Here is a 57,671-nt window from a genome sequence, read left to right as displayed (position 1 = left end):
AATGCACCTGCTGCAAGGGAGCCATGTACGGCGCCGGCAGCACCTGCCTCGGACTGCATCTCGGTGATCTGTACCGGCTGTCCGAACATGTTTGTTCTTCCATCGGTTGCCCATTCATCGGTAGCTTCCGCCATCGGAGAAGAAGGGGTAATCGGGTAGATGGCTGCTACATCCGTAAATGCATAGGAAGCATGAGCGGCTGCATGGTTACCATCCATGGTTTTCATTTTTCTTGCCATAGTTGATTTCCTCCTGTAAAGTGTATAAATATGTAAATATTTATTAAACTTATGTGTTCCGCGTTTATCAGAACATCTATAAATTATTATAGCAATTTTTCCCTAAAATGCAAATCAAAAACGGCAGAATCATGTACCAAATCATAAACAATATTAAAATTTTTGCATTATCTTTTCATATTATGGAATGTTATCCGCATTGTGAGAATGTGCATTTGGTTAGTTTTGACAAACTCCTGTTCCGGAGCACTTCTCTCTTTTACAGATAATGATTTCTTTTAAATAAAAAGCGGTGAGGCAGGAAATCATTTTGATTCCTGTTCACCGCTTTTTTATATAAAGTATTCTTTTTATTGGTCCGACCATTCCCCGCTCTCAGGCGGGACCTCCGCTACTGTCCGTTCGGAGCGATCAGCCCCATATCGGACGGAGCCTGGTTCGTCTCCGCAGGCGCTGCCGTTGTCTCCGGCGTATACCCCGGTCCGTAGTTGGATCCGGCGGACGGTGCTGCCGTTGTCGGTGCTGCTGTTGTCTCTGCAGCCGTCGTCTCCGCCGCCGTTGACTCCGCAGCAGATTCAGACGGTGCTGCCGCTGACTCTGTGGACTGCGTTTCCGTCGCCGCAACCGTTCCGGAAGTATTTCTCTTGATCGTAGCCGCCTTTCCTTTATAAGTGCTGTTGTGGAGAAGGACATCGCTCACGACCTGCCCGTTCTTTTTCGTGATCAGGTTCGTCTGCCATCTGCTTCCCGGTGTTGCCGCCTTTGCGACAACTTCGGTACCCGGCTGGAGAGTCGGGTCTTCGACATAAGTCGGTGCCGGCGCGTCGAGTTCCTTGATCTTTTCGGAATGCATCGACACGGTCACGCCGTCCTCTAAGATCGGGTTTCCGTAAATGGAAACCGTCAGGGTCTGACCGGAGATGGACGCTTTGATGCCGATCGCTGTCTTTCCGTTATTCACAAACCGCAGATCCGGACCCGCATATCCGTCATAGCTTACCATCGCATCCTCGCCCGGTGTGACATAGGAAGGTTCATATGTGTGTGCATGGCGTTCCGTCGTCTTGAGTCCGGCAAATACGACCGCATTGTAGAGAGTTGAGGATACCTGGCAGACACCGCCGCCCGGCTCCTGAACCACAACGCCGTTGGAGTACGCACCCGCTGGTTTGTATCCTTTTTCTGTGGTACGGTTGCCTGTCATCTTATTAAAGGAGAATTCTTCTCCCGGCTGAAGGATCGTGCCGTTGATCGCCGCGCAGGCGAGACGGATATTTTCGTTTCTGTCCTTATTTGTCGTTGTCGTCGTCGTATATGTTCCGATCTTTTTGAAATTGTCGCGGGCCTGAGCTTCCGTGATCTCCGGCTGTACCTCGTTCGCCGTCGCCGTGATCGTCTTGTCGTACTCTCCCGCTTTCATCGCCGCCGTGATATCGGAGGCAAGTTTTTCCTGATCGATCTTCTTTCCGGTCTGGGCTCCTGCAAATGTAAATTTGCCGGTCGATTTATCATAGGAAGCGATCGAACCATTCTTCGGCTCAACATCCCACTTTGCGGCCAGCGCTTTTACCTCGACCTGGACCGCGTCATCAAGGTCATCCGTCTGAACAGTATAGTCGCCGGATTCCTTCTTTGCGAGTGCCTCTTCGATCACCGCATCTACATTTGCTTCCATAAGGTTCGGAAGTTCTTCCGTGCTGTCACCGAAGGTCACCTTCATCTTCCATCCCATATCTGCAAGGACCTTCTCCATCGCCTCGGATTTTGTGAGACCGTGGATCTGGATCCCGTTTACCGTGATCTCCGCTTCGATCTCTGTCTCCGGCTCCGTCGTTGTCTCCTCCGTGGATGTTTCGGATCCCGCGTCCTGTTTCCCGGACCTTGCACAGCTCTGGAGTCCGACTGCCACGCAGATCAGAAAGATCACGACGCCGATCGCGATCAGGACGATCTTTGCCATATCCGGTCCCTGACCTCTTCCTCTTCCCCGGCCCCGGCCCCGTCTTCTTCCGGAGCCTCCTCTTCTTGCCCCGGTTCCCTTATTCCGGGCATTCTGTACCGCCATGATGCGGTCTGCCGCGCTGGACTGGCGGGATCTTCCGCCCGCTCTGCTGTTTCTGAATGTGTCACTCATTGCTCTCACCTTTTATTTTTGTTTTCAGGACGGATCTTCTCTCTATCCATCCGTTTTTCTGAATCCGAATCCGCGCGAAGCTTCCGGCTCTTACAGGCAGCCGATCCCGGTACAGAAAATGTATCGGGACATCGTTTCCGCAAAACGCGCAGATATACAGGTAGTAGTATAGCATAATTTAAGAAAAATGGTATAACAGAAATCTTAAATTTTATTCACAATTTTGTCTCAGATATGTTAAAATAAGGTAACAGTCTGCTGTTCGTCATTGATGTACAGCATCGCAATTACAGATCAAGAAAGGAACTTCTGATATATGAAACTCATCGACCTTCACGTTCACTCTACCGCCTCCGACGGCTCCTTGACTCCCACCGAGGTCGTAAACCGTGCAGCCGGTCTCGGGCTCACCGCCATGGCTCTCACGGACCACGATACGGTCTCCGGGATCGACGAGGCGTTAAAAGCCGCAAAGGACCTCGATATGGAGGTCATTCCCGGGATCGAGGTCTCCTGTATCTATAAAGAAAAAGAGATCCATATCCTGGGTCTCTACATTGATCATACGAACCCGGAGCTTCTCTCCTTTTTAAAAGAAGCTTCCCGGAAACGATATGACCGCAATATGGAAATGCTCGCCGCCTTCAATAAAGATGGATTTGAGATCACTGTGGAAGATCTCCACTGCGGGAATCCGAAAACCGTGATCACTCGTGCCCACTTTGCGAGAGCGCTTTTAAAGCGGGGATATGTGTCCTCCGTCGATCAGGCGTTCCGGAAATACTTAAACCCGGACCGACCGTACTACCGCTCCAGAGAGCTCATCACGCCGGAGGAAGTCCTTAACGCTCTCCAGGCCGCAGGCGGTTTCCCGGTCCTCGCCCATCCGCTCCAGTATAAGCTCGGCTGGGCAGGCACAGAAGAGCTTGTCTCCATGTTAAAAGAGCATGGTCTTTGCGGTCTCGAATGTTTTCACTCCTCCAACAATCAGGATGAAAGCGGAAAGCTCCGGAAGCTTGCAAAAAAATACGCTCTTGCACCCACAGGCGGCTCCGACTTCCACGGTGCCGCAAAGCCCGATATCGAGATCGGATCCGGACGCGGCGGGCTGCGGGTCTCGGCGCTCTATCTCGACGATATCAAGCTTTCGATGTTTATGGCCGGAATCGGAAGATCTTAGACATGTAACACGTTCCGCACAGCCTGCGAGATCTTAGCCGCCAGTTTATGATCTCTCCCACCGGAAGTGATTCCGACGACTGTGTCGCCATCCTTCGCGATTCCCGGAAAATAAAAATCACACTGGTCCCGGTCCGACGCATTGTTGACCGGGATATTTTTTTTGCGGCATTCCCGGACGACCTGTGCATTTATGTCCGGGGTGGCGGCGGCAAGAACGAATGTGAATTTATCTGTCTCCATGGGATCTGCTGAAATTGCTTCCGGATCTTTGATCTCATACTTTTTCCTTTTCCAGATGATCCGACAACTCCCCGGGGTCACCTTTCCTGATTTTCGTTCCTCTTCCGCATACACGGTCCCGGCGTCCGGCCCCAGCATTTCCAGAAGCTCCTCACCCACCTCCGGTGCCACAACAGTGATCTCACATCCGAACTCCAACAGCGTCCGGATCCGCCTTGCAGCGATCTTTCCGCCGCCGACTACGAGGACACGACGCCCTTCCAGGTTCACAAACAATGGAAAATATGCCATTTTTCTTGATCCTTTCCCTGTTTTTGGTGCACTTTCGACAGTCCGTCCAGCTTCCGCCCGATGTTCCCCATAAATTCCATAAAAATCCAGTTTAGATTGTTAAATTTTTATCTATTCCGTCGATTGTTTTTTCCCTACTCATCTGGTAGAATTCAAATCGTTAAAAGAAAAACGAAGTGACAAAGTAAAACACGAGTAACTGTGGCAGTTACAAGCAACCTTTGAGGAGGTAACTAATTATGAAATTAAAAATGAGAAATATTTCCAATCTTGATACATTTTTCAAAGTCATCAACCAGTGTGACGGCGCTGTTGAGTTAAGTCTTCCGGAAGGCGGAAGCGTAAACTTAAAGTCCAAACTCAGCCAGTACTTCTCCATGGCTACCGTTTTTTCCAACGGAAACATCAAGGAGTTAAGCCTTACCACACACAACGATGAGGATTCCAAGCGTCTGATCCAGTACATGGTTCAGGGCTGCTGATCCATTTAAGCCATAACAAACCCTTTACCGGCCAGATTGGAGAGCAGTTCTTCCTTCTTTGCGAAGAAGGTTCCCTGTGCCATCTGGCTGCTTCCCCCGCCTCTCCCGGAGAGTTCCCCATTTAATTCCTTCGAGAGAGCGCGCATGTCCTCGCTCTGGCTCCCCAGAACATAAGAGAATCCCCCATTCACACTTTCTGACAGGGCGAGGACAATTTCCCCCTTCTTTCCTTCGAGCGCGAAGTTCACAAAGTGACGGAGTTCCGTCATATCGAGATCATTTCCGAGGTAACAGATCTTCTCATTTCCCTCTTTTAACTGATCCGCCTGGAATTTCATAAGTTTTCTTGAAGTCTCAGACAATTTTGCCTGAGTCTGCATCAGCTCATTTTTCAGTTTTTCCACGGCATCCGCAGTCTTTCCGGCTTTTGCGGACAGGAATACAGAAATTTTCTGAAGTTCTTCCCTTTTCTTCTCATAATCCATCACAGCCTCTTCCCCGCAGAGCAGAGAGATCCTGACACCGCCCTTATAGTGAATCATGGTTAAAAATTTCACGAGACCGATCTCACCGGTTTTCGCCACATGTGTCCCGCAGCAGGCGCAGGTGTCGCCGTTCGGGATGCTGACGATCCGGATGTCCCCGGTCAGCTCCTTTTTGCTCCGGTAGTCCATCTTTGCAAGTTCCTCCGGGGATGGGAAGCCCGCGTAGATCTCCAGATTCTCCCAGATCATCCGGTTCGCTTTCTTTTCGATCTCCAGAAGCTCGTCCCATGTGAGCGTTCCGTTCAGATCGATCGTGATCTCCTCCGATCCCATATGGAATCCCACATTGTCATATCCATATTTCGCGTGGATCAGCCCGGAGACAAGATGTTCACCGGAATGTCCCTGCATATTCCGAAATCTTCTCTCCCAGTCGATCTCGCCAGTCACGGTCTCGCCGACGGTAAGCGGTGCGTCCGTATAGTGGACGATCTCCCCTTTCACATCATGGACCGCCGTCACATGCGCTCCGCCGAGGATTCCCGTATCATACGGCTGTCCGCCGCCCTCCGGGTAAAATGCCGTCTGGTCAAGGACCACCTCATATCCCTTTTTTCCCTCCGTACAGGAAAGGACTTTCGCCTCGAATGTGCGGATATATGCTGAATCATAATATAATTTTTTCATTACTGTCTTTCTCCTCTTTGTCTCTCAATTTCCCCGGATCTTCCGGAAATCATCAAGCCTGACTGACAGTTTTTTCCGTCCTGTCATATCCTGTCTCCTCTCCGGAGCCGTACTCCCGGAACCATCTGCTGCGATCCCTGCTGCCGGACGTCCCAGTGTATCTTGATTTTACCATCTCGCTTCCCATATGACAAGATGGGGATTTCGCCGATGTTTCTCACTCGAAATCGCCAAAATCCCCATCTATTACTGTGTCATATAAACTTTCAGTTCAAAAAATCTCTGTCTGCGAAAAGGGATGTTATGACACCCATGCACCGTCCCCGTTCACATGATACCCGTCCGGAGTAACTGTGTTGACATAGAGCGTGCCGGTCTTGTCTGCGCAGTACCAGGTCCCGCCGACCTCAAACCAGCCGGTCTTTGCATAACCGTCGGCATCCAGATAACTCCAGCTGCCACCGGTCTGTTTCCATTCGTTCGTATGCCACTTGCCGTCATCCTCAAGGTACCACCAGCCATTCGCATCCTGATACCATCCGCTTGCGACAGAAGAATCGCGCAGCCGCTTTGCTTTCTTCTTTGACTTTTTCTCAAGCTCCGCTGCTTTCGCCTCGATCACCTCCTGTTTCGCCTTCGCACTTTCTCCCGGTGTACTGAATGCCGGGAATTTCAGATAGATCCGCACACCCCGGACTCCGTCTTCTTCGAGATCATCTTTTCTCAGCCATTCGTACTTTTCGTAGGTGCACTCCAGACCGCGCAGCTGGATCTTCTCGACGGTCTCTTTCGAGAGCTTGTAACCGCTGTCATAATAAAGATCGATCCTGAGCTCCGGTGTGTCCATCCGGTCCCATCTGACCCGGTCATTTACATAATCATAAGAATGGATCGTATATTTTTCCGCAGACGTAGTGATCTCCGGAAGCGTATCATCCAGAAACTGTCCCGGCTTTGCCGCCTCCCCATCAAGATAAAGGGAAATTTTCTGGATCCGCCCGGCTGCCGATGCAGGGAAAACGTTGATCCCTGCGCAGAGGAGTATCCCCGCAATAAAACCTACCTGTCTGAGCTTTCGCTGATTCTTTTTCATACTGACCTGTTCCTCCTTAATTTTATCTCGATCAGATAAATCCCACAGCCCTTTAAGGCGGCGAGAATTCATATATTGTGAGTTCGATCCGGACCATGGTCCTGAATTTTCGCCGCATTCGGAAATGTCCCTTGCACGGCAATAGAAAATTTCTGCTGATATTCGTTAAATCCTGACATGCCCTCCTGCATATACTGAAAGTGTAAAGATATTTCCGGAGGAAATAACATGAGTGATTTAGCTGCTACAAACTGTGGATGTGGATGTGACAGCCCGGCACCGGGCTGCGGCGGATGCGGATGCGGAAACAACTCTCTTTGGATCATCCTGCTTCTCTGCTGCTGCGGCGGTTGGGGACATAACGGCTGCGGAAATAGCTGTGGAAATGGATGCGGATGTGACAACAGCTGTCTCTGGATCATCCTGCTTCTCTGCTGCTGCGGCGGTTGGGGCAATGGAAACGGATGCGGCTTTGGCTGCTGATTCTTTTGCAGTCTCATCTCTTTCACGGGGCGGGAGATCTTCCCGCCCTCCTGTTAAGATTCGCCCAATATTTCCTAACCGCGCCTTAGCGGCACCTTCGTTCCATCTTTGTTCCATCCGCTTTTTCCCGTCGGATGGTTTTCCTCCGCACGTTTCTGCTCATCCATCATCTTCTTTCTCTCACATTCCTCATCGATCTCATACACACTGTTTCCATCTATGACAAGTCTTCCCATTTTCTTCCATCCGGATTCCGTCCGCAGCTGCGCCATTTCTTTCCATCTGCGTCTTTTTACTGTTATTTTATTCCGGAACTTCTTTCACTGTGAACCCGGAGAAGCAGTGCTTTCGCAGTTACTTTTCACGGGTAGGAATTTTCTGAACTGAAAATTCCGTATGATACCGTTGTGGTCGCGGATTTTGCCGATTTGGAATGCGAAGCATCGGCAAAATCCTGTTACAGTACGCGGGCATGGAGTGACCGTGTACTGTAACCTTTCGCATTCCTCTTTCATCCGGATTTTCCCGTCATGAGCCGGAACTTCCTCTCATATATTTTCACATACAGGAGGTCCACAAGTATGAGTGAAAAAGAATTAAAACTGACCGATCTCGACTACGCTACCGGTGATCATCATCTCCAGATGGTGAAAGCCGCACTCCCCTACCTCGACATCGGCAGGCAGAGAAATCTTTCCATGTTCGTAAAAGTCGAAGAGCTTCTGCGGACCATGGAATTTTTCCGGGACAACGAGGACGGCATGATGAAGATCTGTGCGCTCGATGCGGAACACACTTCTCCGCGATCCATGCTCTCAGCCGTCCGCCCCTACGCAAACCATCAGGAGCAGGAGATGATCGATATGATGACCCGGTTCTTAGAGACCCGGAAAGGCGCCGCAAATGCCGGAGTCACACCGGATCAGCTTCTCGCGCTTCTGCCGCCGGATGTAAAAAATCAGTTTGAGACCCTGCAGATGGTGATCCAGAGCTTCGCGCCGGGAGGTTCTGCATGAACAACTCCACATGGAAATCCGACCCGAGACTTCACTCCATGGACGCCGCGAAGATCGCGCTTCTCGCATCCTTTGCGGATGAACTTGCAAACACACCGGAAAATGAGAGAATGCGTGCGTTTCTCAACCTGAATCAGAAGATGCAGAAAGAGTCCATCTCCTTTTCGGCAGACGAAAAAGAACTTCTCTTTGATGTCCTGTGTGAATCCCTCTCCCCGCCGGAGCGTCAGAAAGCCGAAATGATCCGCCGCCTCGCCGGGCGGCTGAGGTAACAAGTGAACAAAAGCGGCTGGGACGACATGTCATATGAGCATGTCTTCCCAGCCGCCATTTTCTCTGCTGCCGCACATCCGTGAAAAAATTTCATGCCGCTCTGAAACCGGTCAGGAGTCTTCCCGGATCACATGCTCAGGAGATCCAGACTCCGGCTTCCCGGTCGGAACCATTTCCAAAACGATACGTCTTTCCGTCGATCGTTCTCTCTCCGGTTACCATCGCACCGGATTCATCGAGATAATACCAGGTTCCATCCGGAGACTGGTACCAGCCGGTCACCATGTAACCGTCCGCATCAAACCGGTACCAGCTTCCGCCGATCTCCTTCCACTGGTCCTGACACCAGGAAGTCCCTCTGGCATTCATCACATAACGCCACTTTCCGGTTTTGTCTTCCTCGATCCACGCACCTGAAAATGCCTGATCTTTCGGAGTACTTCCATCCTGTGATGTGAATCTGGTTCCGGTATAGACGATCCCGGGTCCGGCAACCGCTTTACTCTTCTTTCCATCGCTGTTTTCTGCTGTCACAAAGAAGGTGTAGAGCTTTCCTTCCTTCATCTGACCGGAAAAATCGATCGTATTTCCACGTTTTACCGTCTCACTCGTTCTCTTTTTTCCATTCTCATAAAGGGTTACATGATAGGAAACCGCCTTATATGCCTGACTCCACTTTGCTGTCCCGGTACCACTCCAGTCCGGATCCAGAGGAACCCCGATCTTTTTATTCATCGGGATCATGTCCACATAGAGCCAGACCTCTTCATTCCCCTCGTATTCTCTCGATACAAAGCGATAGACATCGGACCCTTTGAGGTCGAAATAGGAGCTTCCCTTTTTCCGGAACTCATACCCGCTGTCCGCAACAAGCCCGATCTGGACACGTGCGCAGTAGGAAGAATTCCAGTTGTCAACATCCGCACCGTTGATGACCTCGCAGCCGGTAACTGTGTAGCCTTTTCCCATATTTGTGACCTTGACCTCCCCGGTCTTTGTCAGTTGGGATTCCAGCTTCAGTTTCACCCGCTCGATCTTCACGGGATCTCCCTCTGCCGCCCACGCGCCTGACGAAAACGTCAGGCACATGAGGAGCGACAGAAAGAATACTTTCCAGCCTTTTTTTTGTTTCATGGAATCTTATTTCCTCCCCTCTCTCTTTCTGAACAGAAGACCAAGGGATAAGAGGACTCCCATCGCAGAGAACGCACCGAAGATCATGATTCCGTATTTCTTGTCTTTCACGAAATCGTTGCTCTTTAACTGTGCCTGATCAGCGATCAGTCCCTGAGATGCCATCTCCTTCACCTTGTCGTCCACACTTGTAAGATCACTGCTCTTTTGAGACAGGTAATCTTTCGCTGTGTAGACCTTGTAAGATCCGTCTGCCGGATTATAGACAGTGATCAGTTTCCTTTCCGTCACAGAGCCGGATGTCGGATCGGTGGTCATTCCATCGGCTACTTCCGCAGATGTTCCGTCGAAGGAGGCCTCAGAAGCCTGTTGTCCGGAAGCTTCAGAAGAATTTCCAGCGGACTCTCCGGCCTGTTCTCCGTCAGTCTGAGCTGCCGCGTCTGCTGCCTTTCCGGCTTCATCCGCGGAACCTTCTGCAGATGTTCCGGAGGTCGTATCCTCAGAGGCAGCATTCGAAGCTGCATCTTCAAAATCATTCTCCGATCCTGCAGAGTCGGAAGCTGCTGCACCGGAATTGTCCGTATTTCCGGTCTCTGTGCCGTCTGCACGGTTCTCCGGCAGCGCGTTCTGTGCTTTGTCTGATCCGTCTGCAGTCTTCTCTGCGTCTTCCTTCTGCACTGCCAGGGATTCTGCATTCTGAGCTGCATTCTTCATCTGAGTATCGGCTGCACCGGATTGCTTCGCTGCATCCGTGCTCTCTGATGCATCTTTGCTCTTCGCATCGGCCGCATCGGCTTTCACATCGTCCCTCGCCTTTCCGAATAGACTCCTGATCTTATCCACGATACTGCTGTTTCCGGATTTCTCCTTCTCAGCCGCGCTCTCAGATACAGCGGCTTTCTCTTTTCCGCCATCCTTTTTGTCAGTCGTCTTCTTCTCGGAATCCAGCTTCTCGGAAGCTTTTACATCCTTTTCAGAAGTATCCGCCTCACGATCCTTCACCGATGTTCCGGAAACAGTATTTTTCTCCGTATTGTCGGAGGTCCTTCCGTTTCCGTCTGTCGTTTCCGTCTTGTCAGCCGTTCTGTCGTTTTCTCCGTTCTTTTCGGTCTTGTCAGGATCACCGGATGAGGATCCGTCTCCTCCTGCCTTTCCGGAAGAAACAGCCGCATCCCCGTCTCCGGAGGCGGTTCCCTTGTAGGAAAGGATATCGTCAAGACTTCCAAGTTTTCCGTTGCTTAAGTTCGTCATGAGGTTCACGGATGCCTGATATCCGGAATTGTTGATTCCGAACCAGCTTCCTAAGTAACTCTCGATATACTGACCCGCGTAATCCGCAAGTGTCAGATCCTCGCCGTTCTCCCAGGAATCCGCCTCCTCAAGCGTAAGCTCCGTTCCGGTCAGGAAGTTGAAGGCAAATACCTTTCCGTCCTCAAACCGGCCGATCGCGACATGGCTGCTGTCGTGCATGTTATCAGCCAGCTCCACGATCCCGCGGTTTGTGAAGCTCTCCGGAAGATGGATCGACTCATTTAAGTCATGAAGCATTCCATCGGTTCCGAGAACTGTCAGATACTGGCTGTCCTGATATGTATCTGCGAGCACTGCCCCGTAGACAAGCTCCGGATCCGGTTCCAGTCCGAACAGGGTTCCGTTCTTCACATAAGCGAGCCGGTCGAGGTCCTCCCCGTCGTAGTGGATGAACTGGTGGTAGACGGAAAGCTTCTTTCCATCGTATGTAAAGGTATGGACTGCCTTCGGTTCCTCCCACTGAATGTCAGAGGAATCGCAGTGCGATACGACACTTCCGCTCTCCACATCCCAGACATCGCCGTTTAAGTCGAGCGCTTTTCCGTCGCGCAGGTTCAGGAAGCTTCCCGCGATCTGCTTTCCGGACGCACTCCGGATCCCGGAACCGGTCAGGTAATACTGATCCCCGTTCCATGCCATGACGGAGGACACAAGGTCCGTCGCCAGAACATCATAGGTCTGTGTAAATCCGAGTTCCGGTGCCGAGAGCGTTACGGTAAGCGGCGTACTGTAATTGTACGGCATCGTATAGATCCGGTCGGTCGTGTTGACACTTAAGACTTCCCCGGATCCATCTGCAACCGTCATCGTCACTCCGACAACGTCGGAAGCGAGTTCAAACGTGATGGACGCCGGTCCCGAAGCGGATACCCAGAGGTACTGCTCGTCGGTAAGATCCCGAAGTGACAACATCGAAGTCATCGCGCCTGTCGGGATCGGAACTCCCCAGAAGCCGTAGGAGCCATCCTCATAGTTGATGAGGTTTGTCTGTGTCTGATCCGGATACGGGTAGAAGCTCTCCCCCGTCTTTACATACGGGAAATGTGCCGTATACGTATCATTCTTTCCAGGCTTCAGGTTCTTATAATCCCAGTAGCTGGAATTCAGGCTCAAAACATTCGTGTAGAACGCATTGGTACCAAACACATTCGCATCCGTAACAAAATACTGGTACGGAGCAACGGCTGCCGGATCATCGAATTTCGTCGGATCCTTCTCATTTGCATTCAGCTTAAGTTCCGCATACGGTTTTCCGCTTCCGGTGTAATCCTGGATCTTCGAACCGTTCTCGCCCCAGAGCGGTGTGCCGTTTAATTTCAGTCCGCCCCAGACAGCTGCCTTCGGAGCTGCTCCGTTCACAGTCCGGATCCCCTCATCGTCAAGAGTCCTTGTCGGTCTTAAATAAGTTGAATCCGTATCTGTGTACTCAGTCGTGTCCAGATAGAAAGTACCCCAGACGGTCGGTGTACTCGATCTGCCCGTCACGGTTACATCCGAAGTCAGAACGAGATTATTATAATTTTCGCTGCTCAGATAGTCATTTCCGTGGGCAACGACAGCACCCGTCGCATCTCTCTCCGGATTGCTGTAGGTGAGACGTCCGACAAAAGCGCCTGCCTGCTCAACAGATTTGACCGTTCCTCCGAAGATACCTTCCTTCACCATCGCGCGGTTGTATGAAATGTATCCACGGTTATCGTATTTGTAGTCGTAGAGGATTCCCGCAAATGCACCGGCTGCAGAACCAGTCGCCTCGACATCCGCATTGCAGTTCATATACGTATATCTTCCGGCGATCGCAATTCCGGTGATACCGCCAACCCCCGTGACGCCTTTGACCTTTGTGTTATTGACAACGAAGAAGCTGGCGGCCGTTCCGGTTCCCTCGTTTCTTCCGGCAATTCCGCCGACACCCATCGAAGTTGCTCCGGTTCCCTGAACTGTACATCCGACAACCGCAACCTGAGAGATCCCCTCCTGGGCAGATGTATTACCCATGATGCCGCCGATATAGTTTCCGCTTCCCTCGACCGTTGAATCAACGACGCTCGAGTAGTAGATACCGCCACTCTGCCCGTTTGAAATACCGGCAACGTAGGAAGTTCCGGTGATCACGGACTCTTTTACGAGTGCCCGGTTCACTCTCGCTCCACTCTGGATGATTCCCATCGTGTAGCTTCCGGTTCCCTTAATATAGGAGTGATCTACCGTCGCATCCACAATACTCGTCCACCAGCTTCCGATTCCGAGGATACCTGCGGTGGTTCCTCCGCCGGAGACATAAGTGTACTGCACCTTCGTGTTCGTGATCGGTGCACTGTCTCTCGTCGACTCGGAGAACAGGGAGCCGATACCGCCGGTATAGTTTTTGCCGCTTACAAAGACCGGATATCCGCTCTCACCGACCGTAAGGTTTCCGGACGGCACGCCCTGAGCGAGACGTCCGGCGATACCGCCGTTATAACTATAACCACTGACATAGATTCCTTTGACCGAAGCGTCTGTAAGCGTCGCTTTTGTTCCGCCGACGATACCGCCGACGCCCTCACTGTACGGCGCAACGATCCGGTAGGTAAAGAGTGTGTCCGATGGAAGACCGTCGAGGGACGTATAGTCCACCGCGTCTCCTTCCGCCATGATGTTGCTGATCGCACCGGTCGAGTAACCGGCAAGACCACCGACATAACTCGATGTCGAGGAAACCGAGATCTCGATATTCTTTAAGGAAGCATTCGTGATCGTACCTGTGTTCGTTCCGATCATACCGACCTGGGATGCCTGATAACCGGTAAGTTTTACCTTCTCGAACTCGCAGTTCTCGATCTTACCCTGGTTTGTGGAGACAATACCAAAACCGGTTCCCGCCTTTGTTCCGTTGTTGATCGCGATATCGGCAAAGCGCAGGTTCTTCATCTCCCCGGCGATCACGTTGATCATGGATTCCGCAGCACTCGCTGTGCTGTACTCCTTTCCGCCAAAGGTGATCGTATACTTTCCGCCGTCGCTCTTTGTCTCACCGACGAGGGAATTGATCTTTAAGCCCATCGGGATCTTTCCGTTCGTTACATACTTGGAAAGATCGATGTCCCCGGCGATCCGGAAGTTCTCGAAGTTCTGTCCCGCCTCTGTCATCGCAGCATACCACTCTTCCGCATCGCGGATCGTCCGCGCGATGACGGTTCCCTCTCTCACGAGGATCTGGATCGCAAGGCGCTTCTCCACACCATCTTTCTTAAAGACTGCGAATGCCGGGTAGACGGACTGGAATTTCGTCGGCTGTACATCCGAATACTGGATTCCAAGCCCATCGACTGCCTTTTTAGGATCTGAGGAGGAAAAATCGAGTCCATCCGCCTCAATGCGATTCAAAAGGAAACCGTTTCCGCCGTTCTCTGCGTATACCTCGACGTTATAGACACCACTGCTCAGCTGATAGATCTCCGCTCTTCTCACTTTCAGGTTTTCATCCGGAAGTTCGCGCGGGGTCTGATCTGCGAGAATTTCCCCGGAAACATTCTTTAACTGCGGAAGATATCCGTCCTCGATCCGATAGCCGCTGCTGCCCTCGATATCAAAGCTGTTTCCGATTCGTCCGCGGTTTCTGAAGAAGTTCTGGGTCAGGAATTCCCCTGCCGCAGAGAGGTAAGTCGCTGTAAGAAGCTCCACGGAAGTTCCCGTTCCGACGATCTGGCCGCTGTAGGCAGTGCCGTTTGTGACTGCACACTGTGCAACACCACGTATATTTCCGTAGATACGGTTGATATTGGAACCGCTTCCGGAGAGGTTTCCGATCGAGATGACATCATCAACCGAGACGTTATCCGTCGCAATTCCCAGAATTCCGCCGAGGTCTCCGGTCGAGCTTGTGATATCCGTCAGGGATACCGCCTCACTGACGTCGGAGCTTCCGGCTCCCACGATCCCGCCGGTGCCGCCAAAAGCGGTATTGATCGTTCCGTGAGAGTAAGCATTTGATACAGATCCGAATGTCTCGACGTATCCGACGAGACCTCCGACTCCGTTCGCACGGACTCCGTTCTTCGCCTCGATGTCAAGCCCCGATGCGTAGGAGTTCTTCACCGTGAGACCTTTTCCGTAACCGACAAGACCGCCGACCGAAAGGGCGCTGTTTCCGTAGGCTGCTGTCCGGATCGATACATCTTCCATCCGGCAGTCCTCGACTGTGCTGTACTCAAGGTAGGAAACAAGACCGCCGATGTTCGACGGCATATCGGAGAGCGTCACCTTTGAGGCACGGATATTCTTTAAAGTCGTGTTGTTTAAAACCTTTCCAAATATCCCGGCCTGCATGGACTTCGCCTTGTTGTCCGCGGAGTCATTTGTGATTAGTTCAACATTTTCAAAATTGATGTCTTTGATCTCCGCTCCGGATACGACCGAAAAGATCGTGGAGCCGACACCGCTGATATTCTTTACCGTATGTCCGTCACCGCTTAGCTTTCCGGTAAACGGAACCTTTTCCGTGCCGACCTGCATCGCTGCGAGGTTCTTTCCGGTGAAGTCGAGATCATCCACAAGGATAAAGTTCTCCGCCGGGTACTGGTCCAGATAGAGCCAATCCTCGAAGCTTGCGATCTCGCGGTAGAAATCAGCCTCAATATAGTTTCCGTCCTGACCGCAGGCGACAGTCGTCGTCTCATGGCTCACCGTGTTGATCTCGTAGGTAATGCTCGTATAGAGATACTTTCCGGTAAAGGATTTCGGATCGCTGACCTTCACGCGGACGACGTACATGCCGTTTTCTGTATACTGGTCAAGAACCTCCGTCGTCAGGCCATCGATGCCGATTCCGGTAATCTTCTGCTGGTTGTTGCTCCGGTAGTAGAGGAGGATTTCCGCCTCTTTATTTGTCTGGCTGACCACACGGCTGCTGACAAATTCCGGAACATCTGCACCCGGTGCCGGCGGCAGGGCGATATTCTCCTGCGCCGTCTCCATCGCATCCGACATATTGATCCGCGGATAGTATCCGCTCGCGAGCTGGCTCTCGATCGTAAAGGCATCCGGATTCTTGAAAGCCTTCTCATACCAGACACCGTCCCAGAGTCTCTGGACCGCCGTCGCCGTTCCGAGATCCTTCGGATATACCGCTACGGAGCTCATCGAGATATGGTAGAGATCCGTCGAGCGCGCGCCGCTGTTGTTGGCGCCGACCGTAGACCCGCCTTTATCGTAGATCTTGTAAACGGACTGTTTTCCGTTTTCATACGTATAATAGTAGGTGTCTCCGACAAAGAAGCTGTTCCGGACGGTACCGCTGTTTTCTCCGACAATTCCGGCAGTCCGGCTCATTGTCCACTCACTGTTGTTGTACTCGTTGACCGTATTGTTGATCACAAAGGTATCCTCGATCAGACCGGTCGCCGAGTTCGTACATGCCATCGCACCATATCTGCCGGATGCAACCGTCACATCGCCTCCATAGACGACGCTCTCCATGACAACGTCCTTTCCGTAGACAACGCCGCGGCGGATCGTTCCCTGGTTTTCGCTGCACACAATACCAATGTAGCTTCTCGCGTGGAGCTCCTTCTCAAGTTTGATGGAGAAGTTTTCAATCACGCCGGATTTATAGTTCGTATATACAAGGAATCCGTTGCTGTAGTTCGGTCTCGTCCGCCCGAGCGACATCGTCATCACAATATTTTTGATGGTTCCATAGTTCATGGTGACAATTCCGCCTGTCTGCGAGATCTGTGAAGTAGGAGAAACGGTTCTCCGGTAATTGAATACAATGTTCTTTACCACGCCGGTACTCTTGAGGGTTCCGATCACCGCTCCGTAGTTGCTGCCCTCCGGGAAGGAAAGCGTATGTCCCTGGAAGTCGACCGTTCCGGCAAAGTTCGATACATAGCTGGAATCCGTCCTCTCGATATCCGCGATGACCGCGAACTTTCCGTTCGGATTTGCATTCAGCTTCGTCCGGAACTCCGTCCAGTTCGAGATCGTATCCATTCCGGTCTCCGTCGTGAAGTTCACTTTTGAGAGGACAATGTCCTCGTAACCGCGGACGCTGATCAGGAGATCGACCTCATATGTCCAGAATCCCTTACAGTCAAAGCTCTTTGCCTCCGAGATTCCCTGGTCTCCCGCTGTATCATACGGGAAATCATAGGAAATCCGGCTGATCTCCTTTAACTTGGAGGAGTCAACGTCCATACCGTCCGCTCCTTTTAAGAGCAGGGTGTATGTTCCGTTCTTCAGTTCCTTCTTCCGGTCGTTTAACGTAACCGTCACCGAAGATTTCCATCCGGATCCCGCAGCCACAATGGACTCGAGATCAAGCGAACCGGTAATTCCCTCACCTGTTGTAACATGAGTCTGTTCGGATCCGGGAACGTGTAGTTCGTCTCATTCTTTCCGCTGTCGTAGTAGACGTTGTAGTTCTGCGCCGTGAACTCAATACGGTAATCCGTATCCATCTTCAGGTTGTTGAAACGAAGGCTTTCGTACTCCGTATTTGTCTTGATCATTCTGGTCTCGACAAGGCTTGCCTCCGATACAGAGTAGAGCTTTACCGTGATCGTTCCTTTATCGACGGCATTGTCCGGGTCATCGAAATAGAAGTGGTAGATCTCGATGAAGTTCGAGAGTGTGAACACGCCGTCATGGCGGATTCCCGCCGTCTGCTTCAGGGTACGGAGCTGAAGGCTGTTTGTCGACGCGCCAACGTTGTATTCACTTCCGCCCTGAGCTGCAACAGCTCCGACCGATACCGTGTAAACAGTCATGGAGTCAAACGGATCATCCTGTCCTTCTCCCTCGCGGAACTGCAGTTCTGCTCTCCAGCCCTTCATGAGAAGCTCCCAGGCATTCGTATTTTCCGTCGGTGCTGTTCCCGTGAGAACGACCTTCGGGACAGACGCATCTGTCGAATCGTGATCCTGAATCACCATGCTCGCAGTACCGGCCTGCACCGGCACTTTTTCGAGTTCTTTCCTTGAGAGGATCTCCTCGTTCTTCCATGTCTTTGTATCGGAAGAGATCTCGACCGGAAGGCGCTCCATAAGAGTCAAAAGACCCTCAAGTGTCTTATCTGTATCGATACTGAGTCCGATCGTGAACGAAGAATCCGTGATATCCGCGGAGTCGACATCCACATATGCGTTTCCGAGAAGACTGATCGGAGCCGTGTAGACGGAAAGTCTTCCTAGCTGCATGTTTCTCTGCCAGTTTTCCGTATTTTTATCATTCAGATCATAATCCGCACGGGCAACCATATAGAACGAGCTTCCGGACGGAAGGTTTGTGATCATAAACTCATTCGCTTTTCCATCCGTGGAAACTGCCCTGCGGTAGCGCGTATTGATCCCGTCTCCCGTCTCGTCAAAGGCCGGCACATCTTCTCCCTGCTGGTTGACCACATAGAAATAGCAGTTCTCCATCGCCGCATGGTCCGTGTTCTGGATCTGGACGGAGATCGTCTGGGTCCCGACCGTGTTTCCTGTCTCGCGGAGTGAAGCTTTCGGCTCCACTTTGCTCGTATGAGTCGATCCCCTTGTGATGCTGTCCGATGTCAGTTCAAATTCATTCCGGAACCGGTCCATGACGCGGATCGTGTAATCATAGGTCTTATTGGAAGAAAAACCTTCTTTGGAAAGCCAGTCTCCCGCTGTTCCCTTTTTGATATTTCTCACGATCGTACCGCCGACGTTGTAATCCTCACCGCCGGCCGTCACCTCGATCCTGCTGATGTACGGGATCGCGGAGATCCGTTCATCGGAAGTCGCGACATCCTCTGCGAGGATCCTGTCGATCCCGATCTGATACGGGAGGAAGGTATCTCGCTCAGAGAATGTCAGCCGCATCGGGCGAAGTGTCGTCATCGGAAGTGTCGAGATCTCGATGGCATCCATGAATGGCTTTGTCACCTTGATACCTTCATCGTTGCGGAAAACGATATCTCCGCTTAACTGGTACGTCGTTCCCGGTTCCAGGTTTGTAACCTCGAGCGTACCTTCTTTTTTCATGTTTTTACGGCTCTTCTGGGTTCCGTTGACACTGAACCGGAAGACGACACGAACAAGACGGCTCTGATCATCCGTGATCTCAACCTTGCCTGTCATGCCATATACGCCGACATTGATATTGGAAAGTGTCACTGTCGGTTCCTTAAATTCATCCGGACGTACGTCAGAATCGCCTCCGTCGGAGGATCCATCGCCTGTGTCTGCACCGGAATCGCCGTCTCCGGACTGGTCAACGCTGCCGCTGCCTCCGGATGGGGAGGACGAACTTCCGCCGCCTCCGCCGGAACTTCCGCTTCCGGAGCTTCCGCTTCCGCTTCCGGAGTCGGATGCTCCGCCTCCGCCGGAGCCGCCGCTGCTGCTTCCGCTGCCTCCGCTCGCAGATCCGCCTCCCGCGGAACCGGAGCCGCTGCCGGAATCGGAGTCGCCGGAGCTGTCTCCGCTGCCTTCCTCTGCGAAGGTGCTGTCCGTATAGAGACCGCTGTCATCGCTTCCGTTATTTCCATCCGTGCTGCCGGACTCATCGATCTCCTCGTTCACCTGTCTGTTCCCATCGGCTCCCGGTGTTACCGGAAGTGCCGGTGTGACAGAGGTGTCCGCATTTGCGACAGTCTCTCCGTTTGCATGCTCGCCGGAAGATCCCGGTCTTCTCTGCTCACGGTCCGAACGGTCGGCCGGGTTTGTCTCCGCCTCCGTCTCTGGCTGTATTTTCTGCTCTGTGGAGCTGTACTCTGCGACGAGACCGAGCTGTTTTAAAAACTCATCGTAGGACATGCTGACCGAACCGATCTTGACCGTGTCCCCGTAAGTGATCTTTGTCTGCCCGTAGACAAGTCTTCCGTCATCGTAGCTGTAATAGTGGATGCCGGAATCTCCAAGGTACATGATACTGTTTAAACGGATCCTTGATTCGTTACCGGAAGAGGTCACGGTCATCGGCTGGGTGTTGATGTAGAGACCTTTTCCTGCTGTGGAGAGGATATACTCCTCGTCCTCTGCTGTCTGACCGTCAATATCATATGCAGTACCATTGCTCAGGAGCATACCTTCATACGGTTCATACGACTCAAAATCGTTTGTGATGAGTTTGAGATCACCGTTTAAATAATAGAGCGCCGTTCCCTCCTGTGCAAATAACGGGTAGGTGATATCGACGGATTCTTTCTTATCGCCGATAAAGTACCGGTTTGCTCTGCGGTACAGCGCTTCATCCTCTGTGCAGGCACGCATCGAAAGGACCTCTTTGTCTTCCTCCGGCGTTCCGTCTGCCTTTAAGGTATCTGTGATGTCCTTTTCTGTCACTGCAAATGCCGGAAACTGAAGCCAGGCCAGAGTCTGAAGGCGGTATGTGTAGGCAAATACCACCACCGCAAGCAGCATGGCTGCCATCGCGATAATTTTTTTCATAATCCAGTTCCCCCTTTGCTTCCTATTTGTTCTCCATTCTGTTTAACGTTCCCGGTCTCGCAACAAGAAGATACCAAGTTCCGTTCGCTTTCTTCATCGTGTCTGTTCCCATGTCAAGGACATCCCCGTTCGCAAAGGAAGCTGTGAGTTCCGATTCCCCTGTCTGGACAACCGTGCTCGTTCCTGCCGCATAGTCGAAATACTGGAGTGTATTCCCGTATCTCGCCACAGCATACGAAAGCGCCGGGACTTCCACACTGCCGCCGTCCCAGCGAAGTTCTGTATTTTCAAGGAATATATAAGTGTCCACGCCGTCGAAGAGATATCCGCCGGCATTTTCCGCCTTCAGATTTCCGTCTCTGAGAACGACCGAGTTGTTCTCGATCGCCATCGTACTGAAATGGGACAGGCGGTATACGCTGTCATTTCCCGCATACCACGCGTAATCAAACGGCAGAAGTGCCATTCCGTCCGGCTGGTACAACGGTTTGGAATTCAGGGTCTGCGTTCCGTTTTCATCCCGGATCGTCACCTCTTTATCCGTGTACTGGACTCTGCATTTTCCTGTATATTCGACTTTTACATCTCCGAAATAGTTGTATGCTCCGTCCTTTAAGACGACGGAGTCCATATCTCTCTTAAAGATCAGGACCAGGGCAGCGATCACAAGGACTGCAGCCATGATCCCGAGGCTTAAGAGCCGGTCCCGGAATCCTCTGCCTTTTCTCTCTAATTTTGTTCTGCCTTTCATGACTGCTCCTCCATATCTTTCAGTAAAAAGTACGCGCTGTAAACGATCAGGAAAATTCCGAGGAATCCGAGGATCACCGCAACATAGAGGTCAAACCTCGTCTCCCTCAGGTACCCGCTCAGGACATTTCCGACCAGCAGAGCGACAAAGATCAGAATGCTGTTCAGAAGATCCCTTAAGAATACGCGTCCGCCGCCTCCGGCGACTGCTTTTGCCGCCGCAAGGAGGAAAAGGAAAACCAGATGCGGCAGCTCCATCTCGACCCGGAAGATCACGGACGAGAGGACGAACAGGAACCCGAGAAGCGATACTGCAAAACAGACCGCCTCCCGGTCGCTCCGGTTTATGAGAAATCCATAGACGCCGCGCGCTCTTCCGTTCCACGAAAACTTTCTTGTTCCGATCACAGCGAGCAGGGAACCGATGATTCCCGCCGCAAGCGTCAGCAGTATGAAGTTTTTAAACAGGACGATTCCCGCGATCAGTTCATCTATCATAGTCTCATTCTCCCGTGATCAGAAGTTCAAATTCGTTATGGCTGTGCATAAAATATCCGGTTACATTTTCGTAAGTCTCCGTCCTGTCCCCACTCACGATCTCAACATTTCCTTTGATCTCGCCGAGGACCGGCATATAGTCTTTCAGGATCAGAAGGTTGTAGGTGCTGCTCACGATCCGGATCAGATCGACATGTTCGAGGACCTTAAGGCCTTCGTGAAAGCCGAGGATCCTGGCTGTCATAATTCCCTCCAACTTGATTCCTCCCTTTCTACTGTTTCTGTTTCATGCTGCCGATCATGAAGAACTCGTCCTCATCCCGGTCATCGTAGGAACCGTTTAAGATCGCCTCCACATCGTCAAGGACGTCTGCGATCTCAACATAGACTCCCGGGATCCCGGTAAAGTCCTGAGCTACGAACATCGGCTGTGTAAAGTAATTTCTTAACTTTCTTGAGCGGTAGAAGATCTCCTTATCCTGCTGGGAAAGCTCCTCGATACCGAGGACTGCGATGATCTCCTCAAGTTCCTGATAACGCTGGAGATAGGCGATGACCTTTTCATGAAGATCATAGTGACGTTTTCCGACACGCTCCACTTCCATTAAGGTACTCGAAGTCTGGAACACATCGACTGCCGGATAGAGACCTTTCTCTGCGACCTTACGGCTTAAAACGACCTGACCGTCGAGGTGTCCCATGATCGTCTGAACTGCTGCATCCGTGATATCGTCGGCCGGAATATAAATCGCCTGGAAGGAGGTAATGGATCCGTCTCCGGTGGAGTTGATCCTCTCCTCGATCTCGCTGACATCAGAGTCTAAGGTCGCCGGATAGCCGTTCTCGATCGGCATACGGTTCTCCATCGCACTGATCTCGGAATATGCCTGAACTGCACGGTAGATATTATCGATGAAGAGGAGGACATCCTGATTTTTCTCATCTCTTAAGTACTCCGCGAGTGTCAGTCCGCCGTAGATCGCATGGGATCTCGATGCGGAGTTCTCTCCCATCTGTCCGAAGACCATCGCGATCTTGTCTAAAAGTCCGGATTCTTCCATCTCGTCGTACAGCTCGCGGCCCTCTCTGGAACGCTCACCGACTCCGGTAAATACGGAGTTGGAACCGAGACCCTGATAGACATTGTGGATCAGCTCCTTGATGACAACGGTCTTACCGACTCCGGCGCCGCCTAAAAGTCCCATCTTGAAACCTTTCTGCATCGGTGCAAAGAAATCAAGCGCCTTGATCCCGGTCCAGAGCATCGATCCGTTGACATCGATCGTTCCGAGCGGAAGCGGATCCGGATATACCGTGCGTTTTCCCTGGCTTTCGATCGGTTTCTTATCGATCGGATCACCATACGGGCTGAACACGCGTCCGAGGATCGCATCAGAATATTCCATCTGAAGTCCTTCTTCCGCTTTATAGACTTCTGTTCCTCTTGAAAGTCCGGCTACATTTGAAAAGGGAACAAGGCTGGCTATGTTTCCCTCAATATCTTCTACTTCAAAGCGGTAGGTCTTCTCTCCCTTGACTGCGTACATCATGTCTCTCTTCTTGACCTGTACGCCGGAGAGCAGAACTTCTACCAGCAGATCTGAAACTGAAATGATTTTTCCTGCTAACATGTTTCTTCCTCGCCCCTTTAGTACATCTTATTTTTAATGAAGGTATCAACAACCTTCTGGAATTCCACGTTTCTCTTTTCCCTGCGCTCTTCCATCACTTTCTCCTCCTCGATCTCATCGATCTTCTTTAAGGATTCGGTCGTTGCATTCTGGCGCAGGATGTTCTCTGCCGCACGGCTGTTCACGACTGCCAGCATCAGTTCGTAATACACATACGTCTCCATGAGGCGGATCATGATCCGGTTGATGTCTCCCTCGATCGCAAAATCCTCGGTATGCGTTTTCTTTCCTGACTCATCCCGGCTGATCGGGAAGATCTGGAGTTTCCGGAAGTAGATGTTCGTCGTATTCTCATAGTGGTTGTAGATCAGGTTGATCCCGGAACACTTCTTTGTGCGGATCTGCTTTTCCAGAAATTTCTGGATCCGGCCTGATTCCTCCTCCAGACGGGAATACGGGATCTGGTCCCAGACATTTTCAAGACCCGCAGAGCGGAGTTTTTTTCCGATCAGGATCTTCACATCCCCCGCCGGATCCTTGTGCAGCTGGTCATTCACCTGGGAATTGTAGTTGCTGCAGAAGCCGAAGTCGCTTCCGATGTAGATATTGATCTTCGGGGCATCTTCATTCACCCGGAAGATCTTTTTATCGAGGATCAGGTTCCGGTTGTTGACGATCGCTTCCATCATCGCGTAAAGCTGGTCTTCCATCATCAGATACTTGTCTGCCTGACGTTTTGCCTTATCGACACGGATCAGGGAATGGAAGTTCATGACTTTGACTACATTACGAATGCTCATTTCCCTCTGCCGCTCCTTCCTGTAAAATCGCGGAAAACTTGGAAATACATGTCTCTGGTGACTGTGGGCTGTATTTGTACTGGATCAGACCCTCAAGGATCTTTGCGCCTCTCTTTAATTTTGCTCTCATGAGTGGGCTCATCTCATCCATATTGGCGAGCTCATAAACTTCCCTCGTCTCGAGGTAGCTTAAGAGTTCTCTTCGTACTTTTGTACCGAGTTTCTTTACCTTCTCCTCCTGTACCGCTCCGCCGAGACGGGATACGGAGAGTCCGTAGTTGATCGCCGGTTTCTGTCCTTTATCAAAGTTTTTCTTTGAGAGAACGATCTGTCCGTCCGTGATGGAGATGATGTTTGTGGAGATATATCCCGTGATATCCCCGCCCTTTGTCTCCACGATCGGAAGGATCGTGATCGAGCCGCCGTTTAAGTGCTGACATCCTCTCTCCAGAAGTCTGGAATGTGTATAGAAGATATCCGGCGGATATGCCTCACGTCCCGGTACATGACCTAAGAGCAGGCTGATCTCTCTGTGGACATCCGCATGGCGTTTCAGGTCATCAAGAACGAGAAGGACATCGTTTCCCTCCATCATAAACTTCTCTGCGATCGAAGCCGCTACATACGGGGTCAGGTAGAGCACCGGCGGCGTGTCATCATTGAATGCCGCGAGAATGATCGTGTAGCTCATGCAGCCCTTTGCAAGGAGCTCCTGATAGACGCGCTTTACCTGTTTTTTCGTCTTGCCGATCGCCACATAGATACATACCATATTCTTTCCCTTCTGGTTTGCGATGGCATCTAAAGTGATCTGGGTCTTTCCTGTCTTTTTATCTCCGATGATGAGCTGACGCTGGCCTTTACCGATCGGGTAGATCAGATCGATTCCGGCGATCCCGGTCTCGAGCGGACGGCAGACTTTTCCCCGATCCATGATGGAGATCGGCTCATTCTCGATCGCGATCGGCTCCGCGTCCTCGAGGACCTGATCAGTCATTCGGTCGCGTCCGAACATATCAACGACTCTTGAGAAGGAGCTTAAAGCGAATGCCGCTTTGTAGGTCTCCCCTGTTCCGCGGACCTGATCTCCGATAAATACCGGTCCATTGCTCTTTACGACGGTGACACAGATTTCCGATCTGCGGATCGCGTTGACGTATCCCTCCGCGCCGTTTCCGATCAGGACTCTCTCCATGAAAACGGCATTTTCCAGTCCACGGACCGTCAGAATGTATTCTTTTACAGCTGTCACCAGACCGATTTCATAACTGTTGCGTCCGGCTTTGATCTCTTCAATTTTTTTATCAACCAGACTCTTGCTGTAACTTTCCATCTTTGCTTCTCCTTATATACTGTAATCGAACATCCGGTTTCCGCGGACAACGCGGACTCCCTCGCAGATCCCTTCATCGTAGACCGTCTCGACCCGCCCGTCTTTTCCGGCACTCTCCGGATTTCCGGTATAGACAGTCGTCTTGTCACTGTAAAGATCCGAGAATACGGAGGCATACTCGCGGAATCCGCAGGCATCCATCGTACCATTTTCATCAAGATACTGCTCCAGAATCTTTAACTCTTCCTCATCCAGACACTGTCTTAAGATCTGCTCCTGCTCTTCCGGATCGAGAGTTGAAAGACTGTATGCAGTTTCGAGCGGAAGATCCGTAAGGATCCTGCCGGCCGCTTTTCCGGTCTCTGCCATCGGACCCGGATCCAGAGAAAGGATTCCCCGGATCTCTGCGCTTCTGTCCACCGCAAATTCGTTCCGGACATTTCTGTATGCTTCGCCGAAATCTGTCTGTCCTGTCGATGCCGGCGGCAGCTCCAGACCGGCTGCGGGTGTTTCTGCGACAGTCTGGACCTTCGCCGGATTCTTTGCAGGCGCGTCCTTTTTCATCAGGTTGACTCCATAGAGCCGCTCTTTTTCTTCCAGTTCTTCAAGCTTTTTCTTTTTTTCCTCATACAGCCGGTCAAAGACGGAGAGCTCGCGCATATACCGCCCGTTGACCTGCCCGGTTACCCGGTCCGATACCTGCCTGATTACCAAAAACATAAATGCGATCATAAGCAGGAGAACCACCAGAACCGCCAGGAATATCATGACATACCGCATGGTCTTGCACCTGCCTTTCGATTAGTAGATCAGTGGATTGAAATAGAGAAGCAGGAATACAAACGCGAACAGTAACAGGAGCAGGACGGTCAGCACGACCGCCACCGTCATAATCCCCTGAATAACGTCAGATTTTGTCTCCGGGTTTCTTCCAATCGCCTCTGCCGCCTTGGAACCGAGAATTCCAAGACCGATCCCGGCGCCAAGGAACGCAAGTCCTAACATCCAGCCGATCGCTGATATTGTTGTGGATAAGATTGTCTCCATTTTTCTTTCCTCCATCTTGCGGGGAAATGTTTTCTCCCCGCTGCTTTTTCTTTATCAACAGGATCCCGATCCTGTTTTTCTCATAATAACCTGTTTCCGATTACTCCCCGACCTTCGTCTCATCTTCAGTCCTGATGATCAGAGGCTTGTCCGCCGGGATTGTCTCAAACAGCGGTTCAGCGCTCTTTAAGACGATCTCCGAATTATTTTCGGAAGAAGATCTGTCCGCGTCATCATTCACCGTTGTCCCGTCCGAAACATTCTGGGAAGATGCATCCTGGGAAGAAGCATCCTGGGAGGATGTACCGCCGGATGTGCTTCCGCCAGATGTGCTTCCACCGGACGTGCTTCCACCGGACGTGCTTCCGCCGGACGTGCTTCCACCGGATGTGCTTCCGCCGGACGTGCTTCCACCGGATGTGCTTCCGCCGGATGTACTGGAGCTTCCGGAACCGCTTCCGCTGTTGTAATACGGGTTCTTTGCCGTGATCGTCTTTAAGACAGTCGCCTGACTGCTGTTCGCTGCAAAGATCTGAAGCTCCAGACGGTAGGTTCTCACATCTTCTCCAACCGCTGCATCAAACCATTCTGTGACTTCACCGTTTGCCGCTTCGCTGACATCGACCTCATTTTCGCTGAGTTCGTTTCCGCTCTCACCATAGAGAACGGCTCTTGCGCTGTACGCCGGATAATCGTCGTTGATGCTAAGAGCATACTCGATACCGGAGCTCGTGATGGAACGGACGGTGAAATCGCAGTTGACCGTCTTCGTCCAGACCCTCATGGTATCCATGACCTTGAAGGAACCTTCGTCCTCATCGCTCTCATCATATTCCGGATAGTAACCAAGTACCACTCGGTATTTCGTCTTGGGAAGAAGTTTCTCTGTAAAACGGTAATCACTGTCATCCGGGCTCACAAACGCGTGCGCGATATAATTGTCATCATTCGCAGAGTGATTTGCCTCATAAACACGCAGCTCGATCACACCATAGTATCCGAACGGGTCGGAAATTGCAAATGAAGTATCAATATAGGAAGAATCACTTGTCACCTGTTTTAACTGCATGGACTGGCGTCCTAAGATCGCCTGGTCGGATCCGCTGTTGTCGATGCTTCCGCCATCGCCTCCTCGTCCGCCGGATCCACCGTTTCCTCCTGCTCCGCCATCACCGCCGTTTCCACCGTTTCCACCGGAACCGCCGTTTCCGCCGGACCCACCGATACCTCCGGATCCACCGATACCTCCGGTGCCTCCGGTACCTCCGGTGCCTCCGTTTCCACCGAGACCGCCGTTTCCGCCTTTACCGCCGAGGCCGCCGCTTCCGCCGACACCGCCGCTTCCGCCGACACCGCCGTTTCCGCCGTCTCCGCCGCGGATCGTGTAAGAGTAGAGCTTCTGGCCGAGATTATACGGATCTTCCACGACTTTTAAAGAGCCGAGGACCTGACCGAGATCGACCGTGCGCTCGAGTCCGAGATCCAGTGCTTCATCCTTCACGGTAAATGTGATATCCCCGGTCTTAAAGGATTGTGCATCAAGGATCTTGAGATCAAGAAGGTCGTTCATCACATGGACATTTCCGGAGCGGTCGCCCACCATAAATGCCCAGCCTTCTGCCTGAAGGCTTCCGGTGTTGTCGGTGATCCCGCTTCCGGTCATCAGATATTTCCGGTCTGTCAGTTTGTAAAAGGCCGGTTCACTGAGATCCGTAATCTCATAGCGGGAGTCAAGTCTTTCTACGGTTCCATCCGGATAAAACCGGTAGCCGCCTCCGTAGACCGTCAGGGATTAAGCCCCCGGATCATACGCAACTGTCTGGCGTCCGAGAGAATATTCTTTCTTATTATCATCGACCAGATTGTATCCTTTATTCCAGCTGCGGTATATTTTTCCTTCTGAGCCAATCTCGATCTTTGCGTAGCTGTTGTCATATACGGTCCCGCCTGCGGGCACCGCATATTTCTCCGACTGAGTATTGGCTGCGCTCACGACCCCCACGCTGAACCCTGCAACGGCTGTTGTCACAGCCGCTGCAAAGATCACGAAGGACCGCTTTGCTTTTCCTGTTAATGCTCGTTTCATCTCTGTCGCCCCTTCTGTTACGGAGTAAATATGATCGTATCTTTATAGATCTGACCACCATCTTCTTTCAGGAACTGGATCGTTACCGCATACTGGACATCGTCCTCCGAAAGTTCGATCGGAATTGTCGTCGTATAGGTTGACGTTGTTCCTTTCTGTGTAAACAGTCCTGTCGTTCCTGCTGATACCGTCTTACTCTCGGTATGAGCTGTACCCTGGCTGTCAACCCAGTTTACAGTCGTCTGGATCATCTTGATGTTATCAAGATTATAACCGTTGTATACAAGGATCTGGATCTGGTTTCCTGCATTTCTCTTGATCTGGATGCTGTCGAAACGACCTCCCCAGGTATCCATCGTCTTCTCTGCAGACTCGTAAGCCGCAAAGCTCTGCTTCTGGGCATCGGACATCTTTTCGATCTCGCCCCAGGTAAGTCCCGTCTCGGTTCCCTTGTTCTCCAGATCTTTTCTCGCATAGATGTGGAGCTTGTATTCTTTGTTTGAATCAAGGCTGCTGATCTTATCTGTCGTGGAAACGGTCACAATACCGTCCGAGACATTCTTTTCCCAGACACACATCTGATCATTGTTTTCAACGATCTTGTTGTCGCTGTCGTAGAGTGCGATCACATATTTACCTTCCGCAAATGCCTTGTTCGGATCCTGCGGGGTAACCGAGATGCTGAGTCCCTGTCCGTTGTTTACCGGTCTCGTTTCTACATAGAAGCCAGGATCGATCAGCTTATCCCAGTTGATCGTTGCAAAATAATTTCTGTTTCCGATCACGGACTCACCATTTGCGTCTTTCGCACGGATATAAAGACGGTACTGATGTCCAGGCTGCATCAGTGTGTTCTTTGAGAGATCGATCTTTTCGGTCATCTCAGACATGTAGCTTCTCGCGCGGCCGTCCTTGTCGATCCATGTTCCATCGCTGTTCTTTGTATAGCCCATTGCCGCAAGGATCGCGTCATTGCCTGCCACAACATGCTGCAGTTCAACACCATTTACGACTTTTTTCAGCTCATAAGTGATATCGAAGCCCTCTGTCAGGGAAAGACCGTAGGAAACATTCACACTCTTGTCTGTGTAGCTTACATAGTTGATATCCGATGCTTTAATTCCGGTGATATCCATTCCGTCCATCGTCTGGACAAAGTAGATCGCTTCGCTGTTCCTGTCGTTGTCAAGAAGCTCCTTTAAGGTATCACTTCCCATTGCCTTTCCAAGAACGTGGATCTCATACTCGGTATTCTGGCTGAGACCGGTGATCTGGCTTGTATAGTACGCAGCCTGATCTCCCTCGATCGGGATCTTTTCCTCAAAGACCGGATCTCCTGTCGTCTCACCTCGTCTGTAGACGCGGACCACGATATATCTCTTTCCGTCCTCTTCTTCCGCCAGAAGATCACGGCTGTTGGTACGGAACTGGAGGCGGCAGGTCGTAAGCGCTGTCGTTCTCATAACATCATTGATCGTCGGACTTAAGGTTCCAACGGTCACAGACATCTGGTTTGCATCCGCATCCCTTTCGAACATGAGTTTTTTCTCCACCTTGAGAAGCGGCTGGAGTGTTCCGCCGACTTCCTTGTAACCGGAAGTTCCGAGACGGAGCTGGAGGACCTGTTTATTGAATTCCTCCTCCTTCTGTTCATCCGTATAGGAGGACGGGAAGATATTCGATCTATTCTTGAACTTCAGAAGAATATCTCCATCCTTTTTGTTCTTCTTCGCATCCTCCGGCCAGAGACTGTCAATCTTCGTCACATCGTTGACTGTATACACTGCCATCCACGGAGTAGACCGAAGGTACGGATCCTTGCGGACAAGATTGCCGTTTGCGTTGATCGTATAGTACCACTCCATATACTGGCTGCTCTCACCGTTGTCAAGGGACTCCACGATATAATTTCCGGTCGTGCCTTCCGCGCTGTTTTCATTGGCCGGTGCATTCGTCAGATAGTACTGACCTCCGAAGCCGGAATCATACTGAAGGTTTACTGTAAAGGTTACCTTCTTTCCGCTCGTAATTCCTTTTAAGAGGGAGAGATCATAACCCACATACTGGTTTCCTCCGTCTGTCGTTCCGGTAAAACCAGCATAGTAAGAGGTATACGAAGTTCCGCCTTCCGGTGTTCCTGTCACGGTTACGCGGCTGACACGGTTCAGATCGATCGCATTATTCTTTACGATAAACTCAAAGCGCACCGTATTGGAATTGTTTGCATATGACACACGGATAGCAAGGTTGTTCTTTATATCGGAAGGTTCCATCGGCGGCGTATACATATGGGACGCCAGCGACAGGGTTGCGGAGGTCGGTTGGCTGCCGTTCTCCATGACATCTTTCTCATTATAGAGGACCTGATTCATCTTGATGGTGTAGGCCTGTGTGGCATCTCCCATCGCCATCTTCATGATCCCGTAATCGCCATCTGTTCCGATATAAGAAAGTCCATTTGTTGTCGGTGAAATTCTCTTCGCACCGAGAAATACTTCGCCGAGTGTGGTATCGTCCGTAATAGCCGTCTGTGCGAGCATGGATGATTCATCCACATCGTCGTAGTGGTATTTCCACTGCACTCCGCCCTTCTCGATCTTTTCGATATACATCTTTACGTCCGGAGACTGCTTCGGTGTGTCGACAACTCCCGATGAGAGCAGGGTGCCCTTACTGAAGCTTCCTGTCACATTGTTCGGGAAGATATAGTTGGAGTTGTTTCGGAAGGTCAGTCTCGCCTTGTATGCAAATACATAGTGCCATCCTCTCGTGACGTTTGAGTTTGGTCCCGCAAAGATCGAGACGGTACCGTTCGACGGACTATTGAAGTATGAAGCAGCTCCGCCGTTCGTGTTGCCGACCTTCTCCTCCTCGCTCATCCGGAGTCCCCAGGTGTTCCACACGGAATCCATCGTGCTCGTCACGCCGTTTACCGGATCCATAAAGAAGATATTGATCGACGGGAGCGAACGGTCATTCGCATTGACCGGAAGCGTAAATTTCAGTTTCGGGGAGTTATCCTTGCCCCAGTCTGTCCACTCGGTCGGATCATTTCCCTTATCTGTATCGGAATCGTTCTCATATCCGAGAATATCCTTCTCCGTCATTACATAGTAAGTGACAGAGTTCGCAAGTCCGCCTTCGTTGTTGTAGTTCGCGCGGAGGTTATATCCGACGATCGTGTCGTCCGCAAGGTTATCTTTTGTCGTTCCCTGCAGATAGGAGTTTGCCTTCGCGTTCGTGATGGGAGTCACAGTCACACCGGAAGTCAGCGGGCTCGGGAAATCCGGAACCTTCTCATCGTAGCTTACGGAGTAGTAAGTGGTACTTCCCGTCTCGAACGGAAGCTGGTTCTCATAATTTGACAGGTTCTGGGCAGAATCTGCCAGGTAGGAGTAGTTATATGTATAGTCGTAAACACCGAGGATCGCGATCGTATACTTGGATGCTGTCAGCTCTGCGGAGGAAAGGCCGAAGGTCTGGGCGCTGATCTTTAATGCGTCCTGACGTCCGTTTTCGCCCCAGTACTTGCTGACGAAATCACCCGTATACGGTTTGCTGTTGTTCGTGTTGTCGATATAGACGTCAACCGGACCGGCTCCCAGCGGAGTTCCGGAGGTGTTGGCACCTGTATAGATCGCAGCACGGACCATCTTGACCGATTTCGTTGAAAGATTTGCAGTGTCTTCTGTATCGGTATCTTTACCGAAGTAGACCGATACACCGACGTTCACAGAGGAGTCCGGAACAACGTTCACGGAGATCGGGCTGTGCTCGCCTGTACTTACAACGCAGTCACCGAGATATGTCCTCGTGAAATTCTTTGTCACCGGATCCTCAACGTAGCCCCATGCGGAGATACGGTAGCTGGACTTTGTCTTTAATCCGTACTGGAGGATCGGAATGTTGTATTTTCCTTCACCATCTGAGTAGTTGGAGTCCTTGGAGTTTAAATTGATCTTCATCGTTGAAGTGTAGTTTCCGCTGCTCTCGATCATGATCTCCAGCGGATGGGTCTCTGATGAAAAGATCGTTCCGTACTCCTTCGGGTCGATGGTAAGAACACCGTTGAGAGTTGTGTTCTTATCGAGGTCTGCGATATTCTCATTCCAGGTATAGTAAAGGGAAACCTCACCCTTGGAAGTCATCATGAATCCGTCGGACGGATCACTCGTAACTTCAACATTCTTTTCGTTATCGTAATAATTCATTGTGACGCGCACAATGTACTGGTGACCTTTTTCGATCTTGTTATTTCCATCTTTTGTCGGTCCGATATAGAGGGAGGTATTCGGCTTCGTGGAAGTCAGGGTTTCGATCAGTGCCCCCCTGTTCTCCGGATCCAGGATCTCCCAGGTATAACCGGTAACTGCCTCATCCTCATCCTGTACTTTTACAGAGAGATCAAAGTAGGTCTGGCTGTTTGCGTAGCCGGCCGGTTTTCCGTCAAATTTCGGAGTCTTCTTTAAGGTCTTCCATGTCTGGGTAGTACCGCTCGTCTTCCAGACTCCGCCCACATAGGACTCAAGTTTTACACTGTAAGTCTTATCACTCGTAAGAGTATTATTTCCGCCGTTTAAGGCTGTAAAGTCAGAAGCCGTGTCGAGTGTTACGAGATTGCTGTGATCTGCAAGCTCGGTCGCACTGACCTCTTTTCTCATGATCTCTTTTCCCTTGGAATCAAGGATCGTGATCCTTGCCTGGGTCGCTTCGGAGTAATCCATTCTCTCAAGGGTTACAACGAATCCGTCTTCCTTCGCATATGCCTTATCGAGGTTTAATCCCGAACTGTCTGTATAGAAGGTACGGTTGATGTAATCCCTGCTTCCCGTAATATTCTTTAACAGATACCCGGATTTTACGACCAGACGGTATTCCTGATCCGGACTTAAGTTGGAACATGTCACGGTGTAGGTCTCATCTGCCGCGAAGTTGATCCTCGTGTTGTCCGCTTCCCCACTTACCTCAAGCTCGACCGGCTGGCCGTTCTTATCGTAAATGTAAACGCTGCCTTCCTGACCGTTTAAGACATCGTCCTCATCGGTTACAGTGAAGGTTGCATCAAGAGTACCAGCTGTCAGCGTGAATTCCGTGATCTGGAAGGAGGCCTGTGCCTGGGTCTCCGGATTGTTTAAGCTTCCGTTCGTACCCTTTTTTCCACCGGATCCGTTGGAACCGCTCTGACCGTTGGAACCGCTTCCGCCATCGGAGCCATCATCTCCGCTGCTTCCTTCATCGCCGTCCTGGCCTTCGTTTCCATCTTCACCGTCTTCTCCGTCTTCGCCGTTGTTTCCGATCTTTCCTTCTTTTCCTTCGTCACCCTGCTCACCAGCCGCACCGGTCTCCCCGGCCGCGCCTGTCTCTCCTGCCGCGCCTTCTTCTCCGGACTGACCGTCGATAACGTCAAACTTAAATTCCGGTGCTACCCAGTCTTCTGCGGACTGCACCTGAATATTGTCATCTGCGTTTAAGAGCATCTCCTGAAATGTCATACGGCTGTTTCCCTGGGCATCAGAAATAATCTGGTCACCGAAGTCATAGCGGACTCCATTGCCCAGAGTAATATAGGTTCCATCCGCAACGACCTGATACTGATGGTTCTCATCCGCAAGACAGATAATTCCCTGTTCCGGGTATTCTGCCTCTATCCATCCATCAACTGCTATCTCCTCGCCGGAGGGCAGGTGTAAGGACGCGCCGTTTGAGTAGAGCATAAAGCGGTCATCGCCGATCTTCCAGATAAAGTTGTTGAAGGAGATCTCATTCCCGTTGTTCTCAACGGAGAATCCACCGCTTGAAGCCGCAATAACGGTATTTTTTTCTACTCCATAGTGGTTTACAAGTCCTGTGTTGATATCATCCAGATTTACAAGGACGCCATCGGACAGCGCACTGGCAGAACCATCTGCATAGTGCAGGAAACTTTCTTTCCCAACGCTGCGCTTTGTTCCTTCAACATCGTGAAAGACAAGTTCATTCGGGAATTTTCCTCTTACCTTTGTTCCTCCGGAGAAATAGTACGATTCCGGGGCTGTTTCTTCGCTCCCACTTTTCTCGCTTTGCGTACTTTGCCAATCTGACGACAGAACATAGCCATCCGCCGCCATCGAGGATTCTCTCGCTGATGACATAAAGATCCCGGCTGATAATGTTCCTGCGGCGGCAAGCAGCGTCGTTGCGCCGATCGCAATCAGTTTTCCGTATTTCGACATTTTTTCTCACCTCTTGATTATGCTGGGGACATATCTGTAAGCTTTTTCACATACTTCTGTTCATAAGTATCCCATAATACATAATGCTACCATGTTTGGAAAAAAATGTCTATATTTCTATGGTTTTTTTGCCTATTCGCGTCGATTTCTGTACTAAATACATAAAGTTTGATGGATTTTATCCATTCCGTTCAGTGAAATTTCAGAGCTGTTATCCGTGTAGCGACAGATTTTGTCCTGCTTCTCTTCCTATTATAATGTGTCTTTTTATAATATGTCTCTGTGCCATAGGTAACTTTTTGAATTTTCCAATCATAAAAATAGACTACGCCTTGGCACATTCTCTTGTCTCGCGCGGTCGCTTGCGACAATCTACATCTTCGCGCGGGTGCGCACCATTGGCGCGTTAGTGCCTTTTGTGTAATAGGAAATTCCTCGGAATTTCCTATTACACAAAAAATGCCTCCGGATATCGTTACTGTATCCATGAGGCATCTTTCTCTTCTTATTTAGTTCACCATATCTTCCAGATCTTCTACTTCCCCGGCGATCATGATTCTGGTCCCGGAATCCATAGACTGGATCAGCATTCTCACATAGGACTGGGCGAGCTGGATCCCGCAGAGAGATCTGTTCTTCGCACCGGACTGCTGGCAGTTTACCACCAGAGCCGGATAGCCTTCCGCACCCTCCTCCGGTTTTAATATCATTCCAAAGTTGGAAAAAGCACGCATTGCTTCCAGATTGACAAACTGAGTTGTCAGAAGTCCTTCCGGCTTCTTTCCGGCGATCACGCCGAAACCGTCTGCTTCCGGATCCGTGATCCAGTAATCATTTTCCGTAAGTTTCCGGTACGGTGCAAGACTGCCCGGATCATTCTCACTTCCGAAGGTGCTCTCCAGACGGTAAACACCATACACCTCAGAATCATCATCCTGTCCACCGGAAACATAGCAGTTGACCGAAAAATTTTCCTGCCAACCGGTATCCGTTCTCGAGAGGTAGAGAAGTCTCGAGTTCCCCGGAAGCTGTTTTCTCTTCGCGCGGACAACCTTCTCGCTGGAGGTACGATCTTTTGTTGTTTTTACTGTATCTGTTTCGGTGTCCAGATTATTGATGATCAGGAGCAGGCTGTTTACATCGTCACCAATCCCCATCTTATCGATCCAGCGTCCTTTATCCTGCTGGGTCTTCCAGCCGAGGTCTACCTCTACCTCATCATCGGGCATCTCTGCGTCCATCGTGATCGTATCGACTTGCGCAGATCTTACTGCGCCAGACGCAGTGCCGCCGAAAATCCCGATCGCCGCTGTCAGCGCAAGAACTATCGCAAATAAGCGTTTCCGCATGCAAAAATCTCCTTCTCTGATCCGGTCCCGCCGCAAAGCTTACTGCTTTCGCATTCCCACAGGGATCACGTTTTTCGAAAACCGGATATAAAATCGAATTCCTTCCGGGATCTGTAAAGACAGACCCACGCTTATATGTATCGTACCATACTTTACACCGCTTGTCACTGAAAAATCTACACTGACGAAATTTTGCCACAAAAATTCCATAATAAAGGCTGCCCTTTCGGACAGCCTCTTTCCTTTAATATAAATTGCTGATTTTTCTGTTGTCTGCCATCTTACTTCAAATACTTCTCAAACCACTCCATCATCTCCGTCATTCTGCGGATTCTGTGTTTCGGTTTACCGCTTCTTGAGAGTTCGTGGTTCTCGCCATGGAAGAGGCACATGCGGGCTTCTACACCAAAGTATTTTAACGCGGAGAACATCTGGATCGCGTCGCCCATCCAGCAGCGGTAGTCTTCGTCCGACTGGATAAAGAGGGTCGGGGTTTTCGCCATGTTAGCGTATTTTAACGGGGAGTGCTGCCACATCTTTTCCGGGCTGTTCCACGGATCTGCCTTGATCTGATCCATATTGAAGTAATAGCCAATATCGGTGGTCATGCACTTGGATACCCAGTTGGAGATACTTCTCTGGGAGCAGGCCGCTGCGAATCGTGTGGTGTTTCCGATCACCCAGTTTGTCATAAATCCGCCGTAGCTTCCGCCCATAACGCCCAGGTGCTTCTCGTCAACCTGCGGATAGCGCTTCAATACCTCATCTGTGAGTGCCATGCAGCATTCAAAGTCGATTCCGCCGTGCTTTCCGGTGATGTCTGCGAACTCATTTCCGCGTCCGTCACTTCCAAGCGGGTTCGTAAAGAATACGAAATATCCGGCATTCGCAAATACCTCGCTCTCGTGGAAGAACGTCGGTCCGAAGGTCGCGCGCGGACCGCCGTGGATCGTTAAGATTCCCGGATATGTCTTATTCGGGTCAAAGTTCACCGGTTTGATCACATAGCCGTCCAGCTCCAGATCTTTATATGTAAAGGTAAACTCCTCAACCGGGCAAACACTTCTCTCCGCCATCACCGCGTCGTTAAAGGAAGTGAGCTTCGTCTCCTCTTTTCCGTCAAAGGCGTAACACTCAGTGAGTCCCATATCACGCATGCCTGTAAAGTAAATGGTATCGCCGGACTTCGCCAGTGTGTGGACGCTTCCCTGGCGGTCCAGGATCGTCTCCATGTGACCCTCAGCGTCAAAGGTACGAATCACGCTCTGTTTTCGCAGCGTCGCGATAAAGTAGATCTTGTCGTCGTCATGGATCGCGGAAGCTCCGTCCGCAAACTTGCAGTCGCAGCAGATCGAGTTGTGGACGCTGTCATCATAGTCGGAAAGAAGCTCTACCCTGCCGTTCTCCACCGTATACAGCTTGTCATTCTCATTAAAGCCGTATTCTTTCATGTAGGAACCGAAGAAGGTTACTTTTCCCTTGAGGATGCACGCGTAATCGATGCTCATATCCTTTTGCTCTACAAGAGTCTTTAACTCACCCGTGGAGATCGTATACTGCTTTAATCCCTGGTAGACATCCTTTTTATCCGTGTAAAGGCTGGAAACATAGAGGATCGTATCATCGCCCTCGACCCAGGAACTCTCGACATTCTCGTAATCCGGAGTCACAATCTCACAGGAACCGCTCTCCATGTCATAGACTGCAAGTCTCGTTCTCTTCTTATTTACAATGCCCTGACCATTCGCCCAGAACGGAAGCTCATCGAAGACTTCATAGTCTTTCTCGTCCTTCCACGCCTTTAAAGCAGCTCTCTTCTCCTCGCCCTCTTCCATGTGGGAGAGATCCGGCTTGTTGTAATCATATTTCACTGTGAGGACAAGTTTCTTTCCGGCTTTTTTCATCTTCACTGCCTTATACGGAACAGCAAACGCGAACTGTGCCTCACCGCCATGGATGTTCAGGGTGTAGAAGCAGGTCCAGTCTTCCTCGTTCTTCATTTTTTCCTGATAAGCCTTCTCACGGTCCGCAATAAAGAGGACAGTTTCGGAATCCATCCAGATAAACGTGCGCTCTTTCTTTCCGCTTGTCAGTCTGGACGTTTTCTTTGTCTCCATATCATAGAGCCATAAGCAGGACTCATAGCAGTTGTCCTTCTCGTTGGCATCCACCACCGCCATCACCGCGTGCTTTCCATCCGGTGCCGGGGTAAAGATCGTGGGATAATGATAATTTGTAAAGTCTCTGATATCGATCTGTTTCATGGTTCCAGGTCCTCTCTTTCCTTTTTATATATGTAGTTTTATCGCAGGATCATTTCCCTGTCAAATTTATTATACTTACAAAAGAAGCTGCCCTCACAGCCCTGCACAGCATCCACTGCATCCATTTCTGTCGGCATTTCCTATTACACAAAATACCCCCGCCAGAATACCGGCGGGGGCATACGAATGTCTCCTTATTTGCCTTCCGTCAGATGGCATGCCACGAAATGATTCGGTTCGATCTCGCGGAGCACCGGTTCCTCGCTTCTGCAGCGGTCTGTCGCATACGGACAGCGGGCAGCAAAACGGCAACCTGGCTTCGGGTTGATCGGGGAAGTGATCTCACCCTTTAAGATGATACGCTCTCTCTTCTTTTTCAGGCTTGGTACCGGAATTGCAGAGAGCAGAGCCTGTGTATACGGATGAGTCGGCTTATCGAAAAGCTGTTCAGACGGAGCTTTCTCGATGAGCTGTCCAAGATACATAACCGCGATATCATCCGCAAAGTGGTTGACAACGGAAAGGTCGTGTGTGATGAAGATATAGGTCAATCCCATCTGTTCCTGAAGATCCTGCATCAGGTTTAAGATCTGTGCCTGAATGGATACGTCAAGGGCAGAAACCGGCTCGTCGCAGACGATAAGCTTCGGTTTCATCGCAAGTGCTCTCGCAATACCGATACGCTGGCGGCGGCCACCGTCAAGCTCATGCGGGTATGTATTGATCAGGCGGTCTGCAAGACCTACGACCTGCATCAGCTCACGCACTCGATCCATACGGGCTTTCGGGTCCGTAATAAGCTTCTGGAGCTTTAACGGCTCAGCAATGATCTCACTGACTGTCTTTCTCGGGTCAAGGGACGCGTACGGGTCCTGGAAGATCAACTGCATGTCACGTCTTAAGAGACGGAGTTCATTTTTATTCTTTTTACATACATCCTCACCATCGAAGATGACCTCACCGGCAGTCGGCTCGATGAGACGTAAGATCGAACGTCCTGTGGTGGACTTACCGCATCCGGACTCACCTACGATACCGAGGGTTTTTCCACGTTCCAGAGTGAAGTTCACGTCATCGACCGCATGGAGCAGTCCCTTTGGAGTGTTGAAATATTTTTTCAGGTGTTTTACTTCAAGGATCGTATCTGCCATTACTGCTCACTCCTTTCAATGGAAAATCCCGGCTCTTCGTAGCGGACGCAGCGCACATAATGCGTATCGCTCGCCCACTTCTTTTCCGGTCTGTCTTTTTTGCACGCTTCTGTGCAGTACTTACATCTCGGGGAGAACGGGCAGCCTTTCGGAAGGTTTGTCGGATCCGGCATCAGGCCCGGAATCGGCTGAAGTCTCGCCTTGCGGTCTTCAATGTTCGGAAGGGAACCGAAAAGACCTTCTGTGTATGGGTGCATGGTGTGGTTGAAGATATCTTCCAGAGTTCCATGCTCAACGATCTGTCCCGCGTATACAACGGAGACCTCATCACAGACCTCTGCGATAATTCCCAGATCATGGGTGATCATGATCATCGCGGAACCAAATTTCTTTCTTAAATCCTTCATCGTCTCGAGAACCTGTGCCTGGATTGTCACATCGAGAGCGGTTGTCGGCTCATCGGCAAGAAGGAGCTTCGGGTTGCAGGCGAGAGCCATAGCGATAACGACACGCTGCTTCATACCTCCGGAGAACTGGTGCGGATACTCGCCGAAACGTTCTCTCGGAATACCTACCACTTCCAGCATATCGCCGGCTTTCTGTTCAGCCTCTTTCTCACTGATCTTATCATGGAGCTTGATAACCTCGGCGATCTGGTCACCGACGGTGAGCACCGGGTTTAAGGATGTCATCGGATCCTGGAAGATCATGGAAACGGTATTTCCACGGATCGCCTCCAGCTCCTTCTGCGGCATATTTAAGATATCTTTTCCGTCAAGAAGGATGGAACCGTTTTTAATAACTCCCGGCGGGTCCGGAACGAGACGCAGGATTGAAAGAGCGGTTGTTGTCTTTCCGGATCCGGTCTCTCCTACCAGTCCTAAGGTTTTTCCGTGCTCTAACTGGATATCGATGCCGTTTACCGCCTCTACAACGCCGTCATCGGTCTCATAATGGATCACAAGATCCTTAATATCAAGAATTAAGTTTTTGTTATCTTCCAATATTTTGTCCTCCCTACTTCTTCAGTTTCGGGTCTAATGCATCACGAAGACCATCGCCTAACAGGTTCAGGGAAAGGATCGTAATGATAATCGCAATACCCGGGAATATGGTCAGGTGCGGAGCGTTTCTTAAGTAAGCACGTCCGCCGGAAAGCATTGCGCCCCACTCCGGTGTCGGAGCCTTTACGCCAAGGCCCAGGAAGCTTAAGCCGGATGTAGAAAGGATCGCGGATGCAACCTTTAAAGATACCTGAACGATGATCGGTGCCATACAGTTCGGGAGAATATGGGAGGAAATGATCTCGAAGTTGTTTGCTCCGATACATTTCGCCGCCTCTACGAATTCCTGATCCTTTACGGTAAGGACGGAAGCCCGGACGATTCGCGCGTAGCCCGGCACGGAAGAGATCGCGATGGCAAGCATTAAGTTGAAGATGCTCGGTCCAAGTGCGGATACGATCGTGATGGAAAGAAGAAGGCTCGGCACTGCAAGGAAGATATCCATGATACGCATGATCACGTTATCGATCTTTCCGCCGTAGAAGCCTGCGATCGCTCCTAAGGATCCACCGATCAGAAGTGCGATGGATACAGCTACAACGCCGACACTTAAGGATACTCTTGATCCGTGAACGAGACGTGCCAGAATATCACGTCCGAACTCATCTGTTCCGAGCCAGTGAGCTGCACTCGGAGTCTGGAGACGGATGGCTGTGTTCTGCTTGATAACAACGGTATTGTAATCGAACAGGAAATCTGCAAAGATGGAGATCAGTACGAGGAAAACGACGATTCCAAGACCGATCATTGCCATTCTATTCTTTTTCAAGCGGCGCCAGATCTCTTTGAACTGGCCGCGCTTCTTTACAGTCGCGCCGGACGCCGCTTCCTGATTCTTTGATGTTCCCATACGCTTTCCTCCTTATTTTTTCTTATACTGCGCTTTGATACGCGGGTCAATGAAAGCGTAGAGAATGTCCACGCAAAGGTTTACGATACTGAAGGTGATCGTCATCATGATAACGCCGCCGAGGACTAACGGGGCATCTTTACTCTTGATGGAGTCTACCAGGAGACGGCCAACGCCAGGCCATGCAAATACAGTCTCGGTAAGAGTCGCGCCGCCAAGAAGGGAACCGAACTGAAGTCCGATAACGGTAACGACCGGGATCAGTGCATTCTTTAATGCGTGTTTCCGGATCACCATTTTCTCCGGCACACCCTTCGCTCTCGCGGTACGGATATAATCCTGACGGATGACCTCAAGCATGGAGGAACGCGTCATACGGCAGATCAGTGCTGCGTCGCCGGTACCAAGGGTGATCGCCGGCATAATGTAGTTCTTCCAGGATCCCATACCGCCGGATGGAAGCCATCCAAGGTTTAAGGAGAATACGATAATGAGCATTAAGCCCAGCCAGAAGTTCGGGGTCGCGACGCCTAGCAGGGCGGCGACCATTCCGACATTATCGATCGCGCTGTACTGCCTCGTCGCACTGATGATACCGATCGGAAGCGCGATGGCTACTGCTACCAGGATTGACCAGAACGCAAGCTTTGCTGTATTCGGGAATGCAGCCATGATCGTCGGGAAAACATCACGTTTTGTCTTGTAGGATTTACCCATATCGCCGTGAAGAAGGTTCAGCATATATTTTCCGTACTGAACGATAACCGGCTGGTCAAGTCCGAGGTCTTTTCTTGTCGCTTCGATCGTCTCTGCGTCTGCCGACTCACCTGCGATCATCGCTGCTGTATCACCTGGTGAAAGGCTTAAGATGAAATAAACCATGAAGGTTACGCCGATCAGTACCGGGATCAGCATTGCAAGTCTCTTTAACACATATTTGCTCATGCACACCATCCAATCTACCGCATCCCGCGGCTGTTTTTTTGTGTTTCCGAAACCCGTCTGTCGGGGCCGAAGTTCCGGATCCTTGTCTCAGGGTTTCTGGAATGTTTTCCGGGCTTTCACCGGATTCTGGAAAGAGGTACGGATCCCTTTTCGTGACCCGTACCCTGTTTTTGCATGGACTCTGTCCTTTTGGGGATCAGATATTATTTTTCGTAATGGCAGTTGCCAAGGTAATGCTGTGCGCCTTTGTGAAGCTTGAAGCCTTTTAAGTCTGCGCGGACACCAACATTATCGTATTTGTAGTATAACGGGCACCACGGGGAAATCTCGTGGAGACGATCCTGAAGCTCCTTGTAGAGACCCATACGCTTGGTATCGTCGCTTTCTTTCTGAGCAGCGATGATGAGCTCATCGACCTTCTCATCTGTTAAGAATGCACGGTTACCGGTCGCACCATGGTTCTCAGAGTAGAATAACTGGTAGGTGCTTCCGTCTGCGTCAAAGCTTGTGTTGGACCATCCGAGGATGAACATCTCATGATCGCCTGCATTTAAGGAATCAAGGAATGCGCCCCACTCATATGTAGAAATATCAACGGTGATTCCAACTTCAGCGAGCTGTGCCTGAACGATCTGCGCGGAACGTGTACGAACGTCACCGTTTACATAGAGGTTGCACTCAAATCCATTCGGATAACCTGCTTCTGCAAGGAGCTCTTTTGCCTTTTCCGGATCATACGGATAAGCTTCCTCCTCTTCAGACCAGCCCGGGATCGTGGAGTTGATATAGCTGTTTGCTACAGTTCCACGTCCCTCAACGATCGTATCAACGAAGGTCTGCTTATCCAGTGCGTAGTTGATTGCCTGACGGACTCTCTCATCGGAGAACTTCTCTTTCGTTGTATTCATTCCGAGATACTCGATGGAAGAAGACGGCTGGGAAAGAAGCGCTACGTCGGAGTTTGCTTCCACATTCGCACAGTCTGTCGGGTCAACGTTCCATACAAGATCGACTTCTCCTGCCTCAAGAGCGATGGTTCTTGCACTTCCCTCCGGGATTACGCGGACGGTAATGGAGGTTGCGATCGGTTCCTCACCCCAGTATTTTTCGTTTTTTGTAAGGGTGTAGTGATCGTTCGGAACCCACTCCGTAACCGTGAACTCACCGGATCCGAGTACATTCTCCACATCGCCGTAAGCATCGCCTGCTGCTGTGACAGCTGCCTCAGAAACGATACTTAAGTTTGTCTGGGTAACGATCGTCTTGAACGCTGCATATGGCTGTGTGAGCTTGAAGGTTACGTGGTAATCATCGTCAGCGATAACCTCTGCGATCTTTGAAGTATTGGACTTTGTCTTCGGCATATCCTTCGCACGGTCATACGTAAACTTTACATCCTTCGCAGTTACCGGCGTTCCGTCAGAGAAGCACGCATCCTCACGGAGCTTGAAGGTATACTCTGTATCACTCTTCATCTCATAGCTCTCAGCCAGATCAGGAACAAGGTTACCGTCATCGTCGATATCCATCAGTGTGCTGTATACGTGATGGATCAGTACTCCGGATGTGGTATCCTGCTGTCCTGCCGGATCCAGTGTTACAACATCTGCACCCTGAGCCACAACGATATCCGTCTTTGTGATCTCGCCGCTTCCGCCGTTATCGGTAGTTGTCTGCGCGCTGCTGCCTGCCGGTGCGTTTGTAGACTGATCAGCGTTCCCTCCTCCGCAGGCTGTAAGGATCATAGCTGCTGCCATTGCCATTGCTGTTGTTCTTGCAATACCCCTTCTTTTCATTCACAAATTCCTCCTGTTATTTTCTTCCGCTCCCCACAGCGGTCGTACTTCATAACGGTAGCATATGTCAGTATTCACTATACCCGTCATGCAGTACTTAGTTCGTTCTTATAGACCAAGAATAACAGTTTTGAACATATTTGTCAATAAAATTCAATTTACAAGGGGTTGTTTTAGCAATTTTCACAAATTGCTGTGACCTTTTTTGTATTGTATTTACTATACTCCTATTAAGCTAATAGGTTGAACTGTCCGAAGATCCACTGCCTATAAACCGTCTTTAACGAAGTCGATGCTGCCGATCGCACTTCTCACTTCCGAGAGGCGCCCACGGCGTTTATTCGTCTCCTCCGGGTTATCCATGGCAGAGAAATATATCAGGGCGTTCGCCACAGACATATATCCCATCACGGAATTATAAAAGAACAGGTCGTGGTTATTGCAGGTAAAAACGGTCGTTCCGTAGGACGCGATCGGTGAAGTCCTCTGATCCGTGATGGCGATCTGCGGGATCTTCTTCTTGTCGAGATATCTTGCGGTATTCACGATATGTTTCGCGTATCCGGGTGCGGAAAAGATGATCGCGCAGTCCTCCGGCGTGGCGTGGGCCAGATAGTTATTGTAGAGAGCCCGGCTCAGATTCGAGAGATCGAGCGCCTCCAGTCCCAATGTCAGGAGTCTTCTCGTCGTATAGGCACAGAGCCCTGTCACCAGCTCGCTTCCCACCACATAGATCTTCCGGGACTGCCTGATGATGGCCACCGCGGAGAGGATATCCTTTAAGGAGACCTGTTCAAAGGTCTTCGCGATCACATTTTTCTCGTTCGTGACAAACTCCCGGAACATTTCTTCCTTATCGTGGTCACCGTACCGGATCCCGCCCACATGATCCGCGATTCTGTTTAAACCGTCCCCATGGACCAGTCTCGTCTGTAAATGTTCCCGCAGACGGTTCTTCATTTCCACGAAGCTCTGGGCCCCGATCTTCTTCGTGAACCTTAATATGGTCACCTCCGTCACACCCAGTGTCTCCGAAAGCTCTTTCAGGGAGTAAAAGCAGACCTGATCCGGATATTTGAAGATAAAATCCGCGATCCTTTTCTGAACCGGGCTGAGTTTTTCATAGCTTGCGTTTACTTCTTCGAGAATTCCCATGCTCATCTCCTCCTGTTTTACTATTCAGCCCTATCCCCATTTTATCAGCGAATTCCCTGAATAGTTATAATTCACTATACATCGTACTATACATGATAGTGACATTATAACCGAACAATCCATGCATTTCCAGTATTTTTTGTGTAATTTTCAAAGAATGTGCCCTTACACCTCCGGGCATCCCGTGTGACCGCTTGCGGCGATCTGCATCTTCGCACGGTTGCGTGTCGTTGAAAAGGGGCAGACACCTTCATGTCTGCCCCCGTCTTTCACATTTTAAATATTATCAATCTTCATAGTGGCAGTTGCCAAGGTAGTGCTGTGCGCCCTTGTGAAGCTTGAATCCCTTTAAGTCTGCGCGGACACCGACATTGTCGTTTTTGTAGTATAACGGACACCACGGGGAGATCTCGTGGAGGTATACCTGAAGCTCTTTATAGAACTCCATACGCTTGGTATCGTCACTCTCTTTCTGCGCGTTGATGATCAGCTCATCGACTTTGTCATCGGTTAAGAATGCACGGTTACCGGTTGCTCCATGGTTTCCGGAATAGAATAACTGGTAAGTACTTCCATCCGCGTCGAAGCTTGAATTCGACCATCCGAGGAGGAACATCTCATGCTCACCTGCATTTAAGGAATCGAGAAGAGCGCCCCACTCATAGGTAGAGATATCAACCGTGATTCCAACCTCTGCAAGCTGGGCCTGAATGATCTGGGCGGAACGGGTACGAACGTCGCCGTTTACATAGATCTTGCATTCGAATCCATTCGGATAACCGGCTTCCGCAAGAAGTTCTTTCGCCTTCGCCGGATCATACGGATAAGCTTCCACCTCGTCGGTCCAGCCCGGGATCATCGAATTGATGTAGCTGTTTGCTACAGTTCCACGACCCTCAATGATCGTATCAACAAATGTCTGTTTATCCAGCGCGTAATTGATCGCCTGTCTGACTCTCACATCCTTGAATTTCTCTTTTGTCGTATTCATACCGAGATATTCGATGGAAGAAGACGTCTGGCTCAACAGCGTCACATCCGGATTTGCCTCGATGTTCGCACAGTCTGTCGCGTCAACGTTCCATACAAGATCGACCTCTCCTGCCTCAAGGGCAATGGCGCGGGCGCTTCCCTCCGGGATCACGCGGCAGGTGATCGTTGTAGTGATCGGCATCTCACCCCAGTATTTTTCGTTTCTTGCCAGGGTGTAGTGGTCGTTCGGAACCCACTCGGTAACTGTGAACTCACCGGATCCGAGAATATTGTCAACATCACCGTAAGACTCTCCCGCTGCTGTGACCGCTGCCTCGGAAACAATACTAAGGTTCGACGAAGTAACAATGGTCTTAAATGCCGCATATGGCTGTGTCAGCTTGAAGGTAACATGGTGATCGTCATCTGCGATAACCTCTTCGATCTTGGAGGTATTGGATTTCGTCTTCGGCATATCCTTCGCACGGTCAAATGTAAACTTTACATCCTTCGCTGTAACCGGAGTGCCATCGGAGAAGCATGCGTCCTGTCTCAGGGTGAAGGTATATTCCGTGTCACTCTTCATCTCGTAGCTCTCTGCCAGATCCGGAACAAGGTTGCCATCATCATCGACATCCATCAAGGTACTGTACACATGTTTCATAAGTACACCGGAAGTGGTATCCTGCTGTCCTGCCGGATCCAGGGTCACAACGTCAGAGGCCTGGGCAAAGACGATATCTGTCTTTGTGATATTTCCGCCGCCGGAGCTTTCCGCTGTTGCCTGAGTCTCACTGCCGCCTGCCGCCGCGGTCGTTGCCGCTGCATTGTTTCCGCCTCCGCACGCTGTCAGCACCATTGCTGCTCCGACAACGGCTGCCACCGATCTCGCTGCTGTTCTTTTTTTCATTCACATGCCCTCCTTCAAGTTATTTCTGTTTCGTCAGAGTGTTGTTGGTAATCGTTGAATGTAAATATTTACTATACCTATATATACACTCTTTTCTGAATTTCATGATTAAAGAATATCATTTTCTAACATCTTTGTCAATAAAGTTTTCCTTTCTGCGTATTTTTTGTTTAATTTGTTTGTTTTATTTGGTTTCAGCCTTTCTATAGTCATAATCTGTTTACAATTTGTTCAAAATTAACAAAAGGAGGTTTCCGGCATGTATAGTAAATACTAACATTTCGGCAGTGAAAAAGGGCGGGACCGCAAGGATCCCGCCCGGAATTTTTTCAAATACTTATATTGGCACGAATTTTTCAGATGATCCGACAGTTTCTGTCACTCCATCTTATTTTACAACAAGGTTTACAATCTTCTTCGGAACATAGATCTCCTTCACGATGTTTCCGGTGATCTTTCCTTCTACCGCAGCTTTACCTGCAGCGATCGCATCCTCTTTTGCGATGTCAGCCGGAACCATGATGACCGCTTTTACCTTACCGTTTACCTGTACGGCAACCTCGATCTCATCGTCCTTCATGGCTTCCTCATCGCACTCCGGCCATGTTGCATGGAATACGCTGTCCGTGCCGCCGAGTTCTCTCCAGAGTTCCTCGCCAAGATGCGGTGTGAACGGAGCCAGTAAGATCACGAATGTCTTTAATGTCTCCTTGTCGATTCCGCCCTCTCTCTTCGCAACGTCTGTGAGCTTGTTGCAGTACTCCATGAATCCGGATACTACGGTATTCAGGCTGAACTGGTTGAAACGTGTCTCGATATCGTAGACAAGCTTGTGGCGGAGCTTCACCATCTCCTTTGTCTCCTTGATATCCTTGTCCTTGCTGTCCATCACAAGGTTGTAGAAACGATTTAAGAATCTGGCAACGCCCTCGATTCCTCTGTCGTCCCACTCGGCATCCAGCTCCGGCGGTCCAACGAAGAGCTCGTACATTCTTAACGCATCACAACCGTAATCTCTTACAAGATCATCCGGGGAAACAACGTTTCCTTTGGACTTACTCATCTTGATACCGTTCTTGCCGGTGATCATACCCTGGTTGAACAGCTTCTTGAACGGCTCATCGAAGTCGATCACTCCGATATCGTATAAGAACTTCGTGTAGAATCTGGAATACAGAAGGTGAAGAACGGCATGCTCAACACCGCCGATATACATATCTACCGGAAGGTACTTGTCTGCTTTCTCTTTAGATACAAGTTCCTTGTCGTTCTTGTTATCTACATAACGTAAGAAGTACCAGGAGGAACCAGCCCACTGAGGCATTGTGTTTGTCTCACGTTTTGCCGGAGCGCCGCAGCACGGGCATGTGGTGTTTACCCAGGAGTCGATCGCCGCAAGCGGGGACTCACCGGTACCGGTCGGCTGATAGCTCTCAACCTCCGGAAGTTTTAACGGAAGCTGATCCTCCGGGACCGGAACATTGCCGCACTTCGGGCAGTGAACGATCGGGATCGGCTCGCCCCAGTAACGCTGACGGGAGAATACCCAGTCACGGAGCTTGTAGTTCACAGTCTTCTTACCAATACCCATCTTCTCGATGATGTGCGGAGCTTCTTTCTTTAATACGGAGGACTCCATGCCGTTCCACTCACCGGAATTGATCATGGTTCCCTTCGCGTCTGTGTAAGCTTCTGTCATGTTCTCGATCTCTTTGCCGTCCTGGGCGATGACCTGGATGATCGGGAGACCAAATTTCTTTGCAAACTCAAAGTCACGGTCGTCGTGTGCCGGTACGCACATGATCGCTCCGGTACCGTAGTCAGCGAGAACATAATCAGACAGCCAGATCGGAACTTCCTTGCCGTTTAACGGGTTGATCGCATAGGATCCTGTGAAGACGCCTGTCTTTTCCTTGCCCTGGAGACGGTCTACGTTGGACTTCATGGAAGCGTCGAAGATGTACTTCTCAACAGCCTCTCTTGTCTCGTCCGTTGCAAGCTCTTTTGCAAGCTTATGCTCCGGGGAGAGTACCATAAAGGTTGCGCCGTGGAGCGTATCCGGTCTTGTCGTGTAGACGGTGATCTTCTCATCACGTCCTTTAACCGGGAAATCCACCTCTGCACCGTAGGATTTGCCAATCCAGTCTGTCTGCATCTTTTTAACCTTCTCCGGCCAGTCGAGCTTGTCGAGGTCGTTTAAGAGACGGTCTGCGTATGCGGTGATCTTTAACATCCACTGGCGGAGGTTCTTCTTTGTAACCGGTGTACCGCAGCGCTCGCAGCAGCCGTTTACAACTTCCTCGTTCGCAAGGCCTGTCTTACAGGACGGGCACCAGTTGATCGGGAATTCCTTCTCGTATGCAAGACCTTTTTTGAACATCTGTACGAAGATCCACTGGGTCCATTTGTAGAAGGACGGATCTGTCGTGTTTACTTCCATATCCCAGTCATAGAGCGCCGCGATCTGGTTGATCTGACGTTTGATATTTTTGATATTGGACGCTGTGGAGATTGCCGGATGAACGCCCATCTTGATCGCGTAGTTCTCAGCCGGAAGACCGAATGCGTCCCATCCCATCGGATGGATCACATATTTGCCCTTTAATAACTGATAACGGCTCCATACATCGGAGATTACATAACCTCTCCAGTGACCTACATGAAGTCCGCTGCCAGACGGATATGGGAACATATCCAGGCAGTAATATTTTTCTTTCTTTCCATCATTGACATTGATCGGATTCTTTTCCCAGTTCTCACGCCATTTGCTCTCAATGGCGGTGTGGTTGTACTGTGCCATGACGATTTTCTCCTCCATTTCATATCGTTGAAGGCGGTACAGAAATACGCTCCGCGGATTTCGCCCGCCGCCGCTGCATTTACCAGAATCCAGGAAGATCCTGATTCTGTTTCATTGCCCCTGAGCGCCCTTTAAAGACGTCCGGCAATAAAAAAAGTCCCTCTATCTCTATCATTTTTATAGAGACGTGGGGGACTTACATTCTCACGCGGTACCACTCTATTTCATACTGGGTCTTCACCCGTATGCACTCTTTTTCCGATAACGGCGGAAACCGGCAATGCCTACCAAGAATACCGACGGGCAGTGCCTCGTTTTTCACTGCTTACGCCCACTTTTTCAGCATGCTGCTCCGAGGCGAGTTCGGAAAGCTTCTGGATGCTGCCTCGCACCGGCCGGCAGTTCTCTGTGCTCCGTATTCTCTCTTACTGGTCCTCTTCGACGCATTTTAACTCAATAAATTTACCATAGAATCCAGGTTATGTCAAGGTTTCAGAAAACCGATTGACTTTTTCCGGATTCTTATATAGTATGGAAGAACAGGTCTCTGCTTGAGATTCCATCAGAAAAAGCGGCATTTCGGCATTTTTTCATCTGGCAGCCGCAAAAGACAAGGGGGAATATCTATGGAATATGTCCACAATCTCATCTGGCTCTGCCCGCTCCTCTTTATTGCGGGATTTATCGACTCCATCGCTGGTGGAGGCGGATTGATTGCGCTCCCGGCCTATATGATGTGCGGAATGCCGATCTACTACGTCTACGGCTGCAATAAATTCCAGTGTGCCTTCGGAAGCACCGTGGCGGCATGGAAATACTTTAAAAACGGCTGTCTCGACCTTAAGATCACGCTGATCAGCGCAGTGACCGCCTTTCTCTCCTCCATGCTCGGCACGAGGATCATTTTCTACCTGAAGGAGGAGCAGATCCGTTCCATGTTGATGGTTCTTCTTCCGCTCACCGCGATCCTTGTGATCTTTATGAAGAATGCTTGGAACTATACGGACACACGGAAATCCCTGACGGTTCCTGTCGCCCTGAAGGCGCTCCTCATCGGCATGACCCTCGGTCTCTATGACAGTATGTACGGTCCGGGCGGCGGAACGATCGCGATGCTGCTCTTTACCTTCCTGTTAAAATATGATATCCGCACCGCCTCCGGAAACGCGAAGCTCACGCTGATCGTCTCCAACTACACGGCGCTTCTCTCCTACGTTCTTTCCGGAAACGTGCTGTACGCCATTGCAGTTCCATGCGCATTCTGCAATGTTCTCGGAAACTATCTAGGCGCCGGTTTCGCCATCAAAAACGGTGCAAAGATCATCCGTCCGGTGATGATCTGTGTGGTGACGGTATTGATCATCAAGATCATTCTTGGAAAATAAGAATAACACGGGAAGTAGCCTCTAAAAGTACCCTTCCCTTTACCCCATAAATTCTGTGCGGCCGGGGATCTTCATGATAGTTTTTGTCGGTCGTTTCCTTCTTGAAGAACATTGGAAACTATTAGTATTGGCAGAACTGCCTGTTTTGAGTTAGAATAAATGTGTGTTATTTCTTCATTACAGATTAATTTAACACAAAAAGAGGACCTTGGATTCATTATGAACCCTTGGTCCTTCTTTCTTCAGAACGATATTATTTCTACCGGACATGATCGTAACGGTTTTCTCCTTCAACATCGATCCGTCTCCAGGCGCCTAGTTAAATCCGAAGAATTTCTGCGCGATCTTATATCCCGCGATGGAGAGGGATCTTCCGCCTTTTCCCGGAAGGTTCATGCCCTGTCCCAAGAAGCCCCAGCGGAGTCGCAGGTAGAGCGCCGGATTGGATTTCTTTAACTCTTCCCACAATGCTTTTTTCTTTGCCATATTCTCCTCGCTGCCGGACTTGATCGCGAGGATCGAGCAGATGACCATCATGATCTCTAAGTAACGGACCATATAGTGGCGGAGCTTCTTATTCTGGATCTTCGTCACATCATAGTAGCCAAGCATCAGCTTCGTCACGCGGATCTGCTGGTCGATTCTTCCGATCATGACCTGTTCATTGACAGACTGGTCGGAGCGGCCGATAAAGTAGCGGTAGAAGTTCACATCCAGGTAGTACATCGTATGTACATGCGGGAGCGGCTCGTAGACGAAGATATTGTCCACGTAGAATGTGTGCTCCGGGAGCTCCAGTTTACAGTCTCTCAAAAGTTCCGTTCTGTAAACGACAGAATGCATCAGGATATACTGTCCTGCAACGAACACCTTCACATCGCTCCAGGTAAAGATCTCGTTCTTCGGAAGCGCCAGATTATAGTTCATGACTTTCTTGTGCTTCGCGCCCTGTTTCTCATAGACAAAGTTTGTGATCAGCATATCCAGGGTATCTTTTCCGTAAACAAAGCGGCGCAGGGTGTCGAGCACCTGCCTGTAGGCCTGCTCATTTACCCAGTCATCACTGTCCACAACCTTAAAATAGATTCCGGTCGCGGCCTTTAATCCCGCGTTAACCGCAGCGCCGTGTCCACCGTTCTCCTGGTGGATCGCCTTACAGATACCCGGATATTCTTTCTCATAACGGTCAGCGATCTCCGCCGTATTGTCTTTTGTGGAACCATCATCCACGATCAGGATCTCCACCTCGTTTCCGCCCGGAAGCAGAGACTTGATACAGTTTTCCATATACGCCGCTGAATTGTAGCATGGAATTGCTATCGATAACAGCTTCAAAATTGTTTCCTCCTTACGTTCCCCGTGTTGGGGATCATTCACTGCCGCCACACAGAGCGCACGCCACAGTGATCTCTCGACTCAGTTGTTCCTATTTTAGCATAAGTTATCTGAAAATGCAAAAAATTATTTCTTTCAATTCTCTTTCATTCCGGCATAAAATTCATCCCGTAAGCTTCTGCCGCCGCAGCGCCATATATAATTTTCAGTTCAGGAAATTTCTCCTGTACTCAATCATAAAACTTTGAGTTTTTTCTTCCATAATCTATCAAAATATGGTAAAATATCTGAAAATACACAGGCGCAGACCGTTTTGTGCCGGTCCGCGGAGAAAACTTATCCGCGGCTCCCGCGCAATTTTATCTGCCCAGACGATATCGGTACATAATAGAAATGAGGTATTAGATATGGCAAAGAAAAGACTTGTTTTAGCACTTGGACATGACGCTCTCGGAACGAACCTTCCGGAGCAGAAGACAGCCGTTACAAAAACAGCGAAAGCCATCGCTGATTTTATTCAGGACGGCTGGCAGGTTGTGATCACCCACGGAAATACTCCGCAGCTCGGTATGATCCACACCGCGTTAAATGAATTTGCGAAAAATCACGAAGGTTACACTCCGGCTCCGATGTCTGTCTGCTCCGCAATGAGCCAGGGATATATCGGCTACGATCTCCAGAACGCTCTCCGCTCCGAGCTTATCAAACGCGGCATTTACAAAGCTGTATCTACGATCTTAACACAGGTTACAGTTGACCCGTACGATGAGTCCTCCTACACTCCAATGAAGGTGGTTGGACGTGTGATGAACGCCGAGGAGGCAAAAGAGGAAGAGGCAAAGGGCAACTTCATTGTGAAGGAAGGCGAAGGCTATCGCCGTATCGTTGCGGCTCCGAAGCCGGTCGCAATCGTTGAGATCGACGCGATCCGCGCCCTCGCTGATGCTGACCAGCCGGTGATCGCTGCAGGCGGCGGCGGAATCCCGGTTATGGAACAGGGCTCCCACCTAAAGGGTGCCAGCGCTGTGATCGAGAAAGACCGCGCAGCCGGACTTCTCGCGAAGGAGCTTGACGCTGATGTCCTGATGTTCATCACAGGTGTTCCGAATGTCGTATTAAACTACGGCAGTGACCATCCGATCAACATCGATAAGATGACAACGGCTGAGGCAGCCCGCTATGCCGGGGAAGGCCACTTTAAGACAGGGTCGATGCTGCCGAAGGTTGAAAGCTCCATCGACTTCATCAACGCAGGAAAAGGACGACGCGCGATCATCACTTCCCTTGATGGTGCAAAGAGTGCTTTAGCAGGTAAAGGCGGCACGACGATCCAGTAGGCAATACATTCTGATTTGACTCAGGTCAATCTTATTTAAATCCGGAACAAACAAGAATATGATCCCAGGGAGTTCTATACAGGCACTTCTCTGGGATCTTTTTTCAAATAATCTTCTCCCAACTGTTCTAATCATCCAAATCTCTTTAGTGAAAATAATAAAGAATGCACCTTGGCGTATTCTCGCGCGGTCGCTTGCGACAATCTACATCTTCGCGCGAGTATGTATCATTGTCACGTTAGTGCCTTTTGTGTAATAGGAAATTCCTTGTACTCTCCTATTACACAAAAAAGACCCGCCAGAAAGCATTTCTGCCTTCCGCGGGTCTTTCATTTTTCTACAAGTTGTTATCCAATCAGATAATAACATGTGCCGGGCACTTAGCCGCGCACTTGCCGCAGCCGGTACACTTTGTGTAATCGATCACAGCAACATTGTTATCCATATGGATCGCATCGAACTCACACTGCTTTGTGCAGAGTGTACATCCGATACAGCCTGCCTCGCAGACCTTCTTGACAGCCGGTCCTTTGTCGTGGGAGCTGCACTGTACGAGGTGGTTTGCCTTGTACGGAACAAGCTCGATCAGGTGACGCGGACAAGCCTCCGCACACTTACCACAGGCAACACACTTCTCCTTGTCGACAACGGCAACACCGTTTACAACATGGATCGCGTCAAACTGACATGCCTTCACACAGCTTCCGGAACCGAGACATCCGTAGTTACAGCCCTTGGAGCCGCCGCCCGGAACTGCATCTGCGATCTTGTGGCAGTCGTCAATACCATAGTAGTTGTATTTCACAGTTGCCTTATCGCAGGTACCTTTACATTTTACAAATGCAACCTTCTTCTCAGCGGAACCAGCCTCAACGCCCATGATCGCAGCGATCTTTTCTCCTACCGGAGCGCCGCCGACCGGACACTGGTCAACCTTTGCCTTGCCCTCTGCAATTGCTTTTGCGAGAGCGTCACAGCCTGCGTAACCGCAGCCGCCGCAGTTGTTGCCCGGAAGCTCTGCACGAACCAGAATTTCCTTCTCATCTACTTCTACTTTAAACTTCTCGCTGGCGATTCCAAGGAGTACGCCGATGACGATACCGACGATACCGACAACCGCAGCAGCGATGATAATGCCTGTCATGTTCATCTCTCGTTCCTCCTTAAATCATTCCGGAAAATCCGAAGAGAGCGATCGACATTAAGCTTGCTGTGATCAGGACGATCGGGGATCCCTGGAAAGCGTGCGGCACATCATTGTGCTCGATCTTCTCACGGATACCTGCAAGCAGGACGATGGCGATCAGGAATCCAACGGAAATACCGATACCGTTTACGACACTCTGAATGAAGTTGTAGCCCTTCTGTACGTTTGTCAGCGCAACACCGAGAACCGCACAGTTTGTTGTAATTAACGGAAGGTATACGCCGAGTGCCTCATAAAGGCTAACCATGTTCTTCTTTAAGAACATCTCAACGAACTGAACCAGAGCCGCGATTACAAGGATAAATACGATCGTCTGTAAATACTCGATATGGAGCTTTACGAGAACGAAATCATAAACAAGGCTTGTGCAGGCAGATGCGATCGTAATAACGAATACGACTGCAGCGCCCATACCAGCTGCTGTCTCTGTTTTCTTGGATACACCAAGGAACGGGCAAAGACCGAGGAACTGGCTTAAAACAACGTTATTCACCAGGGCAGAACCGATGGCGATCAATAAAAGTTCTTTCATTTCTCCATTTCCTCCTTAATTTTCTTTGCCGGCATCTGCTGCTTCCGTCTTAGCTGCCTCTGCCGCTTTTGCAGCCTCAGCTGCCTTCTTAGCTGCGAGAGCCTTCTCTGCCGCTGCCTTCTTTGCTGCCGCTGCGGCTGCTGCTTCCTCTGCCTTCTTCTCAGCAAGAGCAGCATGGTTTGTCATGCTGACACAGCCTGCACAGCTTGCGCAGTTACCGCCGCATACAAGGTCAGACTTCGGTGCGTCACCGTTGGTCGCGCATGGAAGACGGAGCTTGTTCTGGATCGCGGAAAGCATAGCCAGAGTGAACAGAGCACCCGGTGCAAGGATGATGATGGAAATGTGGTAAGCTTCCGGAATGATGGTGTGTCCGAAGATCGCACCTGCACCGAAGAACTCACGGCACATACCGATGACGGTAAGGGAAAGGGAGAATCCAAGTCCCATACCAAGACCATCGAAGAAAGATTCAACCGGACCGTTCTTGCAGGCATATGCCTCTGCACGGCCAAGGATGATACAGTTAACAACGATAAGCGGGATATAAATACCCAGGGATGCATACAGGGACGGAACGTAGCCCTGCATTAAGAGCTGTACGACTGTAACCAGGCTGGCTACGACTACGATGAATGCCGGAATACGGACTCTGTCCGGAATGATCTTACGCAGTGCGGAGATCAGCAGGTTGGAAAACATCAGTACGGCTGTTGTGGAAAGTCCCATGCCGAGACCGTTGATGGCGGATGTTGTCGTCGCAAGAGTCGGACACATACCTAACATCAGGATGAAGGTTGGGTTTTCCTTGATAATACCGTTATATAAACGTTCTACGCATTTATTCATGAATGCCCACCTCCTAGTTTAAGCAGTTATGCAGATAGTATAAAGCTGCATTGACTGCGTTTGTTGTAGCGTTTGATGTGATGGTGGCACCGCTGATGGCATTGATCTCAGTGTCAGACGCAGAACCGGATTTTGTTACGCTTAAGCTCTCGCAGTTCTTGCCAATGTACTGATTTCTGTAGTCATCATCTTTTGCCTTTAAGCCAAGACCAGGAGTATCACTTGTCTCACGGATACCAACACCTGTGATAGTGCCGTCTGCATCAAAGCCGATGGAGAGCTTGACAGCTCCGCCGTAGGAGTCGTTGGACAGGGAGTTGATCACATGTCCTACTACTTCGCCGCTTGCGTCCTTTGCCTCGAGAACGGACTCGATCGCAACGCCGCCGAAGCCGAGGTTTGCGATCTCATCAGCTGTCTCAGCGATCTTTTCTGTGGAACCTTCCACATCATCGAAGCTCTCTGCCTCCGGAAGGACCTGTTTGTAGGTTGCGTTGTTGGCTGCGATGGTAGCCGCCTCGATCGGAGCTTTTGTCACATCATAGACAACACCGAGACATAAACCGGAAACCAGGGTGATCGCAAAAAGGATCAGGGCATCTTTCATAAATCCAGACTTACTTGCTGCCATTTTTCTTACCCCCTTTTCCGAATGCTGTCGGGAGAGTTACCTTCTCAATCAACGGAACAAGCATGTTGCAGAAGATAATTGCGTAGGAAACGCCCTCTGCACCGCTTCCGAAGATACGGAACAGTCCTGTTAAAATACCAAGGCAGATACCGAATACGATCTGTCCTTTTGCAGTGATTGGGCTTGTTACATAGTCGGTAGCCATGAAGAATGCACCGAAGATCAGTCCGCCGCCGCAAACCTCTGCGAGCACGTAGTTAATATTGTGCTGGCCGAAGATAAATGCGAATACTGCGAAGGAAAGGATGTATGCTGCCGGGATGCGGATCGTAATTAC

At 50.4% G+C, this 57,671-nt stretch carries 43 protein-coding genes and 1 other annotated feature (2 of these 44 only partly in view); of the genes, 7 read left to right on the top strand and 36 right to left on the bottom strand.

From position 1 onward, the window contains the following. Together nifJ and ACI3EW_RS07710 are read right to left on the bottom strand one after the other, a co-directional pair. A protein-coding gene (gene nifJ, locus ACI3EW_RS07715) for a pyruvate:ferredoxin (flavodoxin) oxidoreductase (protein WP_118532028.1) crosses the window boundary here: on the bottom strand, positions 1 to 239 show its 5' end (the start). Its footprint begins 3,304 nt before the window's first position; the window shows 239 of its 3,543 coding nt (coding positions 1–239); its start codon is at positions 237 to 239; its stop codon lies beyond the left edge, outside the window. Between the two features lie 391 nt (positions 240 to 630). Next, positions 631 to 2,373 (bottom strand): VanW family protein, encoded by a 1,743-nt coding sequence (locus ACI3EW_RS07710; RefSeq protein WP_485663349.1) that lies wholly within the window; start codon positions 2,371 to 2,373, stop codon positions 631 to 633. Between the two features lie 316 nt (positions 2,374 to 2,689). On the opposite strand from ACI3EW_RS07710, the gene ACI3EW_RS07705 reads away from it, so the two are divergent. Next, a complete protein-coding gene (locus ACI3EW_RS07705; protein ID WP_118532024.1) occupies positions 2,690 to 3,553 on the top strand; it encodes a PHP domain-containing protein in 864 nt (287 codons plus the stop codon). On the opposite strand, the gene ACI3EW_RS07700 is transcribed toward ACI3EW_RS07705, so the two are convergent. Further along, complete coding sequence (locus ACI3EW_RS07700; RefSeq protein WP_405582169.1) at positions 3,550 to 4,086, bottom strand: precorrin-2 dehydrogenase/sirohydrochlorin ferrochelatase family protein; 537 nt, start codon at positions 4,084 to 4,086, stop codon at positions 3,550 to 3,552. The two genes, ACI3EW_RS07705 and ACI3EW_RS07700, sit on opposite strands and share 4 nt — an antisense overlap. Positions 4,087 to 4,325: 239 nt before the next feature. On the opposite strand from ACI3EW_RS07700, the gene ACI3EW_RS07695 reads away from it, so the two are divergent. Then, positions 4,326 to 4,568, top strand: a complete 243-nt coding sequence (locus tag ACI3EW_RS07695; protein WP_118532019.1) for a polya polymerase — start codon at positions 4,326 to 4,328, stop codon at positions 4,566 to 4,568. A gap of 5 nt (positions 4,569 to 4,573) precedes the next feature. Here the strand turns inward: ACI3EW_RS07695 and ACI3EW_RS07690 are convergent, their stop codons facing one another. Together ACI3EW_RS07690 and ACI3EW_RS07685 are read right to left on the bottom strand one after the other, a co-directional pair. After that, on the bottom strand, positions 4,574 to 5,740 hold the full coding sequence (locus ACI3EW_RS07690; protein WP_405582166.1) for an alanine--tRNA ligase-related protein: 1,167 nt from the start codon (positions 5,738 to 5,740) through the stop codon (positions 4,574 to 4,576). Between the two features lie 301 nt (positions 5,741 to 6,041). Then, the gene (locus tag ACI3EW_RS07685; protein WP_405582163.1) at positions 6,042 to 6,833 is read right to left on the bottom strand and encodes a hypothetical protein; all 792 of its coding nucleotides are present in this window, start codon (positions 6,831 to 6,833) and stop codon (positions 6,042 to 6,044) included. Between the two features lie 228 nt (positions 6,834 to 7,061). Here ACI3EW_RS07685 and ACI3EW_RS07680 point away from each other — a divergent pair, with 228 nt between their 5' ends. Then, complete coding sequence (locus ACI3EW_RS07680; RefSeq protein WP_118735500.1) at positions 7,062 to 7,316, top strand: chorion class high-cysteine HCB protein 13; 255 nt, start codon at positions 7,062 to 7,064, stop codon at positions 7,314 to 7,316. Positions 7,317 to 7,390: 74 nt separating this feature from the next. Here ACI3EW_RS07680 and ACI3EW_RS07675 read toward each other — a convergent pair whose 3' ends face one another. Beyond that, entirely contained in the window at positions 7,391 to 7,552 is a 162-nt protein-coding gene (locus tag ACI3EW_RS07675) for a hypothetical protein (protein ID WP_182426814.1), read from the bottom strand. A gap of 345 nt (positions 7,553 to 7,897) precedes the next feature. Between ACI3EW_RS07675 and ACI3EW_RS07670 the strand changes: the two genes are divergently transcribed. Continuing rightward, entirely contained in the window at positions 7,898 to 8,332 is a 435-nt protein-coding gene (locus ACI3EW_RS07670; protein WP_215702493.1) for a hypothetical protein, read from the top strand. After that, positions 8,329 to 8,604 (top strand): hypothetical protein, encoded by a 276-nt coding sequence (locus ACI3EW_RS07665; RefSeq protein ID WP_405582158.1) that lies wholly within the window; start codon positions 8,329 to 8,331, stop codon positions 8,602 to 8,604. The genes ACI3EW_RS07670 and ACI3EW_RS07665 overlap by 4 nt, the downstream gene beginning before the upstream one ends. Positions 8,605 to 8,740: 136 nt before the next feature. On the opposite strand, the gene ACI3EW_RS07660 is transcribed toward ACI3EW_RS07665, so the two are convergent. The 24 genes from ACI3EW_RS07660 to leuS form a co-directional block, all read right to left on the bottom strand. Further along, positions 8,741 to 9,739 carry an N-acetylmuramoyl-L-alanine amidase family protein gene (locus tag ACI3EW_RS07660; RefSeq protein ID WP_118531997.1) on the bottom strand — a complete coding sequence of 333 codons (999 nt, stop codon included), beginning with the start codon at positions 9,737 to 9,739 and terminating at the stop codon, positions 8,741 to 8,743. Between the two features lie 6 nt (positions 9,740 to 9,745). Continuing rightward, positions 9,746 to 17,308, bottom strand: a complete 7,563-nt coding sequence (locus ACI3EW_RS07655; protein ID WP_485663348.1) for a GLUG motif-containing protein — start codon at positions 17,306 to 17,308, stop codon at positions 9,746 to 9,748. Then, complete coding sequence (locus tag ACI3EW_RS07650) at positions 17,305 to 20,445, bottom strand: hypothetical protein (RefSeq protein WP_405582149.1); 3,141 nt, start codon at positions 20,443 to 20,445, stop codon at positions 17,305 to 17,307. Before ACI3EW_RS07650 ends, ACI3EW_RS07655 begins: the two co-directional genes overlap by 4 nt. A gap of 22 nt (positions 20,446 to 20,467) precedes the next feature. Beyond that, positions 20,468 to 21,196 (bottom strand): hypothetical protein, encoded by a 729-nt coding sequence (locus ACI3EW_RS07645; protein WP_118531987.1) that lies wholly within the window; start codon positions 21,194 to 21,196, stop codon positions 20,468 to 20,470. After that, the gene (locus ACI3EW_RS07640; RefSeq protein ID WP_118597876.1) at positions 21,193 to 21,693 is read right to left on the bottom strand and encodes a hypothetical protein; all 501 of its coding nucleotides are present in this window, start codon (positions 21,691 to 21,693) and stop codon (positions 21,193 to 21,195) included. The genes ACI3EW_RS07645 and ACI3EW_RS07640 overlap by 4 nt, the downstream gene beginning before the upstream one ends. Before the next feature lie 4 nt (positions 21,694 to 21,697). Continuing rightward, positions 21,698 to 21,937 (bottom strand): hypothetical protein, encoded by a 240-nt coding sequence (locus ACI3EW_RS07635; protein ID WP_118531983.1) that lies wholly within the window; start codon positions 21,935 to 21,937, stop codon positions 21,698 to 21,700. A gap of 28 nt (positions 21,938 to 21,965) precedes the next feature. Beyond that, positions 21,966 to 23,324: a F0F1 ATP synthase subunit beta gene (gene atpD / locus ACI3EW_RS07630; protein WP_118531981.1), complete on the bottom strand. Its 1,359-nt coding sequence runs from the start codon at positions 23,322 to 23,324 to the stop codon at positions 21,966 to 21,968. A 17-nt stretch (positions 23,325 to 23,341) separates the two neighbouring features. Continuing rightward, positions 23,342 to 24,124, bottom strand: a complete 783-nt coding sequence (locus ACI3EW_RS07625; RefSeq protein ID WP_215702489.1) for a F0F1 ATP synthase subunit gamma — start codon at positions 24,122 to 24,124, stop codon at positions 23,342 to 23,344. Next, positions 24,111 to 25,457 (bottom strand): F0F1 ATP synthase subunit alpha, encoded by a 1,347-nt coding sequence (locus ACI3EW_RS07620; RefSeq protein ID WP_215702488.1) that lies wholly within the window; start codon positions 25,455 to 25,457, stop codon positions 24,111 to 24,113. Before ACI3EW_RS07620 ends, ACI3EW_RS07625 begins: the two co-directional genes overlap by 14 nt. 12 nt (positions 25,458 to 25,469) lie before the next feature. Continuing rightward, entirely contained in the window at positions 25,470 to 26,237 is a 768-nt protein-coding gene (locus tag ACI3EW_RS07615; RefSeq protein WP_118531975.1) for a hypothetical protein, read from the bottom strand. A gap of 21 nt (positions 26,238 to 26,258) precedes the next feature. Further along, entirely contained in the window at positions 26,259 to 26,504 is a 246-nt protein-coding gene (locus ACI3EW_RS07610) for a F0F1 ATP synthase subunit C (protein WP_182426812.1), read from the bottom strand. 100 nt (positions 26,505 to 26,604) lie between these two features. Further along, positions 26,605 to 28,167, bottom strand: coding sequence for a hypothetical protein (locus ACI3EW_RS07605; protein ID WP_485663347.1), 1,563 nt, complete (start codon positions 28,165 to 28,167; stop codon positions 26,605 to 26,607). A 129-nt stretch (positions 28,168 to 28,296) separates the two neighbouring features. After that, entirely contained in the window at positions 28,297 to 28,590 is a 294-nt protein-coding gene (locus ACI3EW_RS07600; RefSeq protein WP_485663346.1) for a hypothetical protein, read from the bottom strand. A gap of 17 nt (positions 28,591 to 28,607) precedes the next feature. After that, positions 28,608 to 34,802 (bottom strand): hypothetical protein, encoded by a 6,195-nt coding sequence (locus tag ACI3EW_RS07595; protein WP_485663345.1) that lies wholly within the window; start codon positions 34,800 to 34,802, stop codon positions 28,608 to 28,610. A 509-nt stretch (positions 34,803 to 35,311) separates the two neighbouring features. Then, positions 35,312 to 36,151 carry a hypothetical protein gene (locus ACI3EW_RS07590; protein ID WP_215702485.1) on the bottom strand — a complete coding sequence of 280 codons (840 nt, stop codon included), beginning with the start codon at positions 36,149 to 36,151 and terminating at the stop codon, positions 35,312 to 35,314. A gap of 281 nt (positions 36,152 to 36,432) precedes the next feature. Continuing rightward, positions 36,433 to 38,415 carry an alpha/beta hydrolase family protein gene (locus tag ACI3EW_RS07585; RefSeq protein WP_405580274.1) on the bottom strand — a complete coding sequence of 661 codons (1,983 nt, stop codon included), beginning with the start codon at positions 38,413 to 38,415 and terminating at the stop codon, positions 36,433 to 36,435. Positions 38,416 to 38,609: 194 nt separating this feature from the next. Further along, on the bottom strand, positions 38,610 to 39,566 hold the full coding sequence (locus tag ACI3EW_RS07580) for an ABC transporter ATP-binding protein (protein WP_329752255.1): 957 nt from the start codon (positions 39,564 to 39,566) through the stop codon (positions 38,610 to 38,612). Next, a complete protein-coding gene (locus tag ACI3EW_RS07575) occupies positions 39,566 to 40,570 on the bottom strand; it encodes an ABC transporter ATP-binding protein (RefSeq protein WP_117469695.1) in 1,005 nt (334 codons plus the stop codon). The genes ACI3EW_RS07580 and ACI3EW_RS07575 overlap by 1 nt, the downstream gene beginning before the upstream one ends. 13 nt (positions 40,571 to 40,583) lie before the next feature. Next, the gene (locus ACI3EW_RS07570; protein ID WP_118531965.1) at positions 40,584 to 41,480 is read right to left on the bottom strand and encodes an ABC transporter permease; all 897 of its coding nucleotides are present in this window, start codon (positions 41,478 to 41,480) and stop codon (positions 40,584 to 40,586) included. Between the two features lie 12 nt (positions 41,481 to 41,492). Continuing rightward, complete coding sequence (locus ACI3EW_RS07565) at positions 41,493 to 42,425, bottom strand: ABC transporter permease (RefSeq protein ID WP_117469697.1); 933 nt, start codon at positions 42,423 to 42,425, stop codon at positions 41,493 to 41,495. Positions 42,426 to 42,628: 203 nt separating this feature from the next. Further along, positions 42,629 to 44,221 carry an ABC transporter substrate-binding protein gene (locus ACI3EW_RS07560; protein ID WP_329752256.1) on the bottom strand — a complete coding sequence of 531 codons (1,593 nt, stop codon included), beginning with the start codon at positions 44,219 to 44,221 and terminating at the stop codon, positions 42,629 to 42,631. A 267-nt stretch (positions 44,222 to 44,488) separates the two neighbouring features. Continuing rightward, entirely contained in the window at positions 44,489 to 45,376 is an 888-nt protein-coding gene (locus ACI3EW_RS07555; protein ID WP_215702482.1) for a MurR/RpiR family transcriptional regulator, read from the bottom strand. Between the two features lie 286 nt (positions 45,377 to 45,662). Further along, entirely contained in the window at positions 45,663 to 47,258 is a 1,596-nt protein-coding gene (locus ACI3EW_RS07550; protein ID WP_405580265.1) for an ABC transporter substrate-binding protein, read from the bottom strand. Positions 47,259 to 47,646: 388 nt separating this feature from the next. Next, positions 47,647 to 50,058: a leucine--tRNA ligase gene (leuS, locus tag ACI3EW_RS07545; RefSeq protein ID WP_405580262.1), complete on the bottom strand. Its 2,412-nt coding sequence runs from the start codon at positions 50,056 to 50,058 to the stop codon at positions 47,647 to 47,649. A gap of 178 nt (positions 50,059 to 50,236) precedes the next feature. Beyond that, positions 50,237 to 50,509 (bottom strand) — a binding site (T-box leader). A 175-nt stretch (positions 50,510 to 50,684) separates the two neighbouring features. Here leuS and ACI3EW_RS07540 point away from each other — a divergent pair. After that, a complete protein-coding gene (locus ACI3EW_RS07540; RefSeq protein ID WP_405580259.1) occupies positions 50,685 to 51,443 on the top strand; it encodes a sulfite exporter TauE/SafE family protein in 759 nt (252 codons plus the stop codon). 315 nt (positions 51,444 to 51,758) lie between these two features. Here the strand turns inward: ACI3EW_RS07540 and ACI3EW_RS07535 are convergent, their stop codons facing one another. Beyond that, positions 51,759 to 52,778: a glycosyltransferase family 2 protein gene (locus ACI3EW_RS07535; protein ID WP_215702480.1), complete on the bottom strand. Its 1,020-nt coding sequence runs from the start codon at positions 52,776 to 52,778 to the stop codon at positions 51,759 to 51,761. Between the two features lie 407 nt (positions 52,779 to 53,185). On the opposite strand from ACI3EW_RS07535, the gene arcC reads away from it, so the two are divergent. Continuing rightward, positions 53,186 to 54,115: a carbamate kinase gene (gene arcC, locus ACI3EW_RS07530; RefSeq protein ID WP_405580256.1), complete on the top strand. Its 930-nt coding sequence runs from the start codon at positions 53,186 to 53,188 to the stop codon at positions 54,113 to 54,115. Positions 54,116 to 54,470: 355 nt separating this feature from the next. Here the strand turns inward: arcC and ACI3EW_RS07525 are convergent, their stop codons facing one another. The 5 genes in view from ACI3EW_RS07525 to ACI3EW_RS07505 are tightly spaced (at most 15 nt apart) and all read right to left on the bottom strand, a layout consistent with a single transcriptional unit that may run on beyond the window. After that, positions 54,471 to 55,265 carry an RnfABCDGE type electron transport complex subunit B gene (locus tag ACI3EW_RS07525; protein WP_117484145.1) on the bottom strand — a complete coding sequence of 265 codons (795 nt, stop codon included), beginning with the start codon at positions 55,263 to 55,265 and terminating at the stop codon, positions 54,471 to 54,473. A 13-nt stretch (positions 55,266 to 55,278) separates the two neighbouring features. Beyond that, positions 55,279 to 55,854 (bottom strand): electron transport complex subunit RsxA, encoded by a 576-nt coding sequence (gene rsxA / locus ACI3EW_RS07520; RefSeq protein WP_021904899.1) that lies wholly within the window; start codon positions 55,852 to 55,854, stop codon positions 55,279 to 55,281. Positions 55,855 to 55,869: 15 nt separating this feature from the next. Continuing rightward, entirely contained in the window at positions 55,870 to 56,703 is an 834-nt protein-coding gene (rsxE, locus tag ACI3EW_RS07515; protein ID WP_117484144.1) for an electron transport complex subunit RsxE, read from the bottom strand. Positions 56,704 to 56,716: 13 nt separating this feature from the next. Next, on the bottom strand, positions 56,717 to 57,334 hold the full coding sequence (locus ACI3EW_RS07510) for an RnfABCDGE type electron transport complex subunit G (protein ID WP_405580251.1): 618 nt from the start codon (positions 57,332 to 57,334) through the stop codon (positions 56,717 to 56,719). Continuing rightward, a protein-coding gene (locus ACI3EW_RS07505; RefSeq protein ID WP_015554661.1) for an RnfABCDGE type electron transport complex subunit D crosses the window boundary here: on the bottom strand, positions 57,321 to 57,671 show its 3' end. The gene runs 594 nt beyond the window's last position; the window shows 351 of its 945 coding nt (coding positions 595–945); its start codon lies beyond the right edge, outside the window — the gene reads right to left on this strand; its stop codon occupies positions 57,321 to 57,323. The genes ACI3EW_RS07510 and ACI3EW_RS07505 overlap by 14 nt, the downstream gene beginning before the upstream one ends.

The sequence above is a fragment of the Pilosibacter rotomagensis genome (assembly GCF_045062245.2).
Lineage (GTDB): Bacteria > Bacillota > Clostridia > Lachnospirales > Lachnospiraceae > Pilosibacter.
The sequence above is the reverse complement of the archived record's forward strand: the minus strand, read 5'-3'. Positions and strand labels throughout refer to the sequence as shown.

What these genes read in the sequence shown, in the direction of transcription:
- ACI3EW_RS07615 (WP_118531975.1), bottom strand. Translation starts at nt 26,237, where the DNA reads ATGCGGTATGTCATGATATTCCTGGCGGTTCTGGTGGTTCTCCTGCTT.
- ACI3EW_RS07650 (WP_405582149.1), bottom strand. Translation starts at nt 20,445, where the DNA reads ATGAAAAAAATTATCGCGATGGCAGCCATGCTGCTTGCGGTGGTGGTA.
- atpD (WP_118531981.1), bottom strand. Translation starts at nt 23,324, where the DNA reads ATGTTAGCAGGAAAAATCATTTCAGTTTCAGATCTGCTGGTAGAAGTT.
- ACI3EW_RS07695 (WP_118532019.1), top strand. Translation starts at nt 4,326, where the DNA reads ATGAAATTAAAAATGAGAAATATTTCCAATCTTGATACATTTTTCAAA.
- ACI3EW_RS07600 (WP_485663346.1), bottom strand. Translation starts at nt 28,590, where the DNA reads ATGAAACGAGCATTAACAGGAAAAGCAAAGCGGTCCTTCGTGATCTTT.
- ACI3EW_RS07645 (WP_118531987.1), bottom strand. Translation starts at nt 21,196, where the DNA reads ATGAAAGGCAGAACAAAATTAGAGAGAAAAGGCAGAGGATTCCGGGAC.
- ACI3EW_RS07690 (WP_405582166.1), bottom strand. Translation starts at nt 5,740, where the DNA reads ATGAAAAAATTATATTATGATTCAGCATATATCCGCACATTCGAGGCG.
- ACI3EW_RS07625 (WP_215702489.1), bottom strand. Translation starts at nt 24,124, where the DNA reads ATGAGCATTCGTAATGTAGTCAAAGTCATGAACTTCCATTCCCTGATC.
- ACI3EW_RS07675 (WP_182426814.1), bottom strand. Translation starts at nt 7,552, where the DNA reads ATGGGAAGACTTGTCATAGATGGAAACAGTGTGTATGAGATCGATGAG.
- ACI3EW_RS07560 (WP_329752256.1), bottom strand. Translation starts at nt 44,221, where the DNA reads ATGAAAAGAAGGGGTATTGCAAGAACAACAGCAATGGCAATGGCAGCA.
- ACI3EW_RS07660 (WP_118531997.1), bottom strand. Translation starts at nt 9,739, where the DNA reads ATGAAACAAAAAAAAGGCTGGAAAGTATTCTTTCTGTCGCTCCTCATG.
- ACI3EW_RS07590 (WP_215702485.1), bottom strand. Translation starts at nt 36,151, where the DNA reads ATGCGGAAACGCTTATTTGCGATAGTTCTTGCGCTGACAGCGGCGATC.
- rsxE (WP_117484144.1), bottom strand. Translation starts at nt 56,703, where the DNA reads ATGAATAAATGCGTAGAACGTTTATATAACGGTATTATCAAGGAAAAC.
- ACI3EW_RS07555 (WP_215702482.1), bottom strand. Translation starts at nt 45,376, where the DNA reads ATGGGAATTCTCGAAGAAGTAAACGCAAGCTATGAAAAACTCAGCCCG.
- ACI3EW_RS07605 (WP_485663347.1), bottom strand. Translation starts at nt 28,167, where the DNA reads ATGACCGGAAGCGGGATCACCGACAACACCGGAAGCCTTCAGGCAGAA.
- ACI3EW_RS07565 (WP_117469697.1), bottom strand. Translation starts at nt 42,425, where the DNA reads ATGAGCAAATATGTGTTAAAGAGACTTGCAATGCTGATCCCGGTACTG.
- ACI3EW_RS07580 (WP_329752255.1), bottom strand. Translation starts at nt 39,566, where the DNA reads ATGGCAGATACGATCCTTGAAGTAAAACACCTGAAAAAATATTTCAAC.
- ACI3EW_RS07620 (WP_215702488.1), bottom strand. Translation starts at nt 25,457, where the DNA reads ATGGAAAGTTACAGCAAGAGTCTGGTTGATAAAAAAATTGAAGAGATC.
- arcC (WP_405580256.1), top strand. Translation starts at nt 53,186, where the DNA reads ATGGCAAAGAAAAGACTTGTTTTAGCACTTGGACATGACGCTCTCGGA.
- ACI3EW_RS07635 (WP_118531983.1), bottom strand. Translation starts at nt 21,937, where the DNA reads ATGACAGCCAGGATCCTCGGCTTTCACGAAGGCCTTAAGGTCCTCGAA.
- ACI3EW_RS07670 (WP_215702493.1), top strand. Translation starts at nt 7,898, where the DNA reads ATGAGTGAAAAAGAATTAAAACTGACCGATCTCGACTACGCTACCGGT.
- ACI3EW_RS07570 (WP_118531965.1), bottom strand. Translation starts at nt 41,480, where the DNA reads ATGGGAACATCAAAGAATCAGGAAGCGGCGTCCGGCGCGACTGTAAAG.
- ACI3EW_RS07595 (WP_485663345.1), bottom strand. Translation starts at nt 34,802, where the DNA reads ATGTCGAAATACGGAAAACTGATTGCGATCGGCGCAACGACGCTGCTT.
- ACI3EW_RS07550 (WP_405580265.1), bottom strand. Translation starts at nt 47,258, where the DNA reads ATGAAAAAAAGAACAGCAGCGAGATCGGTGGCAGCCGTTGTCGGAGCA.
- ACI3EW_RS07510 (WP_405580251.1), bottom strand. Translation starts at nt 57,334, where the DNA reads ATGGCAGCAAGTAAGTCTGGATTTATGAAAGATGCCCTGATCCTTTTT.
- ACI3EW_RS07705 (WP_118532024.1), top strand. Translation starts at nt 2,690, where the DNA reads ATGAAACTCATCGACCTTCACGTTCACTCTACCGCCTCCGACGGCTCC.
- ACI3EW_RS07640 (WP_118597876.1), bottom strand. Translation starts at nt 21,693, where the DNA reads ATGATAGATGAACTGATCGCGGGAATCGTCCTGTTTAAAAACTTCATA.
- ACI3EW_RS07540 (WP_405580259.1), top strand. Translation starts at nt 50,685, where the DNA reads ATGGAATATGTCCACAATCTCATCTGGCTCTGCCCGCTCCTCTTTATT.
- ACI3EW_RS07525 (WP_117484145.1), bottom strand. Translation starts at nt 55,265, where the DNA reads ATGAACATGACAGGCATTATCATCGCTGCTGCGGTTGTCGGTATCGTC.
- ACI3EW_RS07665 (WP_405582158.1), top strand. Translation starts at nt 8,329, where the DNA reads ATGAACAACTCCACATGGAAATCCGACCCGAGACTTCACTCCATGGAC.
- rsxA (WP_021904899.1), bottom strand. Translation starts at nt 55,854, where the DNA reads ATGAAAGAACTTTTATTGATCGCCATCGGTTCTGCCCTGGTGAATAAC.
- ACI3EW_RS07700 (WP_405582169.1), bottom strand. Translation starts at nt 4,086, where the DNA reads ATGGCATATTTTCCATTGTTTGTGAACCTGGAAGGGCGTCGTGTCCTC.
- ACI3EW_RS07710 (WP_485663349.1), bottom strand. Translation starts at nt 2,373, where the DNA reads ATGAGTGACACATTCAGAAACAGCAGAGCGGGCGGAAGATCCCGCCAG.
- leuS (WP_405580262.1), bottom strand. Translation starts at nt 50,058, where the DNA reads ATGGCACAGTACAACCACACCGCCATTGAGAGCAAATGGCGTGAGAAC.
- ACI3EW_RS07685 (WP_405582163.1), bottom strand. Translation starts at nt 6,833, where the DNA reads ATGAAAAAGAATCAGCGAAAGCTCAGACAGGTAGGTTTTATTGCGGGG.
- ACI3EW_RS07680 (WP_118735500.1), top strand. Translation starts at nt 7,062, where the DNA reads ATGAGTGATTTAGCTGCTACAAACTGTGGATGTGGATGTGACAGCCCG.
- ACI3EW_RS07610 (WP_182426812.1), bottom strand. Translation starts at nt 26,504, where the DNA reads ATGGAGACAATCTTATCCACAACAATATCAGCGATCGGCTGGATGTTA.
- ACI3EW_RS07585 (WP_405580274.1), bottom strand. Translation starts at nt 38,415, where the DNA reads ATGAAACAGATCGATATCAGAGACTTTACAAATTATCATTATCCCACG.